A 57671-nucleotide genomic window follows, 5' to 3' on the forward strand; every position below is an offset into this window, starting at 1 on the left:
AGCCCCGCCCTGCCGTCCAAGGTGATTAGTTCGGCGGTGCCGAGGAAATTGCGAAAGCTATCGACGCTGTGACCCAGAACCCGCGTTTGACGACCTTTCAGTTCAGCGAGGGGTTGTCGCGAACGAATGACCCGGCCATGTCTATGGTTGAATGGCCAGTTTGCAGAGATCGCTGGCGTCCTCGTCCGAAAGATTTAAGATCCGCTTGAACGCGCTCCGAAAGCCGCTTGCGATGCTCCATGTGCCGGGATTGTCTTGAAAGCCCGGAAGCGCAGTCAGCTTAGAGAGCCGAAGACGGCCAGATCGCCCCTACTACGCAATTACACCCGAAATGGCCCACCGTGCCTGTTGGCGGGTGCCACTATCCGAGAAGGGGTAAATTGCCGAGTACCCGCAGCTCCGCCAATACCAGATGGCCGCAAGGGGGAAGACTTCGTTAGTCATCCCGCTGGCGCATTCTCCGATACCGTCAACTTAGCGAGGTGCTGATCGAGCCGGACTTTAGGTCCGGTCTTCGTCAAACTGTTCGGCACCCTCGATGGGCACCAGCCATTTCTCCCGCCGCTTTACCCAAAGTTCGTACGTCGGAGCGAGTGGGGTGGGTGCCTCGGCAAGGATCCCTAGCTTGATCTCAGCCTCGTCCGCGTTCGCCGAGAACATTCTCGAACCGCAGATCGAACAGAACCTCCGCCCCTCGAATTCCTTTGTCTCACCTTTGAACTCGAACTGGGGTGCCGGCCAGACTGCAAAAAACGTAAATGCAGATCCGCTCTCTTTTCGGCAATCGGTACAGTGACAAATACCAATCCTGACCGGGGAGCCGCGCACGGCAATCCTCACGCTGCCGCACTTGCAAGAACCAGTCAGCGTCGTCATCTTATGGCCCTCGCACCGTCTTCAACGACTTCCGTGTCCGGTCTGTCTCCGCCGTCGACGTGTTCGCTCTGCCAGCGACCGTCAGGGAGCTGATACGATATCTCGGCATTGCTGCCCTCGAAATGTTGTCGCTGGGCCGCGGACTTTGCCGCCGACAACGCCGCATCGTGGTCGGCGAAAGTCTCCGACCACACGTCGCCAAGCCTGTAGCCGTAACCTCCATCGTGCTCGCCGACATGATAGCTAAGTCTCGTCATCGCGTTTCCTCCGTTGGACCAAAGTACCTAGGGCGAGGCTATGCTCGTTCCAGCTAGGCCCGATTAAGAAGCGCCAGCAGAGTGACCGGATGATTGCTTCGTGAAACGGACATTCGTCACAAACGATCTGGACTCGGCTGCAATGAACCAGACTTGGAATGAGCTGTTGTCTCAGACCAACATCCGCGCCTTCATCGCCGACAGTATGGGCGGCCATGAAGCAGGTGAATGCGCGAGTGAATTAGCCGTTGTCGGCGTTAGCGCGGATATTGATAGGTTCATATTTGTGGCCGGCGGTGTCGGGATATGGCGTTCAGGAGGGCGCGCCCTAAAGACATTCAGTCCGCAGGTTCAAACCTAACGCGAAAAATTTGAAAGACTTGCGCTCGTAGGTGCAAACCTTCGCGGGCTTACTATCCGCCTCATAGAGTCGTCCTTGCGGTGGCATGAAAAGCTCTTGGTAAATAACTATTTAGATACAAAAATTAGTGTTTTAAAACATATGTTTATGTAGAAATATGTGCTCGCGCGGCAGGATTCTTGCCTTGACAGTTTTGCGCTTTCGCTGTCTGTTCATCGGCGGTATAGACCCGGCTCCGCGCTGGGCATGAGGAGCTTTCAGGAGGACTTGTTGTTATGCTGAGATTTGCCGTCGTCGGGATCGATCATGGGCACACATTCGACCATGTGAAGGGGTTGCTTGCCGCAGGTGCCGAGTTCGTTGGCTACTGCCCGCAAACCTCAGTACCGGCACTCCTGGAGACCTTCCAGAAGACCTATCCCGAGGCGCCGCAGATCGACCGGGAGGCGATCTTTGCCGATCCATCGATCGACGTGATCTGCATCGCTGCCATCCCACGCGACCGCGCAGGCCTTGCCGTCCGCGCAATGCGGGCCGGCAAGGATGTCATGACCGACAAGCCGGGCGTAACCACCGCTGCGCAGCTGGAGGACGTCAAGCGCGCGGTGGCTGAGACTGGCCGCATCTTTTCGATCTGCTTTTCGGAGCGCCATTGTGTGCGCTCGGCGGTCAAGGCCGGCAAGCTCGTAAGGCAGGGCGCGATCGGCACCGTCATCCAGACGCTGGGCATGGGGCCGCACCGTCTGCAGCTTCCGACCCGGCCAAGATGGTTCTTCGATCCAGAGCAGTTCGGCGGGATCATCGTTGATATCGCCTCGCATCAGATCGACCAGTTCCTTTTTTATACAGGCTCGACAACGGGCGAGGTTGTCGCCAGCACGATCGGCAACTTTGGAATGCCCCAGGAACCCGCATTCCAGGATTTCGGAGAAGTCCTGCTGCGCTCGGACAAGGCCTCCGGCTACGTCCGCGTCGACTGGTTCACGCCCGAGGCGCTGCCGACATGGGGCGATGGCCGCCTGACCATCCTCGGCACCGAGGGTTACATCGAGTTGCGCAAGTACATCGACATTGCCGGTCGACCGGGCAAGGATCACCTGTTCATGGTCAACGGCACGGAGATGTCCCACATCGACTGCAGCGACGAGCGTCTCGACTATTTCGACGCTTTCGTTGCCGATGTGACGAACCGCACCGAAACGGCGATGCCGCAGGCGCATGTCTATGAAGTCTGCCGCCTGTCGCTTGAAGCGCAATCGAAAGCTGCCCGTCTGGGGCATCGCTGAGGAGGCGATCATGTCGAAGAAATTTCGCGTCGGCGTGATCGGCGCAGGTATTGCCTCGCGCCACCTCACAGGATTCGCCTGGAACAAGGAACTGTTCGACGTTCAGGTGTTGTGTTCGCTGGACGAGGACCGCGGCAGAGCGCTCTGCACTGAATTTGCCATTCCTGAATACACCCAGGACGCTGAGGCGATGATCGCGCGTGCAGATCTCGACATTATCGACATCTGCACCCCGCCGAATTCGCATTTCGAACTAAGCCGCAGGGCGATCGAGGCGGGCAAGCACGTGATCTGCGAAAAGCCGTTGTTCGGCTCGATCGCCGAGATCGATGAAATGGCCCGTATCGTGGCGCGTGCCGAAGGGCCGCAGATCATGCCGATCTTTCAGTATCGCTATGGTTCCGGCTTGCAGAAGCTGAAGATGCTGATCGATCTTGGCCTCACAGGCGCACCTTTCCTAACCACGATCGAGACGCATTGGTGGCGCGGTCCGGACTATTACGCGGTCCCGTGGCGCGGGAAATGGGCAACCGAGCTCGGAGGCGGGCTGCTAGGTCACGCGATTCACGCGCACGACATGCTGAATTACGTGCATGGCCCCTGTGCCGAAATCTTCTCCTACGGGACAACCCTGGTGAACCCGATCGAGGTTGAAGATACCGCCGCCTTGTCCGTCAGGATGCGGAATGGCTCGTTGGCGTCACTGTCGATGACCCTCGGTTCACGCAAGGAAATCTCCCGCCTCAGGTTCTGTTTTGCAGACCTCGTGGCCGAAAGCATCCTGGAGCCCTACACGATGGGCCGCGATCCGTGGACTTTCGTCGCCGGCGACGACGCGCATCAACGCCGCGTTGACGACGCTCTCGCCGCTTACGAGCACAAGGAAGATGGCTATACCCGCCAGTTCGAGCTGTTTCACGCGTCGCTCGTGCGGGGCGAGAATCCGCCTGTCACTCTGGCAGATGCACGCAACTCGCTGGAACTCGTGACTGCCGCCTATTATTCGCAGCGCACCGGGCAGCCGACCGCGCTGCCGATTCTATCCGAACATCCGCTTTATCATTCGTGGCTGCCCGGCTAGGCAGCCCCGCGGCTGGAGAAAATCCGCTGTCAACAACATCAGATGAGAAACCCGTCCGCAAAGTAACGACTTCCTAAGCTCGATTTGCCAGCCTCTTCTGAGCTATTTCAGTTCTGCGTTTTGCCGGAGTTTTTCATGCTGCGTGATAAGGACGTTTGGATCAATGAGCGGGCCTATGCGATCTGGGAGGAGCAGGGGCGACCGGATGGACGAAGTGCCGAGCACTGGCAGCAGGCAGCGAACGAATACCGGTTGCTCGAGTTGACAAAGGCATCGACTGACGGAAGCGACTTGATCGAATGCCTCAAAGCCATGGGCCGGCTGATGCGAAGCGCAGACACCCCGGTCGAGCTGCCACAGCGGTTCCGTCGCGCCAAAGCGAGCTAAACCAAAGTTTCGTCTCTTTGACCACTCTGATAGGCCGTCAGGCACATTTGGCATGGCGCGAGTTTGTTGATATATCACCCGCGCAAAATCCGATCGCTATTCCCGCAGCAAGCGCAAAAAATTTCGAAAGAACACTAAAACACTAGACAAAGCCGGACTGCCTTTTCTAAGGGCTGCCGGATAGTTTGCGTTCAACCAACAGAGCAGTCCAATGAGCAACATTCCCCAGATCGATTACGACACCGCTTCCGAGGAAATTCGTTCCGCTCATGATGAGGAAGTGCGGGTGCGCGGGCGCATGACCAATATGAAGCGTACGCTCCTGCATTCGCCGGTCGCGCATCGGATCTATGCCGAATGGTTCACGCTGCGCAGCGAGCTTTCCGTCATTCCCGACCGGCCGATCTGGATTTTCTCGCACGCGATCTCGAAGGCATCGAAATCGAAGATCGCGATAACCTTTTTCCGCCGCGCCCTGATCAATGCGGGTTTCAACCCCGATGCGCTTGAGCTCTCAGACGAAGAGACGTTGCTCGCCGCTTTCGGCGAGGCGATCGTTGCCGACTCGAACGCCGTACCTGCCGAAATATGGGCGAAGCTGAAGCAGCGCTATGATGCGAAGACGCTGGTAGACCTCGTTGCCTTCGCCGGCATCATGATCGCGACGGCCATCTTCAACAACGTTGTCGACGTCGATTTCGACCCGGAACTGGAAGCCTTCGCAGAGACTTCACGCTGATTGCAGATACAACAAAACATCACTTAAGGGAGTTCAAAATGTCTACCTCGACCCGCTATTCGCGCCGCCTTCTCGGCAGCGTATTCGGCCTGGCGCTTGCGCTGGGAGCGGCTGCCGCTCACGCCGAGACGCCGAACAATGTGCTCGTGGTCGCGCAGTCGATCGACGATGCAGTCAGCTTCGACCCGGCGGAAGGCTTCGAACTGACGACCGTACAGTCGTTCAACAACATCTATCAGCGTCTCGTCCAATCCAATCGCGAGGATGGAACCAAGATCGAGCCGGCACTGGCCGCCTCCTGGGAATCCGGCAGTGACGGCAAGAGCCTGACTTTTGCGCTGGCAGACGCCAAGTTCGCGTCGGGCAACCCGGTTCGCCCTGAGGACGTCGTGTTCTCGCTGACGCGGGCGGTCAAGCTCAACAAGTCGCCGGCCTTCATCCTGAACGAACTCGGCTGGACGGCCGACAACGTCGATGCAGCCGTCACGAAAGTAGATGACAAGCACGTCAAGCTGACATGGAGCGCCGATGTCGGCTCGGGCTTCGCCCTGTCGCTTTTGACCGCCCCGATCGCCTCGATCGTTGATGAGCAGACCGTCGCAGCCCAGGCCAAGGACAATGATTTCGGCAACGGCTGGCTGAAGACAAATTCCGCCGGCAGCGGCGCATTTGCTATTTCGGCCTACACGCCGCATGAGGCGCTGGTCCTTGAGGCGAATGCCAACTCCAGCGACAAGCCGAAGCTCGAGAGCGTCATCATCCGGAACGTTCCTGACGTCAGCTCGCGCCGCCTGCTCGTCGAGCAGGGCGATGCGGACATCGCGCGCGGCCTTGCCGCCGATCAGATCGATGCACTGAAGGACAAGAGCGGCATCAAGGTTCTGTCGGTTCCCTCCGCGCGTACCGACTATATCCTTCTGAACACCAAGGCCAACGAGACGCTCGGCAAGCCGGCATTCTGGGAAGCGGCACGTTATCTGGTCGACTACAATGGCATTGCCAAGGACCTGCTTCGCGGCCAGAGCAATGTTCACCAGGCTTTCCTGCCGGTCGGCTTCCCCGGCGCCCTGACCGACACACCTTTCAAGCTTGACGTCGAAAAGGCAAAGAAGGTTCTGGCGGATGCCGGTATCAAGACGCCGTTCAAGGTAGAGTTCATCGTCTTCAACGATCAACCGTTCCTGTCGATCGCTCAGTCGCTCCAGTCAACCTTCGCGAAGGCCGGCATCGAACTCGATATCCAGCCGGGCGTGGCGAGCGATATCTACGCTCGTGGCCGCTCGGGCAAGTTCGAGATGACCTTGCGTTACTGGATCCCGGACTATTTCGACCCTCACTCCAACGCCAGCGCGTTTGCCATCAATCGTGACAACTCCACCAACACGGCTGCGAAGTATGCCGGCTGGGTCATTCCTGAGTTGACGGACGAGACGCTCGCTGCCGTCAAGGAACAGGATGCGGCAAAGCGTGTCGCGCTTTACCAGGACCTGCAGAAGAAGATCCAGACGAGCTCCCCGTTCGTCTTTATGCTTCAAGGTAATGATCAGGTCGTGCTAAGCGACAAGGTGAAGAACTACGCACAGGGCCTGAACGCGGATCAGGTCTACTACGACAAGGTGGAAAAATAAGTGCCGCAAGCGGCAAACTCGTCAACTCGCCTTCAAGACAACTCCCGCCAGCAGAAACGCTGGCGGGAGTTGTCTTTCGCATGGCCGCTTCTCAAGTGGCTTTGGTCATTCGCGCTGACACTGTTCGGCTTGGCGCTTGTGACCTTCGCGATGACAAGGCTTTCACCGATCGATCCCGCGCTGCAACTCGTGGGAGATCATGCGAGCCAGTCGACCTATGACGCGGCCCGCGTCCAGCTGGGTCTCGATCAGCCGCTTCCGATACAGTTTCTCCGCTATATCGAGACGGCGCTTTCCGGGAACCTCGGCCAATCCGTTTCGACCGGCCAGCCGGTCGCACGCGACATTGCACGCACGTTTCCGGCAACCATCGAACTGGCGACCGCCGCAGTCATCATCGGTGCGATACTGGGTCTCGCTCTTGGCATTGCTGCCGCGCTGCACCAGAAGACCTGGGTCGACACCGTCGCGCGCATTGTCTCTCTCTTCGGATATTCGGTGCCGATTTTCTGGCTCGGTCTCCTGATGCTTCTGCTCTTCTATGCGCGCCTGCACTGGGCGCCCGGTCCGGGCAGAGCGGATGTGGTGTTCCAGTATACCGTCAAACCCATCACCGGTTTCGCATTGATCGACACATGGATGTCGGGCAAGGCGGGCGCGTTCAAGGACGCCATCGCGCATTTGGCGTTGCCGGCCACGGTGCTTGCCTTTCACGCGCTTGCCTCGATCTCGAGATTGACGCGCGCGGCTATCCTGACCGAGCTCGGCCAGGAATATGTGACGACAGCGCGCGCTAAGGGCGCAAACGCACGCCGCATCGTCTTCGTCCATATCCTGCCGAATGTGTCTGGAACGCTTCTGACAGTCATTGCGCTTGCCTACGCCAGCCTTCTGGAGGGCGCGGTGTTGACGGAGACGGTCTTCGCGTGGCCCGGGATCGGTCGCTATCTGACGACGGCCATGTTCGCTGGCGATATGCCGGCTATTCTGGGCGCAACCCTCGTGGTCGGGGCATCGTTCGTTCTGCTCAATGCCTTGACTGACCTCCTGGTCACGAACCTTGAGGCGGGGAGGAGACGATGAGCGCGGTTTCGCAGCCGGTCCAGACCGGCCCAACCTTCCTCAGGCAGCTTCTGCGCTCGCCTTCGGCGACAGCCGGCTTGGCAGTTGTCACCATTATTCTGCTGGCGGCGCTTTTCGCCCCGCTGATTGCTCCCTATGATCCGACGTTGCAGGAGACGTCCAGTCGCCTGATGCCGGCAAGTGCGGCGCATTGGCTCGGAACCGATGCGTTTGGCCGAGACATCCTGTCCCGGTTGATTTACGGGGCGAGGCCAACCTTGCTGCTGGTGCTTGTCGTCGTCCTCGTCATGGCGCCGCTCGGCATTACTGTCGGTATCCTTGCAGGGTTTTGGGGCGGCTTCGCGGAACGGGCGCTGATGCGCCTGACCGATATCGTCATGTCGTTTCCACGCCTGCTGCTCGCCTTTGCCTTCGTCGCCATCATGGGGCCGGGATTGATCAACGGCGCATTGGCGCTCGCCTTGACCAGCTGGCCGGCCTATGCCCGGCAGGCGCGTGTCGAAACCGCCGCTCTGCGCCGCAGCGACTATCTCGCCGCCGCCGAGATGGTCGGGATTACTAAGCTCAGGCTATTGTGGGGACACATCCTGCCGCTCATCCTGCCATCCGCAATCATTCGCCTGGCGCTCGACCTCTCGGGTATCATCCTTGCCGCCGCGGGTCTAGGCTTCCTCGGGCTTGGCGTCCGCCCGCCGACGGCGGAATGGGGCTCCATGGTTGCCGATGGAACGCAGGTGATTTTCGACCAGTGGTGGGTCGCCGCGACACCTGGTGTTGCGATCCTCGTGACCTCGCTGGGCTTCAATCTCCTGGCCGATGGCCTGCGGGATATACTGGATCCGCGTCATGGCTGAGCCTCTGCTGACAATCAACGATCTCCGAATCTCCTTTCCCTCCCCGAACGGGCGGATTGGCGTCGTCAATGGCGTTTCACTTGAGGTCGGCCGCGAGGTGGTCGCGCTCGTCGGAGAATCCGGATCGGGAAAATCCATGACCGGCCGCGCCGCCATGGGGTTGCTGCCATCAACGGCAAGCATCGAGGCGAAGCAGTTCACTTTCGAAGGCCGGGATCTGACCAGACTTTCGGGAACGCAGTGGAATGCGCTGAGAGGGCAGGGGATCAGCCTGATCCTGCAAGATCCGAAATATTCGCTCAATCCTGCCCACAGGGTTGGACGCCAGGTCGAAGAGACGCTTCTTCTGCATACCAGGCTGTCGGCGAAGGAACGTCGGCAGCGTGCGCTCGAAATGCTGTCGAAGGTCGGGCTTGCCGATCCCGAGCGCGTCTATCAAAGCTATCCGGCAGCTCTCTCCGGCGGGATGGGGCAGCGCGTGATGATCGCGGCGATGCTTATCAACAATCCACGCCTGCTGATCGCGGACGAGCCGACCTCGGCGCTGGATCGTGGCCTGCAGGATCAGATCCTCGCGCTGCTTCGTTCGCTGACGGCTGATCTTGGCATGGGTTTGCTGCTCATCAGCCACGATCTGCAGCAGGTTCATCGCTATGCTGATCGGGTGCTTGTCATGCGTCAGGGTGCTCTGGTCGAGGAATTGGCGTCGGCTGATCTCGCCAATGCAAGCTCCCCCTACACCCGCGCGCTCTGGGCAGCCCGCCCTTCTGCCGCGACCTACGGCACGCGTTTGCCGGTTTTTGAAGGTGAATGATGAGGGCAGTGCGCGTCGAGAACCTCTCGGTAACGTTTCATGGTTCGAGCAAGGGCTTCACCGCGGTCCATGACGTAAGCTTCGAAGTCGAGGCAGGCCGCACCTTCGGTCTGATCGGCCCATCAGGCTGCGGCAAGACGACTGTCCTACGTGCGATCGCTGGCCTCAATACCGGCTGGAACGGCGCGATCGACGTTTTCGGGCAGCCTCTCCAGCCCGGGCGGAAGATCACGGGTCCCTTGCGCAACGACATTCAGATGGTGTTCCAGGATCCATACGCATCGCTGCACCCGCGTCATCATATCCGGCGGATATTGGGAGAGCCTCTGGCGATCCGGGGTGTCGCCGACGTCGATGGACATATTCAGACAGCACTTTCTCAGGTCGGCCTGGCAGTGGCGGTGGCCGATCGTTATCCCCACCAGCTTTCCGGCGGCCAGCGCCAGCGCGTCGCGATTGCCCGCGCTCTGCTCCTGAAGCCGAAGCTGCTGTTGCTCGACGAGCCGACATCGGCTCTCGACGTTTCGGTGCAAGCCGAAATTCTCAATCTGCTCAACGATCTCAAGCGGTCTCACGGCATGACGTTCGTGCTGGTCAGCCATGATCCGGGCGTTGTCGCGCATATGTGCGACGATGCGGTCACGATGCTTGCCGGGCGCATCGAGCGCAAGCTTGATCGCGCTGCCTTGGCCGAAGGCGGATGGGAAGTCGCCTAGCGAGTGGTAGCTTTCGTCTTCCCCGCAAGCTCACGGGCGACAAAGACGGCATGCTCGGTGATCTGCGGCAGCCCCATCAGTTCTCCAAACGTCCCGCGGGCGAGCGGCCCGGATATCAACAGAGACGGATCCGCCCGGCCATCCGCGTCAATGGCCTCGGATCGCTCGGAACAGCTAATGCCCAGACCGGTTGGATCGAGCTGCAGGTGTGATTTGTCGCGCAGATCCGCAAGCCATGCCTGGCTTTCGAGAATGCCGCCATGGGACGGTCCGGTCGTGACGACGACGGCGTCGAAGCTGCGCTCAATCGACGGACCGTGGCGCAGCTTCAGGTCAACCTCAATGACATCGCCGTTGCGATCGACTTTGCCGAGAGAGGCGGCAAGGACCTCCATCCGGCCGGATGCAATCGCCTGATCGATCGCCGCTTCCACCTGCGGCGCGATCCGGAATCTATGCACGTCCCAGAATGGTCTTACGTGGCGGACGATCCGGCACCGCTCGGCAATCGGCAGATTCCGCCATATCTCATGGCCATGCCCTCGCACCTGATCGATGACGGCGTGCCATGTCACGCCTGCGGCTTTGGCTTCCGCAATCGCCTGCCTGACATGACGCAAGAGAACAGTCGCACTGTGCGCCGGGGCGGCTTCGAAGTCTCCGAACGGCTCCTGCGGAGCGGGCGCGTGCCCCCTCGACCGAAGGCCGCGCCGGGAAATCGACGTGATTGGGCCGTGATGCCCCTTCCGGCTGAGTGAGGCGACCACGTCGGCCGCCGTCAATCCGTTGCCGACGATCAGCACGCGGTCGTCTGGGCGAACCACGTCCAGTGCCGTGGGACTCGTGGAGTCAGCGACAAAACGCGGGTGCCCGGCCAGACCGGAGAGCGCGCGCGGCGCGGAGGGTGCCGGATGACTGGTGGCAATCACCAGATAATCCGCGGATGTCTGTCCGCCCTGAGTGTCGATGATCTGCCAAGCCCCGCCCTCGCGGCGTATGGCGCCCACGACCACACGCTGATGCTTGATGATGCCGGCTTGAACAAGAGGCGAAAGCGCCGAGGCGACATAGGCGCCGAAAACGCTGCGTCTCGGAAAAAGCGCGCCGTCGGTTCGCAAGGCGTCACTGTCGTCCGCGACGGCGTTTTGGCGCGCGATCCACTCGACGAAATCCTCGGGATGGTCGGGCAGCAGGCTCATGCGGGCCGCGGGCACGTTGATGCGGTGCGTGGGATCCGGGGTATCATAGGCGAGGCCCTTGCCCAGTTCCGCGCGGGGCTCGAACACAATGATTACTGGAGCATCATCCACCGCCAGCTGTGCAAGATGATAGGCCACGCCTGCGCCGGAAACCCCGCCGCCGATGATCGCAACCACCGGGCGGCGATTCTCGTTCTTGCTGCCGTGTTCGGGGAGTATCACGCTGTCTTGCTTCACTGTAGCGGTCCGGGTCTGCATATCAGTTGGGGCGAATATTTGTTCTCCGCGCCAGGATGGTTTAACTTAGAGTGCGGTAGAGAAGCCGGCAACGACAATATTCTACAAAATCAGTAGAATTTTTATCCCGCTATTTCACTCAAGCGCCGAAGAGTTTTTCAGTGCTGCAGCGCAATAGAGATCGCCGTGCTTGGTTTATCTCAAGCGGTTTTGAAATTATCTGGCCGTTCGAGGCTTGCCTCATCCATTGAAGACGGGAAACACCACAATGAATAAGAAGACGTCCGCCACATCGAATCTGACGCGCCGTGCGAGCCTTGCAGCAATCGCCGCCTCGACATTCGCCCTCGTCGCCTTCGCAGCACCGGTTGCATCGTTCGCCGAAGACAAGTCGATCAAGGTCGGCATTATGAGCGGCGAGGACGAAGATGTCTGGCGCGTCGTTACCGCGGAAGCCGCCAAGAAGGGTCTCACGATCGAGACGGTTGTCTTCAACGACTACACCCAGCCGAACGAAGCGCTGGAGCGCGGCGAAGTCGACGCTAACGCCTTCCAGCACAAGCCCTATCTCGACAACCAGGTAAGCCAGCACGGTTATCATATCGTGCCTGTTGGATACACGGCTGTCTGGCCGATCGGCCTGTATTCCAAGAAGCACAAGGCGATTTCCGAGATCGCTGACGGCGCAACGATTGGCGTGCCGAATGATCCGTCGAACGAAGGCCGTGCCTTGCGCGTGCTGCAGAACGAAGGCCTTATCAAGCTCAAGGACGGTACGGGCATCCTCGCAACCGTCACCGACATCACCGAAAACCCGAAGAATGTCGAGATCAAGGAACTTGATGCCGGCGTCGTCGGTCGCGCCATCGATGATCTGGACGCTGCGGTGGTCAACACGGACTGGGCCTTGAAGGCTGGATTGTCTGCGTCCGACCGCATCGCCCAGGAGCCTGTTGCCGACAATCCTTATCGCAACTTCATCGCCGTCAAGCAGGGCAGCGAGAACGAAGCATGGGTAAAGACCCTCGTTTCGTCTTACCAGAACGATACCGTTAAGGCAGAGTTCGACAAGGTGTATAAGGGAACTGGCGTCAGCGCCTACTGATATAGATTCGCGCCGAGGGGTTGGGCGCGTTGAACAAGGCGGTCCGGGCGTTCCTTGCCCGGGCCGCCTTGGGCGTTTCCGAAGGGAAAGAACATGAACTCAATAGTATCGGCCTCCGGAGCCGCGACAAAGACGGAGGCGGCATCGGCAGAAGTGGTCCGCCTCGTTGATGTCCAGCGCCATTTTGGCGCGACCGCTGCGCTCGATGGCATATCGCTTGCTGTTCACAAGGGTGAAATCCTTGGCATTATCGGGCGAAGCGGTGCCGGAAAATCTACCCTGATCCGCTGCCTCAACGGTCTGGAGCGTCCCGACAGCGGTGAGATCGAGATCGAGGGCCGCAGCATTGTCGGTCTCGATGAAAAGGACCTGCAGCCACTGCGCCGGCGCGTCGGCATGATCTTCCAGCATTTCAATCTGCTGTCGTCGAAGACGGTGGAAGAGAACGTGGCGCTGCCGCTGAAGATCGCCGGTGTCGCGCGGGCCGAACGCCTGAAACGGGCGCACGAACTGCTGGATCTCGTCGGGCTTGCCGGCAAGGCCAAGGACTACCCATCGTCATTGTCCGGTGGCCAGAAGCAGCGTGTCGGTATCGCGCGCGCACTCGCAGCCCGGCCGGCGCTGCTTCTCTCAGACGAGGCGACATCGGCGCTCGATCCGGAGACGACGCGCTCGATCCTTACCTTGCTCAAGGATATCAACCGGAAGCTTGGCCTGACGATCATCCTCATCACGCACGAGATGGAGGTGGTACGCAGCATTGCCGATCGCGTCGCCGTCATCGACGCCGGTCGCATCGTCGAAGAAGGGCAGGTCTGGTCAGTTTTCGCAGACCCCAAGGCGCCCATTACCCAGAGCCTGCTTTCCGGCAGCCGCCCGCAGTTGCCTGAGCACATTGCCGCGCGCCTGTCGCCGACATCGGGCGACGAAGCGATCCTCAGCATCGACATGGCAGGGCCGGCGGCACAAGGGGCTGTCTTTGCCGATCTCTCCTCCGCGCTGCCGGGATCCTTCCGGCTCGTCCACGGCGGGATCGATCATATTCAGAACCAGCCGGTGGCACGGTTCTTCATTGCCGTGCCAACGCGCGATCCAGCCTTGAAGGACAAGGTTCTGCAGTTCTTGAAGGCCCGCTCCGCGCGGGTGGAGGTTCTCGGCTATGACACCGATCATGTTTAATCTTCTGCTTCGTTCCCTCTGGGAAACGATCCTGATGACGGGTGCATCCGGCCTGATCTCGCTGGTCTTCGGCTTGCCGCTCGGCCTTGCGCTGGTTCTCACGAACAAGGGCGGGATTGCCGAAAACGCATGGATAAACGGTGTCCTTGGCGCCATCATCAATGGCTTTCGTTCGGTGCCGTTCATCATCCTGCTGGTCGCGCTGATCCCCCTCACGCGCCTGATTGTCGGGACAGCACTCGGCACCTGGGCTGCCATCGTACCGCTCGCCATCGCGGCGACACCCTACTACGCCCGTATCGCAGAAGTATCGCTGCGCGAGGTCGATCGTGGTTTGATCGATGCTGTCCGCGCCATGGGTGGCAATCGCTGGACGATCGTTCGCGAGGTCCTGGTTCCAGAAGCGCTGCCAGGCATCGTCGCGGGGTTCACCGTGACACTGGTGACCCTGATCGGCGCCTCGGCTATGGCGGGCGCGATCGGCGCCGGTGGTCTCGGCGATCTTGCGATCCGCTATGGTTACCAACGCTTCGAGACGACAATCATGGTCGCGGTGGTTGCCGTCCTGATCGTGCTTGTTTGCGGCATTCAATGGCTGGGCGATCGACTGGTCACCAGGCTCGACCACAAGTAGTCAGCGGCGAAACGCGGCGGCAGGGTGACAAGACGGCAGCCTGCCGCTGCCGCCGAACAGCTTCTGCCTTAGCGGTCCCTCGGTATAATCCGCCTTGAACAGCCCCCGTTCCTGCAGGACCGGTACGACGAGATCGACAAAGTCGCGCAGGCTCTCGGGCGCAACGGTGCGCGCGAGATTGAAACCATCCAGGCAGCCGTCGGAAACCCACGTCGCCAGCCGATCCGCCACCTGCTCGGCCGATCCGACGATCGGTTTCATCCGGCTGCCTAAGACCATCTGGTCGATGATCTCGCGCAACGTCACCGGTTTCGGCGCTTCCTTCGTAATCGCTGCGAGTGCCGACTGGTTGGCGTTGGTGGATTTCTGCTCGATCGGGTCGTCCAGGCCGTACTTCGAGAAATCGACGCCCGTCGACGCGGAGTAATGCGCGAGCGAGGCTTCCACGCTTGCGTGCCTGCGATAGTCCTCGAGCTTGTCCTGCGCCTCCTTCTCGGTACGACCGACGACGACAGTAACGAGGCCGAGAACATTGAGGGCATCGGCTCCGCGCCCGAAGACTTCCGCTTTGCGCTTCAGGGCTTCAACGGTCGGCTTTGCCGCTTGCGGGGTTGGCGTGGCAACGAAGACGCATTCTGCATGGCGAGCCGCGAAATCCTGCCCGCGTGCCGAGGCGCCCGCCTGGAAGAGCAGCGGCGTGCGCTGCGGCGATGGCTGCGAAAGATGAATGCCTTCCATCTTGTAGTATCGGCCATCGTGTTTCACGGCCCGGACTTTCGAAGGGTCGGCGAAGGTTGCCTGTATCCGATCGGCGCGCACGGCATCGTCGTCCCAGCTGCCCTCCCAAAGCTTGTAGAGGATTTCGAGATACTCCTCCGCCGCGTCGTAGCGCGCGTCATGCTCAGGCAACTTGTCAAAGCCCATGGCGCGCGCGGCACTATCGAGATAGCCGGTGACGATATTCCAGCCGATCCGTCCCTTGGTCAGGTGGTCAAGCGTCGACATACGCCGGGCCAACAGGTACGGCGGCTCGTAGGTGGTGTTGACCGTGACTCCGAAGCCGAGATGCCTGGTGGCGTAGGCCATGGCCGAGATGGGCATCAGCGGATCGTTGACCGGAATCTGCGCGCCAGCCCTTATCACGGCTGCCGGGCTACCCTCGAAGACGTCGTAGACGCCGACGATGTCAGCCAGGAAAATGCCGTCGAGCTTGCCTCGCTCGGCCGTGCGGGCAAAATCCACCCAGTAGTCGAGGTCGGTGTACTGAAGGGACGTATCGCGCGGATGCGTCCACATGCCGTGATTGATATGGCCAACGCAGTTCATGTCGAATGCGTAGATCTGCATCTGCTTCATGTTTCGCTTCCCCATGCCGGCGGGCCCGCCGGTGGCGAGCTATGAGAAGACTCTTGTCCTCTCGCTAGCTCTTACCTTTCCACGGAACGAGGGTGGCTTCCAAGAGCCGGATGGCAGCGCTGAAGGCAAATGCACAGGCGGCGATGATGCCGATGCCGACGAAAACGACGTCGGTTGCCAGAAACTGGGACGCCGACATGATCATGTACCCGATGCCGCGATTGGAAGCGATCAGTTCGGCCGCGACAAGCGTACCCCAGCCGACTCCGAGCGCGATGCGGATACCGGTGAGGATTTCCGGCAGCGCCGACGGCAAGACGATGCTGATCAGAAGCTGCCATGGCCGCGCACCAAGCGACCGCGCTGCGTTGACGCGTTCGATCGGCAGGGAGCGCACACCGGCTTGGGCCGAAAGGCAGATCGGGGCGAACATCGCGAGCACGAGAAGCGTGACCTTCGACGTCTCGCCAATGCCGAGCCAGATTATCATCAGAGGCAGGTAGGCGAGTGGCGGCAACGGCCAGTAGAATTCGATTGGCGTATCGAAGACGCCCTTCGCCCAGCGACTGAGCCCCATCAGCAGACCCATCGGGATACCCGCGGCGATCGCGATCGCGGCTGCCGTTGCGATTCTGAACAGGCTCGCGGAGACATGTTCTCCGAGCGAAGCTCCGGCATAACCGTCACGATAGACCGCCGCGATCTGTGTGAGCACTTCCTGCGGCGTCGGCAGGAACAGGCGTGGCACCAGACCCAGCTTTGCAATGAGCCACCAGGCAACGATCAGAAAGACAGCCGTTGCCATGCTGATAAGGACCGTGTTGCCTTCTCCCGCGCCGAAACCCTTCATGTGGACGAATTTGGGCTGGTCGGCTTCCGTGCGGATGACCACGCCGCGTGTTTCGATAGCGTCGCTCATTCCGCGGCACTCCTGATGTGGTCGGCGCCATGGAGAATGGTCCGGATTTCTTCTCGCAAGCTCGCAAACTCCGGGGCGGTCTTAACCGCTCGAGCATCGCCAGTCCGAGCAAACTCCCGAACGAAATCGAGATCGAAACGCGCGACGATGCGGCCAGGGCGCGGCGACATCACGATAACCTGCGTCCCGAGGAAGAGTGCTTCCTCGATCGAGTGGGTGATGAAGAATATGCGTTTTCCGGTTGCCTTCCAGATCGAGACCAGCAGTTCCTGCATCTGCTCTCGTGTCAGGCTGTCGAGCGCTCCAAACGGTTCGTCCATCAGCAGGATTTCGGGATCTGCTGCCAGTGCGCGCGCAATGCCGACGCGCTGCCGCATGCCGCCGGAGAGTTCATAAGGAAATGAGTTCGCGAAATCCTGAAGTCCGACCAGGGATAGGAGTTCTTCAGCGCGTGCGCGTCGCGCCGCTTTTGGAGCGCCTGCAAACTGCAGTCCAAGCGCGACGTTGTCGACGACCGATTTCCAGGGCAGCAGCGTGTCTTTCTGGAAGACAACGCCGCGGTCCGCACCGGGACGCGTGACTGGTCGCCCGTCGAGGGTAATCGTGCCTGAGGAGAGCGGGAGAAAGCCGGCGATCGCGTTCAACAATGTGGATTTTCCGCAACCGGAGGCGCCGAGCGCCACGACGAAACTGCTGTCCGCAATATCGAGCGAGACACGGTCCAGCGCATGGACCGTGCGGCCTTCCCGCGTTCGGAAATAGACGCTTGCGTGATCAACTTTGAGCATATGTCGTCTCTTCATGATGTGACGCTGGCGCGGATATCGCGCCAGCGTGCCGGGATGGGAGGATTATTGGCTGTTTCAGTTGCTGGCGTTGACAAGCGCATCCGGCGTCACGAAGGCCGCGTAGCTCGGCAGGACTTCCGTCACCTTGCCCTGGTCCTTCAGGAACGCGGCGGTATCCTTGAGGATCTTGGCGGCACCCGACTTTTCGCCGCCGCCGAGCCATGCTTCGGAGGCCTGCACCTCGGGCGTCAGGAGGGTCAGGTTCTTGAGTGCAGCGGCCTGCTGTTCAGCCGTTCCGCCGAGCGCCTTGGCGAGCAGCTTGGCATTCTCGCTGTCTGCATCCCAAGCCTTCTTGTCCGCCGCGAAGGAGGCGTAGTACTTGTTGATGACGCCTGCGAAGCCCTTCAGGAAGGCCGGGTTTTCATCGGCGAATTTCGAGGCGGCGACCCAGGCAGAAAAGGTCGGAGCACCCTTGTCCGCGACGTCCTTGGAGGTCACGAGGACTTTGCCGTTCTTTTTCAGTTCGGTCAGCGCGGGATCCCATACAAAGCCACCATCAATGTCACCCCGGTTGTAGCTGGCGACGATTTCCGGCTGCGGAATTGCAAAGACCTGCACATCCTTTTCCGTCAGTCCCAGCGACTTGATCAGTGCCAGCAGCTGATAATGGTCCGTGGAGACCGGTGCTGCGGCAAGCTTCTTGCCCTTCAGATCGGAGAGAGACGAAATGCCCGATCCGTTGCGAACGACAAGCGCTTCGTCGATTCCCGAGATCGAGGAGAGATAGAAGGCCTTGACCTCAAGGCCGCGGGAGGTGGCAGCCGCAAACGGGCTTGAGCCGACATAACCGACCTGAACGTCACCCGAGGCGATGGCGGCGAAGATTTCGGCGCCGGAATTGAACTTGCGGAAGTCGATCTCGTAGCCGGTCGCCTTGGCAAATTCGCCGTTGGCGATTGCGACGGAAGACGGCAGAGCGTCGGTCTGATAGGCAACCACAACCTTCTTGTCGGCGGCTTGGACCACAAACGGTGCCAGCAGGCTGGCGGAGCCGAGAGTAATCGCCGCCAATAGTGTTCTGATATTCATGTTTCGCCCCCTTGCGGCTGAGCATAGGCTTCAGCGCTTGAACTTGTTTCGACATGGAAACACTAGGGCGGCGGGCAGCCCGCACACAGATAAAACTATCTATTTTATATACTATAGCGACAATATTGTTTTCTGCTTTATTTCCAGGTCGGCGGTTGCGACCTAGACCACCAATATGCCGTGGATAGTCAGCGATCACGCCGCGTCTATGGTGATGAGGTAGCAGAGCGCCTGACCTGTGAGCGACACGACGGTATCGATAGCGCCCTCCACGAGAAACGCGTCGCCGGTATCGAGAACAACGGGTTCACTCGCCCATTCCAGCGACAACGTGCCGTGCTGACACAACAGAAGCCAGGTCCCGCTGGTAACATGAGCGCTGGACTGGCCATCGATTTGGGTGCGCTCTACCTGATGGTGCAGGCGCCCACGACGCGTCATTACGTTCAGGTCCGTGATCGGGCCGCCGGGAAGGGTGGCGGACACAGCAACGTCGGCGGGGAAGGAGAGGGGCTCGCTCGCTGTCGTCAATACGCGCGGCTCTGCACCATCGATCACGAGTGCCATGCCGTCCCCCTCGAGGATCGACAGTGTCCGATCAATCCCGGCGAAGATCGAAAACGGCCCATCGGCCGCAACCGTCGCCATGCTGACGCGCCAGTCCAAATCGGAGAGCGCTGCATCCGGAGGTGACACGGCAATCTCGACGGTCTCGCCGCCGCCATTCTTCCACGGCATGCGGCGGTAGGAACTGGCTTTCAGGACGCGGGCGTGAGGCATTGTATCTCCGACATTGTAAAAGAAGGCCAAGTGAACCAAGCTTAGCGAACTAAGTCCACGCCGAGGCCGCCATGCAGACCGTGAACATACATGAAGCGAAGACGCATCTGTCGCGGCTGATTGAAAAGGCCGCGAAAGGTGAGGCCTTTATCATAGCCAAAGCCGGCAAGCCGATGGTCAAAGTCGTGCCGATCGACGAGGCGGATATGCCGAAGAAGTGCCGGATCGGCTTCATGAAGGGCGAGATCTCCGTTCTGGATGACTTCGACACCATGATGGCCGACGAGATCGCAGATATGTTCTATGGCGGCGACCTGCTTCCGGAATGAGATTTCTCTTCGATACTCACATCCTGACCTGGGCCGCCGGCGATATCGGGTCGGCTCCCCACGTCCATCAAAAGCCTGATTGAAGACGAACAGAACGAATTCCTCTTCAGTCCTGCCAGCATATGGGAAACGGCGATAAAACACGCGCAGGCACGCTCGGACTTTCGCGCCGATCCCTATGTTCTCAGATATCGCCTGCTCGCGAACGGCTATACCGAGCTGCCGATCAACAGTGAGCATGCCATTGCGATCGTCGGCCTTCCGCAGATCCACAAGGACCCTTTCGACAGGATCCTCATTGCGCAGGCGATCATCGAAGGCGTGCCGCTGGTGACCGTCGATCAGGCCGTCTTGCAGTATCCGGGCCTCATGACGTTCTGAGGCCCGGTGCAATATCTCAGTTGCCGAGAATTCCAGGCAGGCGCAGGCCCTTTTCCTTGGCGCAATCGATCGCGATGTCATAGCCGGCGTCGGCGTGGCGCATGACGCCGGTGGCCGGGTCGTTCCATAGCACCCGCTCGAGACGCTTGGCGGCATCATCGGAGCCGTCGGCGCAGATGACGACGCCGGAGTGCTGGCTGAAGCCCATGCCGACGCCGCCGCCGTGATGCAGCGAAACCCAGGTCGCACCCGATGCGGTATTGAGCAGCGCGTTGAGCAGCGGCCAGTCGGAAACGGCATCCGAACCGTCCTTCATGGCTTCGGTCTCGCGGTTGGGTGAGGCGACCGAGCCGGAGTCGAGATGATCACGGCCGATGACGACAGGTGCCGACAGCTCGCCGTTCTTCACCATTTCGTTGAAGGCGAGCGCCAGGCGGTGACGATCGCCGAGACCAACCCAGCAAATGCGCGCCGGCAGACCCTGGAAAGCGATACGCTCGCGGGCCATGTCGAGCCAGTTGTGCAGGTGCTTGTTGTCCGGCAGCAGCTCCTTCACCTTGGCGTCGGTCTTGTAGATATCCTCCGGATCACCTGATAGTGCCGCCCAGCGGAACGGACCGATGCCGCGGCAGAAGAGCGGCCGGATATAGGCCGGCACGAAGCCCGGGAATGCGAAGGCATTCTCGAAGCCTTCCTCCTTGGCCACCTGGCGGATGTTGTTGCCGTAGTCGAGCGTCGGTACGCCGGCATCCCAGAAGGCGACCATGGCTTCGACATGCTGTTTCATCGAGGCACGAGCGGCGGCCTCGACGGCCTTGGGGTCGCTTTCGCGCTTTGCCCTGTGTTCGGCGACGGTCCAGCCAACAGGCAGATAGCCGTTGAGCGGATCGTGGGCCGACGTCTGGTCGGTGACGATATCGGGACGCGGGCCGCCAGCCTTCATGCGGCGAACGAGCTCGGGGAAGATCTCGGCGGCGTTGCCGAGCAGACCGACGGACTTGGCTTCGCCTGCCTTGGTCCACTTGTCGATCAGGGCAAGCGCCTCGTCGAGCGTCTTCGCCTTCTCGTCGACATAGCGCGTGCGAAGGCGGAAATCGATGCGGGTCTCGTCGCTTTCAACGGCGAGGCAGCAGGCGCCGGCCATGACGGCTGCGAGCGGCTGCGCGCCACCCATGCCACCGAGGCCGCCGGTGAGGATCCACTTGCCCTTGAGGTTGCCGCCATAATGCTGGCGGCCGGCCTCGACGAAGGTCTCGTAGGTGCCCTGAACGATGCCCTGCGTGCCGATATAGATCCACGAGCCGGCCGTCATCTGGCCGTACATGGCGAGGCCCTTCTTATCCAGCTCGTTGAAATGGTCCCAGGTTGCCCAATGGGGAACCAGGTTGGAGTTGGCGATCAGGACGCGCGGCGCGTCCTTGTGGGTGCGGAACACGCCGACGGGCTTGCCGGATTGCACCAGCAGCGTTTCTTCTTCGGTCAGTGTCTTGAGCGTCGCGACGATCTGGTCGAAATCGGCCCAGGTGCGGGCGGCGCGGCCAATGCCGCCATAGACCACCAGCTCGTGCGGGTTTTCGGCCACGTCAGGGTCGAGGTTGTTCATCAGCATGCGCAACGGCGCTTCGGTCATCCAGCTCTTGGCGCTGAGCTCGTTGCCGCGCGGCGCGCGGATTTCGCGGATATTGTGGCGTGGATTCGAGGTCATGCGGGTTCCCCCTGTCGAGTGATCGTTATCGTTTCAGGCCCGGCGCGATCTGTTCGATACGCACCAGAATGTCTTTGAGATGGACGCGCAGGCGCTCTGCCTTGGCGGTGTCATATGCAAATGGCGGCGCCTCGGTCTCAAGATGGGTCGACTGCGCGAGCTCCATCTGGATGGCGTGCACGCCGGTCTCCGGCTGCCCGTAATGCCGCGTCGTCCATCCGCCCTTGAAGCGGCCGTTGAGGACACTGTCGTAACCTTCGGCCGCCTTGACGGCGGTCAGCGTTGCCTGCTCGATGGCGCTGTCGCAGGTCTTGCCCATATCCGTGCCGATGTTGAAGTCCGGCAGCTTTCCTTCGAAGAGGAACGGGATGTGGGAGCGGATCGAGTGGCAGTCATAAAGGATCGCCACGCCATGGATTGCCCGGACGCGTTCGATCTCGGCCGCAAGAGCCGCGTGATAGGGGGCATGGAAGTCCCGCAGCCGCTTTGCGATGTCGGCCTCATCAGGGACCTGTCCATCCTTCCAGATGGCCTTGCCGTCGAAATCCGTCTCGGGAACAAGGCCGGTTGTGTTCTGGCCGGGATAGAGGCTGACACCAGCCGGATCGCGGTTCGCGTCGATGACATAGCGATGGAACGTCGCCCGGACCGTCGTCGCGTCCGACAGGAGGCCGTCATAGAGATGGTGAATATGCCAATCGGTATCGGCAAGAAGCTTGCCGTTATCGTTCAGGCGTTCCCATATGTTTGCTGGTGCCTCGGTGCCGGTATGGGGAAATCCGAGGATGACAGGCGATGAGCCTTGTTTGACTTCGAACACAGCCATCTTAGCTCTCCAGGACCGGCAGGATGCCGGAAGAGACAGATCCGTTGAGCGCGCCTGTCGCGATCAGATCGCCCGCCGCCTTCAGATCGTTCGCCATGTAGCGATCGAGTTCCAGTGTTGGCACGACGCCGCGGATGGTCGAGATCGCCTTCTGCAGCTCGGGGCTTGTCGTCAAGGGAGCGCGGAACTCGACCCCTTGGGCCGCTGTCAGCGCTTCGATGCCGATGATGTTGAAAAGATTTTCGGTCATCGGCAGCAGACGGCGCGCACCGTGGCACGCCATCGACACGTGGTCTTCCTGGTTGGCGGAGGTCGGCGTGGAATCGACCGAGGCCGGGTGCGACATCTGCTTGTTTTCAGACATCAGGGCGGCCGACGTTACTTCAGCGATCATCAGGCCTGAGTTCAGCCCCGGCTTTTTCGCCAGGAAGGCCGGCAGTCCATAGGAGAGGGCAGGGTCGACGAGCAGCGCGATGCGTCGTTGCGCGATCGCACCGATCTCGCAGACCGCAAGTGCGATCTGGTCCGCGGCAAAGGCCACCGGCTCGGCATGGAAGTTGCCGCCTGAAACCACCGAGTTGTCCGAGAGCACCAGCGGGTTGTCGGTGACCGCGTTCGCCTCTATTTCAAGCGTCCGCGCCACGGAGCGCAGCAGATCCAGGCAGGCGCCGTCGACCTGCGGCTGGCAGCGAATGCAATAGGGATCCTGTACCCGCTCGTCACCTTCGATGTGGCTTTCGCGAATGACCGACTTTTCAAGCAGTGCCCGAAGTGCGGAGGCCGTGTCGATCTGGCCCCGGTGGCCGCGGAGCGTGTGAATATCCGGGTGGAACGGAGCCGAGGAGCCCATTGCCGCGTCCGTGGACATCGCGCCGGTGATAAGTGCTGCCTGCGCAGCACGGTGCGCCCGGAAAAGACCGGCAAGTGCGAGTGCTGTCGAAGTCTGCGTTCCGTTGATCAGCGCGAGGCCTTCCTTGGCGGCAAGCACGACAGGCTTCAGACCGGCCTTTTCAAGCGCGGCGCTGCCGGAAAGACGTTCGCCGGCGTAGAAGGCTTCGGCTTCGCCCATCATGACGGCTGCCATGTGAGCGAGCGGTGCGAGGTCGCCGGAGGCGCCGACGGAGCCCTTTTCCGGAATGAGGGGGATGACACCCTTTTCCAGCATGTCCTCAATCAGTCGAACGAGTTCGAGCCGCACGCCGGACGCGCCGCGGCCAAGCGAGACAAGCTTCAGGGCCATGATCAGGCGAACGACGTTTTCAGGAAGCGGAGCACCGACACCGCAGCAATGAGAAAGGATGAGGTTGCGCTGGAGCGTCGCAACATCGGCGCTGTCGATCTTGATCGAGGCGAGTTTTCCGAAACCGGTATTGATGCCATAGACGGGCGCATTGCCGGCGGCGATCTCGGCGATCCGCGCGGCTGCCTTTGCGATGCCGGCATCGAAGGATGCATCGAGCATTGCCGGCTCGCCGGTCCAATAGATCGTTTCCAGATCCTTGAGCGAAACGGAGCCTGGATGAAGGGTAATGGTCAACGGTCGATCCTTTCGCCCTTGAAGACATGTGCATTAAGCGGGTTGAAGCCGATGCGGTAGACGAGTTCGGCGAGGCTCTCGACGTCCCAGATGGCGAAGTCGGCCGACTTGCCGGTCTCAAGCGTTCCGGTCTCGTCCAGGAGACCCAGGGCGCGGGCACCTTCGCGGGTCGCGCCGGCGATGCATTCCTCGACCGTCAGCTTGAAGAGCGTCGCGGACATGTTCATCGTCAACAGCAGCGAGGTCAGCGGCGAGGTGCCGGGATTGCAATCGGTTGCGATGGCGATATGGGCGCCGGCGTCGCGCAACGCCTGAACAGGTGGCAGTTGCTTTTCATTGATCGCATAGAAGGCACCCGGCAGCAGAACGGCAACCGTGCCTGACGCAGCCATCGCGGCAGCACCCTCTGCGTCGAGGTACTCGAGATGATCGGCGGAGAGGGCGCCGTAGGATGCCGCGAGTTTCGCGCCGCCCAGGTTCGACAATTGCTCCGCATGCAGCTTGACCGGCACGCCGAGCGCCTTGGCCTTGTCGAAGACCCGCGTGATCTCGGCTGTCGAGAACGCGATCCCCTCGCAAAAGCCGTCGACAGCATCGACCAGACCTTCGGTGCGAGCGCGCTCGAGGGCCGGGATGACGATATCCGTGATGTAGTCTCCGTTGCGGCCCTTGTACTCGACGGGTGTGGCATGTGCGCCGAGATAGGAAGTGACGACGCGAACCGGGCGCACACGTTCAAGCTGGCGGGCAGCCCGCAACATCTTCAGTTCGCCATCGATGTTCAGGCCGTAGCCCGACTTGACTTCGATCGTCGTCAGACCTTCCGAGATCAGCGTATCCAGTCGGGGGAGTGCTGCTTCGACAAGTCCTTCTACCGTGAGCGCTTTCGTGGCCTTGACGGAAGAGACGATACCGCCACCGGCCCGGGCAACCTCTTCATAGGTCGCGCCTTCCAGCCGCATTTCGAACTCGCGGGCACGATTGCCGCCGTAAACGATGTGGGTGTGGCAGTCGACGAGGCCGGGGGTGACCCAGCGGCCTTCGAGGTCGGTGATCTCGGCGCGTTCTATCGCCGACACCGGCAATTCCGCTTCCGGGCCGACGAAGCTTATCCGGCCGCCCTGCGTAACGATGGCGCCTTTTTCGACGATGCCGAGGCCCTGCTTTTGCGGGTCTAGTGTTGCCAGTCGCGCATTCCGCCACAGATGCTGGCGGAGGTCTCCGGACGCCTCGGTGCTTGAAAATTTGTTCCCATTCATCAGCTTTGCGCCTTCCTTTATGTGGAAACATGTATATACATAATAAACGGGTGACAAGTGAAATTTTGCGCAGCTCCATCGAAAAGAAAGATGTGCGACGCTAAAGAGGAGAAAAAGCGTTATGGCTCAAACGGTAACGACCAGGCTTCATTCAAGCGCAGCACTTCTTCCGTCGGGGTGGCAGAAGAACGTCCGGCTGGCGATCGCGGACGGTCTTGTTGCAAGCGTTGAAACGGGCGTTGCGGCGGAGCCCGGGGATGAGCGTCACGACACTCTCGTACCCGCGATGAGCAATCTCCACAGCCATGCCTTCCAGCGCGCGATGGCCGGGCTTGCGGAAGTGAGGGGGCCGGCGAACGACAGCTTCTGGAGCTGGCGCACGGTGATGTACAAGTTCGCGCTCTCGATGACACCCGAACATGTCGAGGCAGTGGCGGCCCAGCTGTATATGGAAATGCTGGAAGCCGGCTTTTCTCGCGTCGGCGAGTTCCACTACCTGCATCACGACAAGGACGGTACACCCTATGCGAACATTGCTGAGCTCGCTGAACGTATTGGCGCGGCCGCAAATGCCAGCGGAATTGGATTGACCCTGCTTCCAGTGTTTTATGCCCACTCCGGCTTCGGCGGCGCGGCGCCGATCGACGGTCAGCGACGCTTCATCAACTCGCTCGACAGCTTTGCCGCATTGATGGATGGCTGTCGCAAGATCACATCGGCACTGTCAGGAGCGGAGTTGGGCTTGGCACCTCATAGCCTCCGGGCCGCAACGCCTGAGGAGCTCGTCAAGGTCGTACCGCTCGCGGGCGAGGGGCCGGTCCATATTCACATCGCCGAGCAGGTGAAAGAAGTCGAGGATTGCATTGCCTGGTCGGGGGCGCGCCCGGTTGAGTGGCTGCTTGCCAACGCCCCGGTCAACAACCGTTGGTGCCTGATACACGCGACACACATGACCGATGATGAGACGCGCGGCATGGCGCGAAGCGGAGCGATCGCCGGTCTCTGCCCGATCACAGAAGCCAATCTCGGCGATGGCACCTTCCAGGCGCCGCTCTTCATCGACGAAGGTGGTCGGCTCGGTGTTGGTTCGGATTCCAACGTGCTGATCTCGCTTTCGGATGAATTGCGGCAACTCGAGTACTCCGAACGTCTGGCGCTGAGGGCTCGCAATGTGGTCGCGGTGCCGGGGGGCTCCACGGCTCGCAGCCTCTTCGATCACGCAATCACTGGTGGGGGTGCTGCGCTGAAGGCACCGGGCGGTATCGCGGTCGGCAACCATGCGGATCTTATTTCACTGGACAAATCAGCCGTGCCTTATCTGTCCGAGGATCAGTTGCTCGATCACTGGGTTTTCGCAGGAGGGGTGGCTGTCGACAGCGTTTGGGCGCTCGGTCGCAAGCAGGTCGCCGGCGGGCGTCACGTCAAGCGCGAGGCGATCAACCGACGTTTCCTGAAAGCGATGAGCGAGCTTCTCGCTGCATAGGGCTTTCCAGGCGACAACATACACATTAGAGCGGGAGGCATTAAACGGAGCGTGACGATGAACCAAAGCAAGGACGCAACCTTGCACCAGCGGATCGTGAGCGATATCGAAGGCCGCATCGTTTCGGGCGAGTGGCCGCCGGGCCACCGCATCCCGTTTGAGCTCGATCTTACAAAGGAATACGACTGTTCGCGCATGACCGTGAACAAGGCGCTGACCCAGCTTGCCAAGGCAGGTCTTATCGAGCGCCGGAAGAAGTCGGGCAGTTTCGTCACGCAACCGCAGGCTCAATCGGCTGTGCTCGAGATTCACGATATCCGGGCAGAAGTTCAATCCTTGAACCTCTCCTATGCCTTCACCGTTTCGAAGCGTGAGCAACGCAAGGCAAAGGCCGAGGACATCAGGCGCCTCGATGTCGCGCCGGGATCCTCTGTTGTTGATGTCGTCTGCGTTCATCTGGCGGGTGGGCGACCGTTCTGCCTGGAGCAGAGACTGATCAGCCTCGCAACGGTCCCGGAAGCGGCGACCGCCGATTTCTCGGAAACCGCACCCGGTGCATGGCTCATCAATCAGATTCCCTGGAGCAGTGCCGAACATCGCATTCATGCGGTCTCAGCTGGACCGGATGAGGCGGCAGCCCTCGATATCGCCCGTCACACCGCATGTTTGGTCGTTGAGCGCCGGACCTGGAGCAACGTCGGGCCGGTCACGCATGTGCGCTTCACCTATCCCGGTGATCGGCATGCCTTGGTGGCTCGCTTCGCCCCCGCCTCGCAGTAAGCGCGAAACTGTTGCTACTCGTGATGTCTCCGCGTTGCAGTCGGAGACATCACGTTCCATGATGTCGGTATTCTACATGGGGAAATGCGGACAGCTGATGCGGTTTATTCTTCTTCGACATGGCGAGTCGCTTGGCAATCTGGACGAACGAGCCTACCGGCAGTTCGGTGATCATGCCGTTCCGCTGTCTCAATGGGGCTATCGTCAGGCTCTGACCGCCGGACGAGCGATTGCCGCCTACCTTCACGATCATCCGCCCGTTGAAGCGAGCAAGCTCACCATTTGGTACTCGCCGTATCTGAGGACACGGCAGAGCAAGGATGCCGTTCTGGAAACGCTGCCGTTCGATATCGTCGGTGACGTCCGTGAGGACTATCTGTTGCGCGAGCAGGATTTCGGCCTGTTCACCGAGATTTACGATCACGCCGAGCGCAAACAGAAGTTTCCCGACGAATTCGAGAAATGGGCGCGCCTGCGCAACAATAGCGGAAAGTTCTACGCGCGTCCGCCGGATGGAGAGAGCCGCGCGGATGTCGCCCAGCGCGTGCGGCTGTTCCTGCAGAATATCGTGCATGAGAGGGACGATGGCGTCGATGTGATCGTCGTTGGTCACGGCGTGACCAACAGGGCGATCGAGATGAATCTTCTCCGCCACCCGGTCGATTGGTTCGAGCGCTCTGACAATCCGGGCAATTCCGACGTTACTTTGGTGGAAGGGTCTTACAAGGCGGGCTTCACCTCGATGCTTTTGCACAAGGCGGTGGATCGCAGCGTCGAGGATAGCGAGCTGCGAGATGCCTATGGAACCAGCCTGACCGTGACGGCGAAGACTGTCGAGTAATGCAGATTTCCCTGCGCCACCGGCAATCACTGCCGGCTGTATCGCGTCGGCCTTCGGTCAGAGCGAAATTTCTTTTCTTGCTGATGTCGAATTTCCCGCTCCCCAAACGTTTCTTGTCGTGAGGTGGAAAGATCCGCCCGTCAAAAGCCTGAGGAGGTTGATATGATGGATGCGAATAAACTTGTTTCCGCAAGAGAGCTGGCCCGACGAAACGGCCTTAGTTTTCCAAATGAAAGCCCTGAATATCGTCGCGCGCGCGACGAGCTGCTCGCCGAGGAAATCGAGCTGCGCCGCCATATCGAGCGCGTCGCGGAACAGCGCCGCGCCTTGCCGTCAGGCGGGCAAGTGACGAAGGACTATCGCTTTCAAGGCCCGGACGGTGAGGTCAGCCTGAAAGACCTCTTCGCAGACAAGCCAACGCTTGTGATCTACAGCTACATGTACGGCCCGCGGAGTGAGCGTCCATGCCCGATGTGCACGTCGATGCTGTCGGCGTTTGACGGAGAGGTGCCTGATATCACGCAGCAGGTTGCCTTTGCGGTTGTCGCGCGCTCGCCGATCGAGCGGTTGCTCGCTTTCAAGAAGGAACGAGGCTGGCATCATCTGCCACTCTATTCAGATACGACGGAAGAGTTCAGTCGCGATTATCACGCCATCGGTCCAGATGGCGGGGATGAACCCGCCTACAACGTCTTCACGATCAAGGATGGTGTGATCCGTCATTTCTGGAACCCGGAAATGGGGGCGGCAACGGCGGATCCCGGCCAGGATCCGCGAGGCGCACCGGACTTCATGCCGCTCTGGAACGTCCTCGACACGACCCCTGAAGGCCGTCCGCCCACCTGGTACCCCAAGCTCAGCTACGAAAGCGCGCGGTAGCTCATGCACTCGTCGCGGGCGTCAGCGTCCTTTGCCGACGCTCGCATACATGCCTGTCGTACGAAACTCGGTTGGATTCGTACCGTAGACGCGGCGGAATACCTTCGAGAAGTAATTGGCATCCTCGAAGCCCGAACGGATCGCAACCTCCTTGACGGGCATGTTCGCGGTTTTGGTCAACAGCTTCACGGCACGCTTCAGGCGTTTCTGCAGAACGAACTCGGCCGGCGGCAGGCCCTCGTTTGCCGCGAACATTCGCGAGAAATGTGCTCGGCTGAGGCCCGCGACCCGCGCCAGGTCCTCAACCGGCAGCGGGCGTTCAAGATTTGCCATGATGTAGTCGATGACATGCTGCATCGTTCGGTATTCTTCGCTGAAGACCGGATGCGAACCGAACACGTCGTCGTACAGTGCCATGGCCGCCTCATAGGCGATGGCCGAGGCCAGCCCCGGCGTTTCGCCGCCATTGATCAGCCGGAGGCTGCAATCCGCCAGATGCTCGATCGTTTGCGGCTGCAGTTTGAGAATCGGGCCGGTCACCGCAAGGATCGAGCGATGGATGCGCAGCGCCTCTTCGCCGTTCATCGAAATCCAGAAAAACTCCCAGCGATCGCCATCTTCGAGCCAGTAACGGTGATTGTGAGGAACGAGGACAAGCAGAGTCTCACCCTCCTTCACGCGCATTTCGCGATTCTCGTATCGCAGGTTCCCCGAACCGCGGATCGTATGCTGAAGCACGGTAAAGGGTGTCTGGCCGCGTTTGCGGCCATCCCAGTCATAGGTCGCGTCCTCGCGGATTTCGTAACCGGTGCTCGTTGGCATTGTGTGCAGGCTCTGGCGGCCGCGCGGCAGCGATACGGTCCGCATGATGGGTCCGTTGTCAATCAGTTGTTGCAGCACAGAATTACCCATGAAAGCATAATCCTTCTCTGGCGGCTCCGCCGAATATGCGCATAATCCGCCCTCAAGAGAGAGAACACCGCCAGCACCGAGGAGCGGCGGGGAGGAGAATAAGCCGGATTTCTGGCCTTTTTTGGCATCGAGCGCAAGCCCGGGTCCTATTCTTCTTCTCATCGTTCAACGCCGGCACATTTGATCGCATTGAGGCAAGGACCATGGGTTTCAAAATCGCTATCATCGGCGCTGGCAGCGTCGGCTTCACCAAAAAACTGTTCACCGACATCCTTTGTGTGCCGGAATTCCAGGATGTTGAGTTCGCGCTGACGGATATGAGCGAGCACAATCTGCAGATGATCAAGCAGATCCTCGACACGATCGTCGCGTCCAACAAGTTGCCGACAAAGGTGACGGCGACGACGAACCGTCGCGAGGCGCTGACCGGCGCGCGCTATATCATCAGCTGCGTGCGCGTCGGCGGTCTCGAAGCCTATGCCGACGATATCCGTATCCCGCTCAAGTACGGCATCGACCAGTGCGTCGGTGACACGATCTGCGCGGGCGGCATTCTCTATGGTCAGCGCAACATTCCCGTCATCCTCGACTTCTGCAAAGACATCCGCGAAGTCGCCGAGCCGGGCGCAAAGTTCCTGAACTACGCAAACCCGATGGCGATGAACACCTGGGCTGCGATCGAATACGGCAAGGTCGATACCGTCGGCCTCTGCCACGGCGTGCAGCATGGCGCCGAACAGATCGCCGAGGTACTCGGCGCGAAGTCGCCGTCCGAACTCGACTACATCTGCTCGGGCATCAACCACCAGACCTGGTTCGTCGATCTCAAGCTCAACGGTCGCAAGATCGGCAAGGACGAACTGGTTGCCGCCTTCGAAGCGCATCCCGTCTTCTCGCAGCAGGAAAAGCTGCGCATCGACGTCCTGAAGCGCTTCGGTGTCTATTCGACGGAGAGCAACGGCCACCTGTCGGAATACCTTCCCTGGTATCGCAAGCGGCCGGACGAGATCACCAAGTGGATCGACATGTCCGACTGGATCCATGGCGAAACCGGCGGTTACCTGCGCCACTCCACCGAAACCCGCAACTGGTTCGAAACCGAATTCCCACAGTTCCTGGAGTCGGCGTCGAAGCCGCTCGATCGGTCCAAGCGTTCGAACGAGCATGCGAGCCATATTCTGGAGGCGTTGGAAACAGGGCGTGTCTATCGCGGCCACTTCAACGTCAAGAACAATGGCGTCATCACCAACCTGCCGGCTGATGCGATCATCGAATCGCCCGGCTTCGTTGACCGCTTCGGCATCAACATGGTCTCCGGCGTCACGATCCCGGAAGCCTGCGCTGCAACCTGCATGGCGTCCATCAACGTCCAGCGCATGTCGGTCCATGCCGCCGTCAGCGGCGATATCGACCTCCTGAAGCTTGCCGTGCTGCACGACCCGCTGGTCGGTGCCGTCGCAACACCGGAAGAGGTCTGGCAGATGGTCGACGAGATGGTTGTCGCCCAGGCTCGCTGGCTGCCGCAATATGCTGATGCTGTTCCGGCTGCGAAGGAGCGCCTGACGAAATCGACGGTCAAGACCCGTGAATGGACAGGCGCTGCGCGCCGCAACGTTCGGTCGATCGAAGAACTTCGTGCCGAGAAGGCGGCGCTCAAGCAGGCCGTCTGAGTTTCCCGGAGGACGGGTGGCGATGGGGCTCCGGGAGGGACCCCATCGCCGCAAGCCCGTTTCCGGATCGTTTGAGGAGAACCGGGGTCGCCGCAAGCGCCTCGAAACAAGAGGGAGAGACGATGAGAAATTACCGCAACCTTGGCATTCTTGCCGGACTGGCGCTGAGCGTCTCGGTCTCGGCTTTGAGCGCCTATGCTTCCGAGCCGACGGTACCGCCCGTTGCGCCGCCGTTCCCGGCGGAAGGCAAGATCAAATACGTTTCGAGAGACTCGATCGAAGAGTTCAAGGCGCTGCCTTCGTATAACGAACCGGACTGGGTGAAGAAGAACTTCGTCGACACCGGCAAGCTGCCTCCCGTCAAGGATCGCCTGCCCAAGGAACCGCTCGTCTTCAAGACCGACAACATGGTCGACGGCGTCGGCGTCTACGGGGACACCCTGCGCCATGTTATCGGCGGCCGGCCGGAAGGCTGGAACTATGGCGCCGGCCAGACGCAGGGCTGGGGCGGCATCGATATCGGTCTCTCCGAATGCCTGACGCGTACGGCACCGCTCTTCCAGGTCGAAGCCAAGGATACCGAACCGCTTCCGAACCTCGCCAAGAGCTGGGAATGGTCTGCTGATGGCCACAAGCTGACCATGCACCTCGTCGAAGGCGCAAAGTGGTCGGATGGCGTCGCCTTCAACGCTGACGACATCATGTTCTACTGGGAAGATGAAGTCATCGACCCGAACGTCTCGCCGCTCGGTGGTGGCGCATCGCCGGAAGCCTTCGGCGAGGGCACGACGCTGAAGAAGATCGACGACTACACCGTCGAATGGACGTTCAAGGACGCTTTCCCGAAGCAGTACCTCTACACGATGTCCTATCCGAGCTTCTGCCCGGGTCCGTCGCACATCCTGAAGCCACAGCATCCGAAGTATTCGAAGAACACCTACGACCAGTTCAAGAATGCTTTCCCGCCGGAATTCATGAACATGCCGGTCATGGGCGCCTGGGTGCCGGTCGAATATCGTCCTGACGACATCATCGTCATGCGCCGCAACCCCTACTACTGGAAGGTCGATGAGAAGGGCAACCAGCTGCCTTACCTCAACGAACTGCACTACAAGCTCTCCACCTGGGCTGACCGAGACGTGCAGGCCGTTGCCGGTTCCGGCGACATTTCCAACCTGGAGCAGCCTGAAAACTTCGTGGCGTCACTGAAGCGCGCTGCCGAGAAGACCGCACCGGCACGCCTTGCCTTCGGCCCGCGCCTGATCGGTTACAACCTGCGTATGAACCTCTCGGCCAACGGCTGGGGCGATCCTGATGCACGTGGCCAGGCTGTTCGCGAACTGAACCGCAATGAGGACTTCCGCAAGGCGGTCACCATGGGTCTGGACCGCAAGGCGATCGGCGACTCGCTGGTCAAGGGTCCGTTCACCGCGATCTATCCGGGTGGCCTGTCGTCGGGCACGAGCTTCTACGACCGCAACTCGGTGGTCTATTACCCGTTCGACCTGAAGGGCGCCAAGGCATTGCTCGCCAAGGCCGGCCTCAAGGATACCGATGGCGACGGCTTCGTGAACTTCCCCGCCGGCACCGAAGGCGGCAAGAACGTCGAAATCGTGCTTCTGGTCAACAACGCCTACGCCACCGACAAGAGCCTTGCAGAAGGCGTCATCGGGCAGATGGAAAAGCTCGGCATCAAGGTCATCCTCAATGCATTGGATGGTCCGAAGCGTGATGACGCCCACTATGCGGGTCGTTTCGACTGGCTGATCCAGCGCAGCTCACCGGAGCTTGCTTCCGTCGTGCAGAACACCGAACAGCTTGCGCCTGTCGGTCCCCGCACGAGCTGGCAGCACCGCGCCGGCAAGGACGGCAAGCTTGACCTGATGCCCTATGAAGAAAAGCTGGTCGACATCGTAACCAAGTTCCAGACCAGCCAGGACAACAACGAGCGCGTCGACCTGATGAAGCAGTATCAGAAGGTCGCGACCGAGAATGTCGATACGGTCGGCCTCACGGAGTATCCGGGTGCGCTGATCATCAACAAGCGCTTCTCGAACGTGCCGGCTGGAACTCCGATCTTCATGTTCAACTGGGCTGAAGACTCCGTCATCCGCGAACGTCTGTGGGTGGCTGCTGACAAGCAGGGCAAGTACGAGCTGTTCCCTGAGCAGCTGCCCGGCAAGCCTGGCGACAAGGGTCCGATCAACTAAGCGTTCTCCTCCCAACGAAAGATACCGGTCGCGTGTGATGCGCGGCCGGCCAAGATCAACTAGCCAGCCGCATAGAGACAGCGACTGGCCGCAATGAGAAGCGAACCGTCAGATGTTCCGATTCCTGCTCGTGCGCATAGCCTCCGCGATTCCGGTGCTGATCATCCTCAGCATCGTGACCTTCGCGATCATCCAGGCGCCGCCCGGCGACTATGCCGATTACATCCGTTCGCAGCTGATCAATCAGAGTGGAGCCTCCTTCGCGGCCGCCGATGCGCAGGCCCAGGCCTATCGCGTCGCCCACGGGCTCGACCAACCGATGGTCATCCAGTATTTCAACTGGATCAAAGGGATCGTGACGCAGGGCGATTTCGGCTACAGCATGTTCTACAATAAGCCGGTGGCCGACGTGGTCGCTGAGCGCCTGCCGCGCACCCTTGCACTGGCGTTGGTCTGCCACATCCTGGCATCCGTGCTCGGCATCACCTTCGGCGTCTGGGCCGCGACCCGCCAGTATTCCTGGATCGACAGCCTGCTTTCCGGCATTTCTTTCCTCGGCATGACGGTGCCGCGCTTCCTGATGGCGCTGATCATCGTCTATCTCATGGTATTCCAGTTCAACGTCGCGGAAATCGGTAGCTTCTTCTCGCCGCAATACGGCGGCGCGCCGTGGTCCTGGGCGAAATTTGTCGATCTCGTCCACCATGTCTGGCCGGTCGTCGCCATCGCCACCTTCGGCGGGCTCGCCTACAACATGCGTGTCATGCGCGGCAATCTGCTTGATACGCTGAACGCCCAGTACGTCGAGACGGCGAGGGCGAAGGGCCTTTCCGGCGGTGCGGTCGTCATGCGCCATGCGGTGCCAAACGCACTGCATCCACTCGTCATGTATCAGGGCGTCGTGCTCCCCTACATGCTGACCGGCGAGATCGAGACCGCGATCATCTTCTCCCTCCCAACCGTTGGGCCCGCAATCGTCGGCTCCATGGCGATCGGCGACGTCTACGTGACGGCCACCTTCATGATGGTGCTGTCCGCCACGCTCATCGTCGGCAACATCATCGCCGACATGCTGCTTGCGATGCTGGACCCTCGCGTCCGTACGTACGGAGGAGCCTGATATGCTCGCATTCGATTCCGCTCCCCCGCCGCCGCACGAGGAAACCGTCAAGTCGGTGCCGCATGGCAATGAAAGCTACATGGCGCTGGTCTGGCGCCGCCTGAGACGCTCGTGGACCGGGACTATCGGCCTCGTGCTGGTTGCCATGCTCCTGATAATGGCGATCTTCGCGGAGTTTTTCGCGCCGATGGATCCGAAGGCGACGGATGTCGGCTTTGCCCCACCGCAGATGATGAGCTTCCACGATAAGGACGGCAATTTCGTCTTTCAGCCACGCGTCTATGGCTTGACCGAGTCGGAAGAACTCGACCCGGTGACCTTCCAGCCGATCGTCGGCCCGGACTATGATAATCCGAACCTCCTCGGCTTCTTCGTGAGCGGGGCTGAATACAAGCTCCTCGGTCTCATTCCGACAGACCGGCACTTCTTCGGTTCGACTACGGGGCAGCCGGTGCATTTCCTCGGCACTGACAAGTTCGGCCGGGACGTGCTGTCGCGCGCCATCGTCGGCTCGCGGATTTCGCTGACGATTGCGCTTACCGTCGTCTTCATCGTCACCGTGATCGGAACTACGGTCGGCATGGTGTCGGGATATTTTGGCGGCGCCTTCGACACCTGGGTACAGCGCTTCGTCGAAGTGGTGCTCGCCTTCCCGCAACTGCCGCTTTATCTGGCGCTAACGTCGCTTATCCCGGTGACGGCACCGACCAATGTCTTCCTCGGCTTCGTCATCATCGTCATGTCGGCACTCGGCTGGGCTCAGATGTCGCGCGAAGTCCGCGGCAAGACACTGGCACTCGCGCGCATCGATTATGTCCGGGCTGCCATGGCTGTCGGCGCCACCGACCGACGGATCATCTTCCAGCACATCTTCCCGAACGTGATGAGCCACGTGATCGTCGCCGTCACGCTGCATATCCCGAGCGTGGTGCTGTTGGAATCCTTCCTCGGCTTCCTCGGCTTTGCCGTGAAGCCACCGCTGATTTCCTGGGGTCTGATGCTTCAGGATACCGCAAACTACTCCGTTATCGGCACCTATCCCTGGATTCTGGCGCCCGTCGGCTTCGTGCTGATCACCGTCTTCGCGTTCAACGCGCTGGGTGACGGTCTGCGCGATGCAGTCGATCCTTATTGAGGTGACCAAGATGGCTCTTGCACTCGTCAACTCTTTCGCCCCGCCGGTGCGCCTCGATCATGAGGGACGGTCGGAAAGTCCTGTCATCGATGCGCGCAACGTCGCGGTCAACTTCAAGGTCGAGCACGGCACTGTCGAGGCTGTGAAGGACATCTCCTTCCAGCTCTATCGCGGAGAAACGATCGCGATCGTCGGCGAATCCGGTTCCGGAAAGTCGGTCACCGCACGCACCGTGATGGGCCTGCTGTCCAAGCGTGCGGTGGTTTCACCGAAATCCACTGTGACCTACGACGGCGCCAATATCCTGAAATTCTCCGAGCGCGACCGTCGCAAGCTTCGCGGCGACCGCATCTCGATGATCTTCCAGGAACCGATGAGCTCGCTCAATCCGATCTATACGATCGGCAGCCAGATCGTCGAGGCGATCCGCGTGCATCGCAAGGTGAGCAAGAAGCAGGCGGAAGCCCGGGCGCTCGAGCTCCTGCAGCACGTCCAGATTCCAGATCCCGAAGCCCGGCTCAGACAATATCCGCATCAGCTCTCCGGGGGGCAGCGCCAGCGCGTGATGATCGCCATGGCGCTCGCCAACGATCCCGATGTGCTGATCGCCGACGAACCGACGACCGCCCTCGACGTGACGGTGCAGGCGCAGATCCTGAACCTCATCCGCAACCTGCAGAAGGAATTGCGGATGGCGGTGATCTTGATCACCCACGACCTGACGGTCGTGCGCCAGTTCTCCGACTACGTCTACGTCATGCAGCATGGCGAGATGCGCGAGCACAACACCACAGAGGCCCTCTTTGCCAATCCGCAGCACTCCTACACCAAGCACCTGCTGGGTTCGGAACCACGTGGTCAGGCCAATCCGCTGCCTGAGGGCTCGGACGTCATCCTCGATGCCAAGGACGTGCGTGTCTCGTTCATGATGCGCCATGGCGGGTTCTTCAAGCCGGAACTGAAGGAGCTCATCGCCGTCAACCGGTTGAACCTGACGCTCCGGCGGCATGAAACACTTGGCCTCGTCGGCGAATCCGGATCCGGCAAGACGACCTTCGGCCAGGCGCTTGTCCGGCTGAACGAGCCTGATAGCGGCGAGATCTATTTCGACGGCCAGCCGATCCACGGAAAATCGCGTGCGGAAATGCGGCCGCTGCGCTCACGCATGCAGATCGTGTTCCAGGATCCGTTCTCATCGCTCAACCCGCGCATGACCATCGGCCAGATCATCGAGGAAGGGCTCGTCGTCAACAAGCTCGGAGCGACCAAGGCAGAGCGGCTCGACCGCGTCCGCGAGGCGCTGATCGCGGCAGGCATGCCCGGCAATATTCTCTCGCGTTTTCCGCACGAGTTCTCCGGTGGCCAACGCCAGCGTATCGCCATTGCCCGTGCCATCGCGCTCGAGCCGGAATTCATCCTGCTCGACGAGCCGACGTCGGCGCTTGACCTTTCGGTCCAGGCCCAGATCATCGAACTGCTGCGCAAGCTGCAGGACGAGCGGGGTCTCAGCTATCTCTTCATTTCGCACGATCTCAAGGTCGTGCGTGCCCTCTGCCACCGGGTGATTGTCATGCAGCATGGCAAGATCATGGAAGAGGGACCCGTCAACGAAGTTCTCACCAATCCCAAGACCGCCTACACGGAACGGCTCGTCAAAGCCGCTTTCGAGGTAGCCTGATTGCACATGCCGGAGGTTATAATGGCAAGAAATCCCAAGATCACGTTCATCGGTGCTGGTTCCACCGTCTTCATGAAGAACATCATCGGCGACGTGCTGCAGCGCCCGGCGCTGTCGGGCGCGACCATCGCCCTGATGGATATCAACCCGCAGCGGCTTGAAGAAAGCGCCATCGTCGTCAACAAGCTGATCTCGACACTTGGCGTCAAGGCGAAGGCCGAGACCTATTCGGACCAGCGCAAGGCACTCACCGGCGCCGATTTCGTCGTCGTCGCCTTCCAGATCGGCGGCTACGAGCCCTGCACGGTAACCGACTTCGAGATTCCGAAGAAGTTCGGCCTGCGTCAGACGATCGCCGACACGCTCGGCGTCGGCGGCATCATGCGCGGCCTGCGCACCGTCCCGCACCTGTGGAAGATCTGCGAAGACATGCTCGCGGTCTGCCCCGAGGCGATCATGCTGCAATACGTCAACCCGATGGCGATCAACACCTGGGCGATCTCGGAAAAATACCCGACGATCAAGCAGGTTGGTCTTTGCCACTCGGTGCAGGGCACCGCGATGGAACTGGCGCACGACCTCGACATCCCCTACGAGGAAATCCGCTACCGCTCGGCTGGCATCAACCACATGGCCTTCTACCTGAAGTTCGAGCATCGTCAGGCCGACGGTTCCTACAAGAACCTCTATCCGGATCTCGTGCGCGCCTACCGTGAAGGCCGCGCTCCGAAGCCGGGCTGGAACCCGCGCTGCCCGAACAAGGTGCGCTACGAGATGCTGACGCGCCTCGGCTACTTCGTCACCGAGAGCTCCGAGCACTTCGCCGAGTACACCCCCTATTTCATCAAGGAAGGCCGCGAGGACCTGATCGAGAAGTTCGGGATCCCGCTCGACGAATACCCGAAGCGCTGCATCGAGCAGATCGCCCGCTGGAAGGGGCAGGCGGAAGCTTACAAGTCGGCTGACAAGATCGAAGTTGCGCAGTCGAAGGAATACGCTTCCTCGATCATCAACTCCGTTTGGACGGGCGAACCCTCCGTCATCTACGGCAACGTCCGCAACAATGGCTGCATCACCTCGCTGCCTGACAATTGCGCGGCCGAGGTTCCCTGCCTGGTGGATGCGTCAGGCATCCAGCCGACCTTCATCGGCGACCTGCCGCCACAGCTGACGGCGCTGATCCGCACCAACATCAACGTGCAGGAACTGACGGTTCAGGCGCTGATGACGGAAAATCGCGAGCACATCTACCACGCTGCGATGATGGACCCGCATACGGCCGCCGAACTCGATCTCGACCAGATCTGGGCGATGACGGACGAACTGCTGGCCGCGCACGGCGACTGGCTGCCGGCATGGGCCCGCACTAACCACAAGGTTCAGGCCGCCTGACCAACTCTCTCCCGGTCACGGCCCAATAGAAGTCCCGCGGCATTGCCGCGGGACTTTTTTGTCAGCGAGAGCAGAGGCTAGCGGGCAAACTTTCGGGCACCTGCGACGCAGACGATAACAGCGACCGTCACAGCGAACATCGAAACGCTTACCCTCTCGTGCAGCAGTGTGGCGGCGAGCGCCAGACCAAGAAACGGCTGCAGGAGCTGCAATTGCCCGACGGCCGCAATCCCCCCTTGCGCAAGCCCACGATACCAGAAGACGAAGCCGATCAGCATGCTGAAGAGAGAGACATAGGCAAGGCCGGCAAAAGCGGAGGGACCAATGTCGGAGAAGCTTGCCGGCATCGTCCCGGCCGCGATGACAAGCATCAATGGCAGCGCAAGGACAAGTGCCCAACAAATGACCTGCCAGCCTCCGAGCACACGCGACAGGCGCGCGCCTTCGGCATAGCCGAGCCCGCAGACGACGATGGCGGCCAACATCAAGGCATCGCCGACAAACGACGCAGCAATGCCTTGCCATAGTGCAAAGCCAACGACCAGCGCGCTGCCAACGCCGGAAAACAGCCAGAACATTGGTTTCGGGCGCTCTCCGCCACGGATAACCCCAAATATCGCCGTTGCAAGCGGCAGCAAGCCGATGAAGACAATGGAATGCGCGGAGGTGACATGCTGCAGGGCAAGTGCCGTCAGCAGTGGGAAGCCGACAACGACGCCGAGTGAAACCACTATCAGCGGAACAATATCACGTCGGCTCGGACGGCTTTCGCGAAACAGGGCAAGCAGCGCAAGGCCAAGCATTCCTGCGATGGCGGCACGCGCCGCCGTGAGAAACACCGGATCGAACTGCATCACCGCCACTCGCGTCGCCGGCAGCGATCCGCTGAAAATTACCACGCCCACAAAACCGTTGAGCCATCCCGACAGTGTCCGGTCCATCTTTCACTCCATTATTGCAGCGGTGTTATCGAACAAAGCCGATGGTGTCGCCAGCAACGGAATGGTACGCTTTCGTAAAATTGTTATGGTTCGGAAGGCAATACAGATGACCACTGATGAAGTGCCTGCGCGCACGACACGCGTGGCAATGGTCATGGCGACAGTTCGACAGCGGATCGCGAGCCGCAGTCTGGCGGCAGGTGCCAAGCTCCCCTCCGTCAGAGGTCTGGCTGCCGGTCTGAAGGTATCCACATCTACGGTCGTCGATGCCTACCAGCGCCTGGTTGCCGAAGGCGTCGTCCATGCGCGCCCCGGATCGGGGTTCTATGTCGCCAATCAAGTCGCTCCGTTCTCCGTGGCGGAGAGTGGACCGAAACTTGACCGCGACGTGGATCCGTTCTGGGTTTCCCGCCAATCGCTTGAAACAGCGGGCGATGCATTGAAGCCGGGCTGCGGATGGCTTCCGGCCAGCTGGCTGCCGGAGGAGGGGATGCGACGCGGACTGCGGGCGCTCTCGCGGGCAGGGGCCACGTCGTTGGCTGACTACGGCTCACCGCTTGGATTGGCGTCGCTCCGGCAACTGATCGCCCGACGTCTGGCCGACCGTGCTCTGGAGGCGTCACCGGATCAGATCATGCTGACGGAGTCAGGAACGCAGGCAATAGACCTGCTGTGCCGGTTCCTGCTTGAGCCCGGCGACACGGTGCTGGTCGACGATCCCTGCTACTTCAATTTTCACGCCCTGTTGCGCGCTCACCGCGCCAAGATCGTCAGCGTGCCCTATACGCCGATCGGACCGGACCTGGAGATCTTCGCACAGGTGGTCGCGACTGAGCGGCCGCGGCTCTACATCACGAATTCGGCGATCCACAATCCGACGGGCGCAACGCTCTCGCCTGTCACGGCACACCGGGTGCTGAAGATTGCCGAGCAATTCGGCGTGACCATCATCGAGGATGATATTTTCGCGGATTTCGAGTTTACCTCGGCCCCGCGCCTGGCGGCATTCGATGGGCTGGATCGCGTTATTCATATCGGAAGCTTCTCGAAGACCCTGTCGGCCGCGGCGCGCTGCGGCTTCATCGCTGCGAAACCGGAATGGATCGAAGGGCTGACGGATCTGAAAATCGCAACGTCGTTTGGCGGCGGCCGCCTTTCGGCTGAGTTCGTGTTCAACGTTCTTAGCGACGGCAGCTACCGCAAGCATGTCGATACGCTACGCACAAAGCTTGCACACGCGATGCTCGACGTATCGTCACGTCTGAAGGCGATCGGGATCAAGCCCTGGCTGGAGCCTCAGGCAGGGTTGTTCCTGTGGTGCAGGCTGCCTGAGGGCATCGATGCGGCCGAGGTCGCTAGACTCGCCTTGAAGAAGGGGCTCGTGATGGCGCCGGGCAACGCCTTCAGCCTGTCGCAGACAGCCACTGACTACATGCGGTTCAACGTCTCCCAGACGCTCGAGCCGCGCATCTTCGACATTCTGAGCGATACGCTGACGTCCATTCATCAGCAGAAGCGCGCGTGATGCAATTGATTAGATCAATATATCTGATATAGAACAGATATACGCATTTCGATCTTGCCCGCCGGAGCCCCATGAGCCGTAACTTTCTCGTCGTTGATCCCGAAGAAGGCATGCCCATTCTGAAGGGACTTGCGTCACCGGCGCGCGTCGCTGTCTTGAAGCTGCTGCATGAGAAGGGGGCGCTTAACGTCAACGAAATCGCTGAAATCCTTGAGCTGCCGCAGTCGAGTGTGTCGACCAACGTGCAGATGCTCGAGGATGCCGGCCTGATCCGCACGGAAACACAGAAGGCGCGCAAGGGCAACCAGAAGGTCTGCCACAGTGTGTATGACGAGATCCTCGTCGTCTTCAAGAATGAAATCAAGGAAACGGAACCAGACGCGATCGAGGTCTCCATGCCTCTTGGGCTCTACACGGGCTTCGAGGTCACCGCGCCGTGTGGGCTCTGTTCTGTCGACGGCATTGTCGGTCTGCTCGACGTTCCCAACACATTCCTCGATCCGGACCGGATGAAGGCCGCGCTTATCTGGTTTACCAGGGGCTATGTAGAGTACCAGTTTCCGAATAATGCGAGACTGACGAACACCAGCATCCGCGAGATCGAATTCGTGATGGAGTTGAGTTCGGAAGTCCCCGGCACGAGCGCCGATTGGCCCTCTGATATTACGCTGACGGTCAACGGCGCTGACATCGGCACATGGACGTCGCCGGGCGATTTTGGCGACAAACGCGGGGTTTTTACCCCTGATTGGTGGAAGTTGAAGGGCTCACAGTACGGAAAGCTGAAGAATTTCCGGATCAATGACGACGGTGCCTTTGTCGATGGCCTGCGCATCTCCGACGTCTCGCTTTCACACCTGAAACTCGACGAACATCACTCGATTCGGCTTCGTATCGGTGTGCGTGACGATGCAAAGCATCCTGGCGGCATCAACATTTTCGGCCGCGGATTTGGCAACTACGATCAGGACATCCTGCTGCGTCTGAAGACTCGGTGAGTCTATCCAGTTTTCCGAATTTTATGCTTGACCGGGTGACACGCTTCCGCTTTATTCATCTTAATTTGTGATATAGATCACAAAATACGATACAGTGGGAGGATACCATGAAGGCTGCGGTCACAGCGCACAGCAAATACACCATCTCGGACATCGATCCGCGCCTCTATGGCTCGTTCATCGAGCATCTCGGCCGTGCTGTTTACACCGGCATCTACGAACCCGACCACGTGACCGCAGATGAAAATGGCATGCGCAAGGATGTCATCGAATTGGTCAAGGAACTGAATGTTCCGATCGTACGCTATCCGGGCGGCAACTTTGTGTCAGCCTACAACTGGGAAGACGGGATCGGCCCGAAGGAAAGCCGTCCGACGCGGCTCGATCTCGCCTGGCACACGTCCGAGAGCAACCAGGTCGGCATCCATGAATTCGCCGATTGGTGCGTCTCGGCCAACACTGAAATGATGCTGGCCGTCAACCTCGGTTCGCGCGGCCTCGACGAGGCACGCAACTTCCTCGAATACGTCAATCATTCCGGTGGCAGCGAATGGAGCGACAAGCGCATCGCCAATGGCCGTAAGGAGCCGTGGGACGTCAAGCTCTGGTGCCTCGGCAACGAGATGGATGGCCCCTGGCAGATCGGCCATAAGACCGCCGACGAATATGGGCGTCTCGCGCATGAGACGGCAAAGGCGATGCGCGCGTTTGACAGCTCGCTCGAGCTCGTGGTCTGCGGTTCGTCGAACGCGCATATGCCGACTTATCCGGAGTGGGAGGCGACCGTTCTTGACCACACCTACAACGAGGTCGACTACATCTCGCTGCATATGTATTTCGAGAACCGCGCCAAGGATACGGCCAACTACCTTGCACGAAGCGTCGAACTCGATAACTACATCGGAACGGTTGCTGGCGTGATCGACTACGTCAAAGCGAAGAAGCGGTCCTCGAAGGACGTGTACATCTCCTTTGACGAGTGGAATGTCTGGTATCACTCCAAGGAGCGCGACAAGGCAACGCTTGCCGGTGCCAATGGTTGGCCGCATGCCCCGGCTCTGCTGGAAGACGACTACAATTTCGAGGATGTGCTGCAGGTCGGCTGCATTCTCAACACCTTCATCAATCGCGCCGATGTCGTGAAGATCGCTTGCCTTGCGCAGCTCATCAACGTCATCGCGCCGATCATGACGGTTCCGGGCGGTCCCGCATGGCGCCAGACGATCTTCTATCCCTACTACTTCGCATCGGTTTACGGCCGCGGCACGGCGCTGAAGCTGATGGTCGATAGCCCGACCTACAAGGTGGATGAACTGGGCGACGTTCCCTACCTCGACGTTTCCGCCGTGCATGACGCGGAGAAGAAGACGGTGACGTTCTTTATCGTCAACCGCCACGGTACCGAGACGCTCGATCTCGATGCAAGCCTCCTTGAGTTTGGTGCCCTGCGCGTCATCGACGACCAGGTCGTCGCTCACAGCGATCTCAACATCACCAACACGGCTGAGAAGCCTGACAGCGTTGTGCCGAAGGCCGTTCTCGGAACCAGCTTCGTCGACGGCAAGCTCAATGCCAAGATCGCTCCGTTGTCCTATCGGATGATCCGGCTGCAGGCTTAAGTAAATCAGAAATTTTGATACATATCAAAAGATATGTTGACAAGTTAATTGTATGATTTAACGTCAGCGCACAGGTTTTGACGTGCCACTGGGAGGAACGGATGGAAGCAATAGCTTCTGTTTTGGCACTATCACCGATCGCGGGAGGTTCGCTTGTGAAGGCGAGCGCTCCCTCGGCGGAAGCATGCCAGCTGCTAGTCTGTATCGGCATTTCGGGTTCTGACTGCAATCGAGGAGCAGTCGTATGACCGCGAATATCGAAATCCAGAATGTTACCAAGCGTTACGGCTCGATGACCGTCCTTGACGGACTGTCGCTGTCGATCAAGGCAAACGAGTTCATGGTCTTCCTCGGGCCCTCCGGCTGCGGCAAGTCCACGCTTCTGCGTATGATCGCCGGACTGGAAAGTGTCGACGAAGGCACGATCTCGATCAACGGAGAGCGGATCGACACGCTGCCTCCCGGTCAGCGCGATATCGCAATGGTCTTCCAGTCCTATGCGCTTTATCCTCACATGACGGTGGCCGACAACATGGCCTTCGGACTGCGCAACATCAGCGTTTCCGCGGACGTGATTTCCTCGCGCATTGCCGAGGCCGCCCGTATGCTCGAGATCGGGCATTTGCTCGAGCGCAAGCCCGGCCAGCTTTCGGGTGGGCAGCGCCAGCGCGTTGCCATCGGCCGGGCGATCGTCAAGGAGCCGAAGGCCTTCCTGTTCGACGAGCCGCTCTCGAACCTGGATGCGGCGCTGCGCGTCCGCACCCGCGTCGAACTTGCGCAACTGCGCAACCGGGTGCGATCGACGATGATCTTCGTTACCCATGACCAGATCGAAGCCATGACACTGGCCGATCGCATTGTCGTCATGAACAATCGAAAGATCGAGCAGATCGGTACGCCGATGGAGATCTACTCGCGGCCGGCAAGCCGTTTTGTCGCAACCTTCGTCGGTTCTCCGACCATGAACTTCCTGAACGTCGGGCTGACCGAAGAGAACGGCTTCCTGCGCGCCAAGCTGCCGGATGGAACCGACTTGCAGACGGCAATCCGGTCGAGTGGTCCAAAGTCGGGCGAGTTCGCACTCGGCATCCGCGCCGAGGCGGTCAAGCTCGCCAACGGCGCACCGGCCACGACGACAGGCAAGGTCGATGTGCTCGAGCGTCTTGGAGACCGCACACTTCTCTATACCCGCCTCAAGGATGGAACCGTCGTGGTTGCCGAAGACATCGGCAACAGCCGAGTTGCGATTGGGGATGAAGTGGCGCTGACGCTGGATGGTTCGCGCACACATCTCTTCGATACGGCTGGCAACGCCTGGCACAATGAGGAGGGCGGTCATGGCTGAGGCTACTCTCTCGTCCTCTCCTTCCACGGCCAAGATAGCGGCCCGCCAGAAGGTTCAGGACGTCAACGCGCCGCTCTGGCGCAACGCCTTGTTCGTTGCACCCTATCTCTTCTTTTTCGTCACGTTGCTGATCGTGCCCTTGCTATGGGGGATCTGGCTCAGTCTTCATAAGGCAGATGCCTTTGGTGCCGGGCGGTTTGTCGGCTTCGACAATTATGTCAGGCTCTTCAAGGACAAGATCTTCATCCAGGCGGTGGGCAACACGTTCTACTTCGTGCTGCTGACGGTTCCCACGCTTGCCATCATCGGTCTATTGCTCGCTCTTGCGCTCAATCGCAAGACAAAGATGGCAGCGGCACTGAGAGCGGTCTATTTCTCGTCGTCTGTGCTGTCGGTCACTATCGTGACGCTGATCTGGCGGATCGTTTTCATCGGCAATTTCGGCTTGCTGGCGACGATTTACGGGTGGTTTGGCGTTCCTGCCCCGGCCTTTCTATCCGATCCGAGCCTCGCCATGATCGGCATCGCGATTGCGACTGTCTGGTGGTGCATCGGTCTGCCGATGATGCTGTTTCTATCAGCGCTCCAGCAGGTGCCGGCAGAGATCTATGAGGCCGCTGCGCTCGATAACGCGAGCCGCTGGCGCACCCTTTGGTACATCACTCTGCCTTCAATCAGACGCACCTTCGTTCTCGTTCTGATCATTCAGGTCGTCCTTCAGTTCCAGCTCTTCGGGCAGGCGAAGCTGATGACGCTCGGCGGGCCGAACAACGTCTCGAAGCCGATCGTGCTCTACATCTATGAAGCCGCCTTCACCAAGTGGGACCTCGGTCTTGGTGCTGCCGCCTCTGAAGTCCTCTTCATACTGATCCTGATTGCTGCGATGGCGCAGTACTTCATCTCGCGCCGCAAAGGAGAAGAAGGATGAGCGCAGTGTCCGGTGGAAATATGGTCGGTCGTTCGACCGGCGATCGCGTGATCCTGATCCTGGCTGTCGTCTGCGCAGTCATCATGATGGCACCGGTGCTCTGGGTGATCGGACTGTCCCTGAAGGACAACAAGGAGCTGATGGCGGACATGAACTCCGTCTTCCACGCTCCCTATACGATCACCAACTACGTCAATATCCTGGCAACGTCCTCGGTGTTTCGCTGGATATTGAACAGCATTGTCGTTGCCGGCGGATTGACGCTCTTCACGCTGATCCTGGCATCGCTTGCAGGCTACGGCTTTGCTCGTCTGAACTTTCCGTTCCGCAACACGCTGTTCATTATCGTGCTGCTCGGGCTAGCCATTCCGGAGCAGGCGGTGCTCATCGCCCGCCATCAGATCTTCAGCTGGCTGAAGTTTCACAACACCTATCACGGTCTGATCCTGCCTGGATTGTCGGCGCCGTTCGGTGTGTTCCTGATGACGCAGTATTTCCGTGCCATTCCGAAGGAGCTCGACGAGGCTGCACTGCTCGACAACGCCAGCCGTTTCAAGATCTTCTGGAAGGTCCTGCTGCCGCTGACGGTTCCGGCGCAGGCAACGCTTGGCATCTTCACCTTCCTTGGCGCTTGGAACGACTACTTCTGGCCGTTGATCTCAGGTACCAAAAAGGAAATGTACACGCTGACGATCGGCATTGCCTCGACGCAGACGAACTTCGCGCAGTCGGAAGGCCTCGGCTTCCTGATGTCGCAGGCGGTCTTCGCCGGTGCGCCGATCCTCGTTCTCTACCTGTTTTTCCAGAAATACATCGTGACGGCAGTATCAGGCGCCGCCGTGCGCTGACACCTGTCCCGCGATGCGTTCAACCTGCTCCCGGGGAGGGGGCTTGCAGCCAAGGGTCGAAGACCCATTGAGGAGGAGATGGAAATGACGCTTACCCTTAGAAAATACATGCTGGCGGCGGCTTCGGTCATCGCGCTTGCGGGTGCAAGCCCGGCCTTTGCCGCCACCGAGTTGACCGTGCAGCGTTTCTTCGGCGCCTGCGATGCAGATTGGGGCACCAACACCGATGTTAGCAAGGCCGTTGGCGAATGCGGCATCATCACGTCGATGATCAACAAGTTCAACGCCGACAATCCTGATGTTCATGTCACCGTGACAACCGTCGAATGGCCGGGATACGATCAGTTGACCGCGCAGTTCGCCGCCGGCGACCCGCCGGATATCGTCACCATCCATCAGTCCGTCCTTGCCGACTACCAGTCCAAGGGCCTGATCATGCCGCTTGACGACGTCCTGAAGTCTGTTGGCGTCGCGTCTTCAGACTTTACCGATGCCAGCCTGAACGGCGTGACCAAGGACGGCAAGATCTACGGTCTTCCGATCGACAACTGGACCATGCTGTATCACATCAACTTGGACCTCTTCAAAAAGGCCGAGCTGCTCAACGCCGATGGCACGCCGAAGCTTCCGACCAGCGTCGATGAGCTCCTGGCACAGGCCAAGCAGTTCAAGGAAAAGACGGGCAAGCCATACTTGGTGCAGAACCTTGCCAACGAAGTCGCTCTCTACACCCGCAATCTCTACACCTACCTGTTCCAGCAGGATTCGAACTTCTTTGCCGATCCTAAGCAGGTCAAGATCAACACGCCCGAGGCCAAGAAGGTCCTCGAGATGTACAAGGCGATCTACGACAACGGCTACACGACCAAGGATCTCGACTACGCGGCCGGCATCAACGCCTTCCTCGCAGGCGAAGGCGGCGTGCACCTGAACGGTACCTGGGTCATCGGCGACTACACCGCATCCGCTGAAAAGGCGGGTACGGCTCTCAACGCCGGCGGCTATGCCGTCTATCCCTATCCGCAGCTCTTCCCGGGCAAGAAGTCGCAGTATGCCGACGGTCATAGCTGGGCAGTATCGCAGAAGGACCGGACGGAAGAACAGACCGCCGCAATCGGCAAGTTCCTGAAATTCTTCCATGACAACGACTTCGACTGGTCGCGCACCGGCCACCTGCCGGCTGTCAAGGCGGTGCTGGATTCCGAACAGTTCAAGGCTTTGCCGCATCGTGACACGATCTCGGCGATCGCAACCCTCGGAACGCCGCTGCCGTCCACGGTCCAGCGTCAGTTCGCAATTCAGGACATCATTGGCCAGGAAATGAGTGCCGCGGTCACCGGCCAGAAAGAGGTCGACGCCGCGCTTGCCGATATGGAGCAACGTATCAACGACCTGCTAGCCAACATCTGAGGCTCAACTCTCTCCCGAGCCTAGGAGCCGATGCCCGCCGCTGGTCTCGCGGCGGGCATTTCCGTTTGTTCGGTTAGGCAATGCCGCCGAGGCAGACATACTTTATCTCGGTGAACTCCTCGATGCCGTACCTGGAGCCTTCGCGTCCGAGGCCCGACAGCTTGACGCCGCCGAATGGGGCTTCAGCGGTCGAGATCAGCCCGGTGTTTACGCCGACCATCCCGTATTCAAGCGCCTCGGCGACGCGGAAAACGCGCGCGAGATCCTTCGCATAGAAATAGGACGCCAGACCGAACTCGGTGTCGTTGGCTTGTGCTATGACATCGGCCTCGTCCTTGAACCGGAAGAGCGGCGCCACCGGACCGAAGGTCTCTTCGCGGGCAACGGCCATATCCTTGGTGACTCCGGCAAGCACGGTTGCCTCGTAGAAGGTGCCGCCGAGCGAATGGCGCTTGCCACCGACGATGACCTTGGCGCCCTTCGCCACGGCGTCGGAGACGTGCTCTTCGACCTTTTCGAGAGCCGGTTTGTCGATCAACGGTCCGAGAACGACGCCGTCGTCGAAGCCGTTACCCGTCTTCAGTTTCCCAACGGCGGCAGCAAGCTTCTCGGCGAATGCCTCGTAGACGCCGTCCTGGACATAGAGGCGATTGGCGCAAACGCAGGTCTGGCCGTTGTTACGATATTTGGCGATAAGAGCGCCTTCGACTGCGGCATCGAGGTCGGCATCGTCAAAGACGATGAAGGGAGCGTTGCCGCCAAGCTCGAGGCCGAGCTTCTTAATGGTCGGTGCGCTCTGCTTGTAGAGTTCTGCACCGACTTCCGTCGAGCCGGTAAACGTCAGTTTGCGAACGGTCGGATTGGCGGTCATCTCCGCACCGATTTCACGCGCTGAGCCGGTCACGACTGAGAACAGTCCCTTCGGCAGTCCGGCGCGCTCCGCGAGGACGGCAATTGCGAGTGCCGAGAACGGCGTCTGGCTGGCCGGCTTCAGAACCATCGCGCACCCGGCCGCGAACGCGGGCCCGGCCTTTCGTGTGATCATCGCGTTCGGAAAATTCCAGGGCGTGATCGCTGCCACGACGCCGATCGGCTGCTTCATCACCATAATGCGCTTGTCCGGCTGGTGCCGGGGATCAGGTCGCCATAGACGCGCCGTCCCTCTTCGGCGAACCATTCGATGAAGCTTGCGCCGTAGACAATTTCGCCGGTCGCTTCTGCGAGCGGCTTGCCTTGCTCGAGTGTCAGGATACGGCCGAGATCATCTTTGTTCTCGACCATCAACTCGAACCATTTGCGCAGAATGCCCGAACGGTCCTTGGCGGTTCGGGCCGCCCAGGCCTTTTGCGCGACACTTGCGGCATCGATCGCCGCCCTTGTCTCGGAGGCGCCGAGCTTCGGCACGCGGCCGATGATCTCCCCAGTCGCCGGATTGTTCACCTCGATGGCGTTCTTCGGATCGGCCTCGATCCACTCGCCGCCGACAAGAGCGGCTTCCCGAAAAAGGCTTGTGTCTTTCAGATGCATGATTTCCATCCCTGATATGTCTGGCCGTGCCATCCAGTCCATTAGTTGGACGGATTGGCTGGCGTGTCAAACCGTGGCGGAAATTCTTTGCGGATCGACGGCTCGGCCGTCAATCCACCGTATCGGGATGTGTAGCCGCCTTCAGATCAGCAAGGCCGCGATAGCCGTCTTTGTTGCCGGTGGCCGCTGCCGCGTTGAAGATGCGCTCGGCGTCACCGTACATTTGCAGATTGAGATAGCAGTACCCACGCAGCACCATCAGGTCGATCCGCTCCTGCTGCAACTGCGCGCGCTGGTCCAGATAGACAAGGGTCTCGCGATAGCGCTTCGCTCCGTAAGCGGACAGTGCCCGGTCGGAGAGAATGGCAACCTGAAGCTCCGCGGCGCGCTGTCGGCTCTGCGGAGCCTTGGTCGCGGCGACGGCGGCATTGTTGGACAGTCCGGCTCTCAGGTAGGCCAGGCTCTGGCCGTAGGCCGCGTCTTCGCGCACCTTCCGCGTTGGGCTCGCAAGGGCAGCTTCGAACGCTTCGACGGCTTCCATCGGCCGGTTGAGGTCCATGAGGCACCATCCACGTGTCAAAGCACTGCCAGGATCGAGCAGGCGCGCATCGATGGTCGTCGAGCAGCCACGCGGTGTTCTGCTGGCTCGTTGGACGGCCACTGTCCGCATGGCAGGTCGCGCCATGGTCGGCGCCTGCGCCACGTCGACTGTTGAAGCTGGGGCAGTCGTTGTCTGTGGCTGGGTTGCGAGCGGATACGCGGGCGATTGGGACACCGGCTGAACGGCTGTCGGAACGGGGGCTAGAGCCTGTGCTGCCGGGGTCAGCGAAGACGTGTCTCCAAGGTGCGCAATCCGCTCGGATCGCCCGGCCCAAAGACGCTGCACGTCCTGGACACCTCTCCGGTCGTTCAACTGCTCAAGTGTGATCGCCAGTCCATAAGCAGACGGCTCGTCATCTGCCTTCCAGCGCAGCGCCGTCTGGAACCAGCGCGCAGCCGTCTGCGGTTGGTTGAGGGTACGCGCATACCAGCCGAACTGCTGGGCGGTTGGAACGTATTTCTCCGCGATCACCACGGTCGCAATACGACCGAGAACGGTCTCGCTCAGATTGGCAGGCGGCTGCAGCGCCATCAGATTGGCTGTCGCGGCCAGATAGGTTGCCTTCGCGTCGTCGGAATCGTCGTGCCACTTGAACATGACATCCTCGGCTTCCTGCGGCTTTTTCTCGGCAATCAATGCCAAGGCAAGACCCTGGGAGGCGCTGGCGGAATCTTCTTTCGTGCGCGCCGCGCGGAACCATTTTTCCGCGTCCGGGTAGTTTTCACGCCGCACCTGATACCAGCCAAGCAGGAGATTGTCGGACGCCAGCCCTTGCGCTGCGGCAAGCTTCTCGACCACAGAAATGTACTCGGGCGCGACAGCGAGATTGGCATCCCCATTTCCGGCAGCGACGAAGGTTCGCGCGAGGTCGTTGCGGATGCTGTCGAACTCGCGACCGCCGTTTCCGTCCGCCCGTTCAAGTGCAAGCAACGGCTGCATGGCGCCGTAGGGCAGGAGGCTCGATGCCTTCTGCACCGTTGCCAGCCGCTCCTGGGGATTGGTGCAGTTCTTCAGAATGTAGGTGTAGGCATCCTGACCGCGCTGTGCGCGGTCGGTACGCACGAAAGCCTCGGCAACCCGCCAAAGGATATCGATGTCGCTGCAGGTGAGAAGGCTTGGGGTATTTGCGCCAATATCGACAACGGTTGCGTATTGCTTGAGATCAGAGGCATTGACCAGACGGGCACGCGCTTCTGCGACATCCAATCTGTCGAGAAGATCCGCGGGCGGCTGCCAACCGGCTTCTGCTGTCTGCCGGTCCGTGATTGCTTTTCTCAACTCGGCGTAGCGGCCCTCCGAGTAGAGACTCCACATGGTCTCGAGCTGCTTGTCGCCGCTTTGCGGAACCGCCAGCGGATCGGCAGGCGGCACCCAGTTCGGATACAGAGCCTGAAGGCGCGAGATTTCCGCCTGAAGGCGTGCCTTGTCACCACGGCTGGCGAAATAGCGAAGCGCGCTCTCGTCGACCTTCGGTTGATTGCTTGGCTGGGCTGCCGGTGCTGTTTGTGTGGGCGCCTGTGCCGCTACCGGCGCCGGGGTCGGCGAAGGTGCCGCCTGGGCGACGTCGTTCATGGGGTCCGGACCAACCGGTGGCGAAGGAGGCGCGGACGAGGGAGCGGCGCTGGCCGCCGCCTGGATCTGATCGGCAACGAGGTTAATGTCGCGGGCAGGATTCTGCGAGGGTGTCTCGGGACCGGTAATACGCCCCATCAACATCAGCTGCGGTGCAGACCGTCCTGGCGATGCCAGGCCAAGCGCTTCCTGAATCGCCACGCGATCCTTAAGCGCGGTGACCAGACCGGCCACAACGACAGCAACACCAACTGCTATGAAAGAGGATCTCACAGACACTCCGGATGTTTCTCCCCGACGAAGGCCAGCCCGAGGAGCTGAAGCGTGGATGGATAATACAGCGACGGCGCAAACTGCCGGGACGACGCAGGAATCTTTGTCCCACGGGTTACACAGGCCACAACATCGTTAACAATTCGATAACCGGGGTCCGACAGCGATTGCTTCGGGTGCCCGCTTGGCAGGTCGAAGGTAGCTGGCGCGCCGTCGCCTGCGGTCAATCCGGTTGAGAGACGATCGAGCAGGGCCTTGTCGGTCACGCCAGCGCGGGCCAGGTAGAGCGGAATGCGAATGGCGTTGTATCCAAACTCGGGATCGAATCCTTCGGCCGGCTGGGGATGGCGGTTCAGGCTCACCCAGTCTGCCGGGAGCTTTCGCGGCCCGAATTGCATCGCACGCAAGAGCGTCATGCCGTCGTCCGAAAGGGCCTGCCAGGCATCCGAAGGAGCGAGAACGGCCATGACGGGAATGGCCTCGAAGATCAGGTAAGACGGGTTGATGACGGGCCCATCCTTGCGGCCGGGAGCCATGAACCCCTCGGCGCCCGGCAACAGGATTGTGCGCCCGCCCGACTTTACGACGACGTGCGACAGGAGCGATTCGGCGATCTTGGTTGCGGCTGTCAGATAGTTTTGATTGCGCCAGGATGAGCCCGCCATCGCCAGCGCATAGGCAATCAGGATGTCGCCGTCGGAGGCGTTGTTGGTATCCGTCACATGTGGCGTTACGGTCGGATCCCATTTCCACACAGCAAGTCCGTCATCCCTCAGCAGCAGTTCCGTGCGGGTGAAATACCAGATCTGCTCGAAGTCGGACGGATTATTGGCGAGGTAGGCCAGAAGCAGGCCATAGCCCTGTCCCTCGCTGTGGCTGATATTGCCGTTGGCATTGTCGATGATCCGGCCGCTCGCATCAAGGAACTTGGCTTTATAAGCCTCCCATGCCTGAGCAGGGATGGTCGGGTTCTGCGCCGAGGCCGGCGCGCAAACGGAAAACACGCCCATGCAGAGCGCGAGGATGAAGCGTTGCAGCGCCCTCATTGCTTCCTGCCCAGCCGTCCCAGCATGCTTGCCGTGGTGACGCCAATCAGCAGCGACAGGGCAATCAACAGGAATACGTAGGAGAGGATGTTGGTCGAGAGCCAGTTGGCGGCGATCAAGCGATAGTTTGCAAGGCTCCATTGGTCCGAGGTGACAAAATCGAAGCGGCTGACGGGGACGCTGTCGATCTTGCCTGTGCTCGCCGAATAGGTGGTTATGTGGCCCGCGACTTGCGGCCAGCGTTCCTGTGCAGTGATTGCGTTGGCGCCGTCGCGCAGGTCCTTCGCGGATGGCGCCGTCACGACGGTCCAGGTCGAATCACCGGTGGCGCTGCGTCCCTGGGCGACCATGAAGCTGTTGCTGTTCGAGGGTGAGAACTGCTCCTCGGCTCCGGGCACGAACTGAAGGGAGCTGAGGGACATATCGAAATTGCGCCGCAGCCATTCCTGGAACGAGGTGATCTGGCCGCGCCAGACACCGCCGCTGACCTTCGAGCGCCACTCGTCGAACATGACGGTGGTTTCGGTCTGTGTCGTCTGGGTGGCGGCAAGCGGGCGCCAGCCTGCCTGGCTCGTCGTCGCGATGTTCATCTGCGTGAGCACCGCCGGCGGCATTTGCGAGATCGAACCGACGAAGATCGCGTCACGTTCGCCGATGGCGCCCGGAGACGCAGCCGGCTCGACTTCGATCGGACGCCCAGCGACGATCGCCATCTGCGCCAGAATGGTCGCGGTTGCCGACAGCGTGTCGGGGTCGACGCGATCGATGAACAGTGGGATCGCCTGAGTGGCGCGACCATAAGGATAGCCGGTTCCGGCGAAAGCCGCGAGGTTGGGGCGCTGGCCAACGCGCGCGAAGTCTGGAATATGAAGTTCGCTGGTATCGAATAGTGCAAAGCGTGGCCCGACGCCGGCCGTCGTTCCGGGAACGCATATGTCGTCTTCCTTGGTGAGCAGAATGGCTTCCAATGACAGAGTGTTGAGCCCCGGCTTGAAGTGCCGCATCGTGACTCGAATCGGAAGATGCCGGAATATGCCGCCGCCGGTCGCCGTGATCGGCAATGTCGAGGCGATGTTTCCGTTTACGTAGATGTCGACGTGGCTGCCCGGCTGCACGGCCTGCGTATAGGCGGCATCGAGCAGAACTGTCGCCTCGCCATAGGCATTGGCGTAAAAGTCGGCGGGGACAGCGACATTGAAGCTGGTCCGGAAACGTCTGCCGGAAAACTCACTCGACTTCACGCCGAGTTGCGAAAGGGCAATCGTCTTGTCCGAGAAAACGAGAGGCGCGTCGGGCGCGGTCCAGCGCTGGGTGGCAACCACGTCGCGTCGGACGCTTGGTGCGCGATCCGTCGTTGCAACGATCGTCTCGATAGCCGACGAAATCGACGGCCATGAAGGTCCAGTCACCAAAAGAACCGGCGCTCCAGTCCGTGGGTCGGTGACAAACGTCGCCATGGGAGCCGCCTGGGCTGCCGCAGGCACGTCGAAGACAGGCTGCAGTTCCGCAGGCGTGCCGACCAGAACCGTCATCTTGCCGGGACCGGTTTGCGGCAGCGTTCCCGTGCTGAACGAGAACGTTTCATTGGGCATGCCGCTCAACACGGCCATGCCCTGCACCAGCCGCAGCAGCGGCTTGGTCGTGCCAGGCTGCTCCAGCGCGGGCACGACGAAATTGAACTCGGTCTTTCCCGCTCCGTCGACACCGACGGCACGGATGGCATCGGTGCTGGAGAGTCTGGCGGCTTCCTCGCCAGCGAAGCTCAGGTAGGTCTTCGAGGGATCGATGTCTGACCAGAGTTCGTAGGTCGACTGCACGGTGCAATCGGTGCGGTGGCGATGCGTTGCTTCGAATGTCAGCAGATTGGCGCCGGGCTGCAGCAGCCGTGGCGGGACATCGAACGTCACATTCGACTGGCCATCAGGCGAGCCGACTTGCTGGTGCCCGATCACGCGATTGTTGAGGAGGACCGTGAACTCGGATGCCTCGGGCGCAACAACGATTGCATTCTGGTAGGCGAAGTTGAATTTGGCCGGCGCGGCGGCCTGCTCGGGTGTGAGATAGATGGACCAGGACTTGCGATCATACTCGCCGTCAAAGCCGAGCTTGGCGGAAGGAATGAGGTAACGCAAAACCCCGCCTTGTGGCGGTTGATCCGGTTGAGCGGCAGCTGTGGTCGCTACAGGTGCCGGAGTGCCTTGCGGCTGCTGAGCGGGTTGCACCGCGGCGGGCTGGCTGGGAGAGGCCGGCGTCACGGGGATGATCGCGGGGGGTGTCTCGGTCGTTCGAGCAGGAGCGGCCGAGAATGGCGGAATAACGCTGGGCTCGGGCGCCTCTGCCTGTACTGGGGCGCTCGGGGCTGGCGTTGCTGGTGCCGGCGCAACAGCGGGCGCCTGTGGTGTCGAGGGAGACGCAGGCAGCGTAAGGCGTGGCGCTGCTGGCGCTGTCGTCCGCTCGCCCGACATATCGAAGGGTGCCGTTTGCGCAAGGGTAACGGCGGAGCAGGTCGTGACCAGAAGCAGGACGGTGGAGGCGAGCTGCTTCATCAGCCTTGCGCCTTTGCGAGTTCACGCTGCTCTTCCCGCTCGGGGCGCAGGCTGCGGAAGAAATACAGGAGGCCGCGGCTGGTCTGATAGAGCGACAGGCCAAGAAACCATATCGTTCCACGGATCAGGCCGGGATTATAGCGGCGGGCTTGCTGGAACTGGGTCCATTGCGCCGAGTTCGCAAAAATAAGGTCTGCAATCAGCCGGTGGTCGAGCGCGCTCTTTGGCAGGTACTGACATCCGACCGCCAGAAGGCCATCCGACGATTGGATGTTGCGAATTGCGAGCGGCAGCGTCTCCATTTCCGCGCCGCTGTAGGGTTGGAAACGGATCTCGCCTTCCATGCCAACAAGCGACTGATCAAGCTGCTTGTCGAACACATGCAGCCGCGCGCCGTGTACGGAAACGTCCTCGATGGAGGCCGCGTGCCATTTGCCATTGACGCCGAATTCGCAGCGGCGATTGACCCGAACGCGGCGGGAAGATGCCCGCTCGCCACGTTCCGACACGACGCCGAGAGCGCAGCCTGCCATGATCAGGTTGATGACGTTCCAACCGCCAACGACGAGCGTAACGTCGGCCTTGTAAGGTTCGGTGTAGATGCGGAAGATCGTCACGGCTAGGGCGACGATCTGCACCGCAAAGATCACGAAGAATGGCCGGCTGATTTCCGAGAGGCGGCTGACCGCGATCGACTCGTCCTTCGCGGTCACCTTGAATGTCGGTTTGCGCGGATTGAGCATGACAGAGATGACGGCTGGCAGCAGGTGCACCGTTTGGACGTATTCATAAAGCTCGGAAATCCACGGCCAGCGGAACGAACCATACAGATAGTTCTGCATCATCAGGTTCACGAGCATGTAGGCGAGCGTGTAGGCGAGGAATTCGCCACCGGACGCGGTGAAGATCTCCAGGTCGAAGAACAGATAGAAGAGCGGCGCGAACAGAAACACCGTGCGCGGGAACGGGAAGAGCCAGAAGAGCGTC

Annotated in this window: 50 protein-coding genes and 1 pseudogene (1 of these 51 cut by a window edge); 32 read left to right on the forward strand and 19 right to left on the reverse strand. The window is 60.5% G+C overall.

What is annotated here, in order from left to right:
• Positions 1 to 501: 501 nt before the first annotated feature.
• Together FZ934_RS20750 and FZ934_RS20755 are read right to left on the reverse strand one after the other, a co-directional pair.
• Positions 502 to 876 (reverse strand): GFA family protein, encoded by a 375-nt coding sequence (locus tag FZ934_RS20750; protein ID WP_153272802.1) that lies wholly within the window; start codon positions 874 to 876, stop codon positions 502 to 504.
• Complete coding sequence (locus tag FZ934_RS20755; RefSeq protein ID WP_153272803.1) at positions 873 to 1133, reverse strand: hypothetical protein; 261 nt, start codon at positions 1131 to 1133, stop codon at positions 873 to 875. The genes FZ934_RS20750 and FZ934_RS20755 overlap by 4 nt, the downstream gene beginning before the upstream one ends.
• A 100-nt stretch (positions 1134 to 1233) precedes the next feature.
• On the opposite strand from FZ934_RS20755, the gene FZ934_RS20760 reads away from it, so the two are divergent.
• From FZ934_RS20760 to FZ934_RS20805, 10 genes are all read left to right on the forward strand, one after another.
• Entirely contained in the window at positions 1234 to 1494 is a 261-nt protein-coding gene (locus FZ934_RS20760) for a hypothetical protein (RefSeq protein WP_153272804.1), read from the forward strand.
• A 275-nt stretch (positions 1495 to 1769) separates the two neighbouring features.
• Positions 1770 to 2780 (forward strand): Gfo/Idh/MocA family protein, encoded by a 1011-nt coding sequence (locus tag FZ934_RS20765; protein WP_153272805.1) that lies wholly within the window; start codon positions 1770 to 1772, stop codon positions 2778 to 2780.
• Positions 2781 to 2790: 10 nt separating this feature from the next.
• Positions 2791 to 3861, forward strand: a complete 1071-nt coding sequence (locus FZ934_RS20770) for a Gfo/Idh/MocA family protein (RefSeq protein WP_153272806.1) — start codon at positions 2791 to 2793, stop codon at positions 3859 to 3861.
• Positions 3862 to 3996: 135 nt separating this feature from the next.
• The gene (locus FZ934_RS20775; RefSeq protein ID WP_153272807.1) at positions 3997 to 4248 is read left to right on the forward strand and encodes a DUF2934 domain-containing protein; all 252 of its coding nucleotides are present in this window, start codon (positions 3997 to 3999) and stop codon (positions 4246 to 4248) included.
• A gap of 211 nt (positions 4249 to 4459) precedes the next feature.
• Positions 4460 to 4987, forward strand: coding sequence for a hypothetical protein (locus FZ934_RS20780; RefSeq protein WP_153272808.1), 528 nt, complete (start codon positions 4460 to 4462; stop codon positions 4985 to 4987).
• 38 nt (positions 4988 to 5025) lie between these two features.
• Positions 5026 to 6615, forward strand: coding sequence for an ABC transporter substrate-binding protein (locus FZ934_RS20785; protein ID WP_153272809.1), 1590 nt, complete (start codon positions 5026 to 5028; stop codon positions 6613 to 6615).
• Between the two features lie 69 nt (positions 6616 to 6684).
• Complete coding sequence (locus FZ934_RS20790) at positions 6685 to 7698, forward strand: ABC transporter permease (RefSeq protein ID WP_246738039.1); 1014 nt, start codon at positions 6685 to 6687, stop codon at positions 7696 to 7698.
• On the forward strand, positions 7695 to 8552 hold the full coding sequence (locus FZ934_RS20795) for an ABC transporter permease (protein WP_153272811.1): 858 nt from the start codon (positions 7695 to 7697) through the stop codon (positions 8550 to 8552). Before FZ934_RS20790 ends, FZ934_RS20795 begins: the two co-directional genes overlap by 4 nt.
• Positions 8545 to 9366 (forward strand): ATP-binding cassette domain-containing protein, encoded by an 822-nt coding sequence (locus tag FZ934_RS20800; RefSeq protein ID WP_153272812.1) that lies wholly within the window; start codon positions 8545 to 8547, stop codon positions 9364 to 9366. Before FZ934_RS20795 ends, FZ934_RS20800 begins: the two co-directional genes overlap by 8 nt.
• The gene (locus FZ934_RS20805; protein ID WP_153272813.1) at positions 9366 to 10082 is read left to right on the forward strand and encodes an ABC transporter ATP-binding protein; all 717 of its coding nucleotides are present in this window, start codon (positions 9366 to 9368) and stop codon (positions 10080 to 10082) included. The genes FZ934_RS20800 and FZ934_RS20805 overlap by 1 nt, the downstream gene beginning before the upstream one ends.
• On the opposite strand, the gene FZ934_RS20810 is transcribed toward FZ934_RS20805, so the two are convergent.
• The gene (locus FZ934_RS20810) at positions 10079 to 11518 is read right to left on the reverse strand and encodes an FAD/NAD(P)-binding protein (protein ID WP_246737998.1); all 1440 of its coding nucleotides are present in this window, start codon (positions 11516 to 11518) and stop codon (positions 10079 to 10081) included. The two genes, FZ934_RS20805 and FZ934_RS20810, sit on opposite strands and share 4 nt — an antisense overlap.
• Before the next feature lie 268 nt (positions 11519 to 11786).
• Here FZ934_RS20810 and FZ934_RS20815 point away from each other — a divergent pair, with 268 nt between their 5' ends.
• The 3 genes from FZ934_RS20815 (at position 11787) to FZ934_RS20825 (ending at position 14436) form a co-directional block, all read left to right on the forward strand.
• On the forward strand, positions 11787 to 12623 hold the full coding sequence (locus FZ934_RS20815) for a MetQ/NlpA family ABC transporter substrate-binding protein (RefSeq protein ID WP_153272815.1): 837 nt from the start codon (positions 11787 to 11789) through the stop codon (positions 12621 to 12623).
• 93 nt (positions 12624 to 12716) lie between these two features.
• Entirely contained in the window at positions 12717 to 13802 is a 1086-nt protein-coding gene (locus FZ934_RS20820; RefSeq protein WP_153272816.1) for a methionine ABC transporter ATP-binding protein, read from the forward strand.
• Positions 13783 to 14436: a methionine ABC transporter permease gene (locus FZ934_RS20825; protein ID WP_153272817.1), complete on the forward strand. Its 654-nt coding sequence runs from the start codon at positions 13783 to 13785 to the stop codon at positions 14434 to 14436. Before FZ934_RS20820 ends, FZ934_RS20825 begins: the two co-directional genes overlap by 20 nt.
• Here the strand turns inward: FZ934_RS20825 and FZ934_RS20830 are convergent, their stop codons facing one another.
• The 5 genes from FZ934_RS20830 to FZ934_RS20850 all read right to left on the reverse strand — a co-directional run bounded on the left by FZ934_RS20830 (position 14437) and on the right by FZ934_RS20850 (position 19368).
• On the reverse strand, positions 14437 to 15792 hold the full coding sequence (locus tag FZ934_RS20830) for an LLM class flavin-dependent oxidoreductase (protein WP_153272818.1): 1356 nt from the start codon (positions 15790 to 15792) through the stop codon (positions 14437 to 14439). It abuts the gene before it with no gap.
• Between the two features lie 64 nt (positions 15793 to 15856).
• Positions 15857 to 16711 (reverse strand): ABC transporter permease subunit, encoded by an 855-nt coding sequence (locus FZ934_RS20835; protein WP_153272819.1) that lies wholly within the window; start codon positions 16709 to 16711, stop codon positions 15857 to 15859.
• Complete coding sequence (locus FZ934_RS20840) at positions 16708 to 17499, reverse strand: taurine ABC transporter ATP-binding protein (RefSeq protein WP_153272820.1); 792 nt, start codon at positions 17497 to 17499, stop codon at positions 16708 to 16710. Before FZ934_RS20840 ends, FZ934_RS20835 begins: the two co-directional genes overlap by 4 nt.
• A 75-nt stretch (positions 17500 to 17574) precedes the next feature.
• Positions 17575 to 18588 carry a taurine ABC transporter substrate-binding protein gene (gene tauA, locus FZ934_RS20845; RefSeq protein ID WP_153272821.1) on the reverse strand — a complete coding sequence of 338 codons (1014 nt, stop codon included), beginning with the start codon at positions 18586 to 18588 and terminating at the stop codon, positions 17575 to 17577.
• 195 nt (positions 18589 to 18783) lie between these two features.
• Complete coding sequence (locus tag FZ934_RS20850) at positions 18784 to 19368, reverse strand: HutD/Ves family protein (RefSeq protein WP_153272822.1); 585 nt, start codon at positions 19366 to 19368, stop codon at positions 18784 to 18786.
• Between the two features lie 71 nt (positions 19369 to 19439).
• On the opposite strand from FZ934_RS20850, the gene FZ934_RS20855 reads away from it, so the two are divergent.
• Together FZ934_RS20855 and FZ934_RS20860 are read left to right on the forward strand one after the other, a co-directional pair.
• Positions 19440 to 19697: a type II toxin-antitoxin system Phd/YefM family antitoxin gene (locus FZ934_RS20855; protein ID WP_153272823.1), complete on the forward strand. Its 258-nt coding sequence runs from the start codon at positions 19440 to 19442 to the stop codon at positions 19695 to 19697.
• A 120-nt stretch (positions 19698 to 19817) separates the two neighbouring features.
• Positions 19818 to 20078 (forward strand): type II toxin-antitoxin system VapC family toxin, encoded by a 261-nt coding sequence (locus FZ934_RS20860; RefSeq protein WP_348649121.1) that lies wholly within the window; start codon positions 19818 to 19820, stop codon positions 20076 to 20078.
• Positions 20079 to 20094: 16 nt separating this feature from the next.
• On the opposite strand, the gene hutU is transcribed toward FZ934_RS20860, so the two are convergent.
• The 4 genes from hutU to hutI are packed head-to-tail and all read right to left on the reverse strand — an operon-like array spanning position 20095 to position 25405.
• Positions 20095 to 21783, reverse strand: a complete 1689-nt coding sequence (gene hutU / locus FZ934_RS20865) for a urocanate hydratase (protein WP_153272824.1) — start codon at positions 21781 to 21783, stop codon at positions 20095 to 20097.
• Between the two features lie 25 nt (positions 21784 to 21808).
• The gene (hutG, locus tag FZ934_RS20870) at positions 21809 to 22609 is read right to left on the reverse strand and encodes an N-formylglutamate deformylase (protein ID WP_153272825.1); all 801 of its coding nucleotides are present in this window, start codon (positions 22607 to 22609) and stop codon (positions 21809 to 21811) included.
• Between the two features lies 1 nt (position 22610).
• Positions 22611 to 24146 (reverse strand): histidine ammonia-lyase, encoded by a 1536-nt coding sequence (hutH, locus tag FZ934_RS20875; protein ID WP_153272826.1) that lies wholly within the window; start codon positions 24144 to 24146, stop codon positions 22611 to 22613.
• On the reverse strand, positions 24143 to 25405 hold the full coding sequence (hutI, locus tag FZ934_RS20880) for an imidazolonepropionase (RefSeq protein WP_153272827.1): 1263 nt from the start codon (positions 25403 to 25405) through the stop codon (positions 24143 to 24145). Before hutI ends, hutH begins: the two co-directional genes overlap by 4 nt.
• Before the next feature lie 121 nt (positions 25406 to 25526).
• On the opposite strand from hutI, the gene FZ934_RS20885 reads away from it, so the two are divergent.
• From FZ934_RS20885 to FZ934_RS20900, 4 genes are all read left to right on the forward strand, one after another.
• Positions 25527 to 26888, forward strand: coding sequence for a formimidoylglutamate deiminase (locus FZ934_RS20885; protein ID WP_153272828.1), 1362 nt, complete (start codon positions 25527 to 25529; stop codon positions 26886 to 26888).
• 57 nt (positions 26889 to 26945) lie between these two features.
• Complete coding sequence (gene hutC / locus FZ934_RS20890) at positions 26946 to 27668, forward strand: histidine utilization repressor (protein ID WP_153272829.1); 723 nt, start codon at positions 26946 to 26948, stop codon at positions 27666 to 27668.
• A 97-nt stretch (positions 27669 to 27765) separates the two neighbouring features.
• A complete protein-coding gene (locus FZ934_RS20895; protein WP_153273969.1) occupies positions 27766 to 28509 on the forward strand; it encodes a histidine phosphatase family protein in 744 nt (247 codons plus the stop codon).
• A 165-nt stretch (positions 28510 to 28674) separates the two neighbouring features.
• Positions 28675 to 29388: a DUF899 family protein gene (locus tag FZ934_RS20900; RefSeq protein WP_153273970.1), complete on the forward strand. Its 714-nt coding sequence runs from the start codon at positions 28675 to 28677 to the stop codon at positions 29386 to 29388.
• A gap of 21 nt (positions 29389 to 29409) precedes the next feature.
• Here the strand turns inward: FZ934_RS20900 and FZ934_RS20905 are convergent, their stop codons facing one another.
• Entirely contained in the window at positions 29410 to 30300 is an 891-nt protein-coding gene (locus FZ934_RS20905; protein ID WP_153272830.1) for an AraC family transcriptional regulator, read from the reverse strand.
• A 203-nt stretch (positions 30301 to 30503) separates the two neighbouring features.
• On the opposite strand from FZ934_RS20905, the gene FZ934_RS20910 reads away from it, so the two are divergent.
• The 6 genes from FZ934_RS20910 (at position 30504) to FZ934_RS20935 (ending at position 39505) form a co-directional block, all read left to right on the forward strand.
• Complete coding sequence (locus tag FZ934_RS20910) at positions 30504 to 31970, forward strand: alpha-glucosidase/alpha-galactosidase (RefSeq protein WP_153272831.1); 1467 nt, start codon at positions 30504 to 30506, stop codon at positions 31968 to 31970.
• A 122-nt stretch (positions 31971 to 32092) separates the two neighbouring features.
• Positions 32093 to 34180, forward strand: coding sequence for an ABC transporter substrate-binding protein (locus FZ934_RS20915; RefSeq protein ID WP_113364619.1), 2088 nt, complete (start codon positions 32093 to 32095; stop codon positions 34178 to 34180).
• Between the two features lie 112 nt (positions 34181 to 34292).
• Positions 34293 to 35300, forward strand: a complete 1008-nt coding sequence (locus FZ934_RS20920) for an ABC transporter permease (protein WP_153272832.1) — start codon at positions 34293 to 34295, stop codon at positions 35298 to 35300.
• 1 nt (position 35301) lies between these two features.
• Positions 35302 to 36435 carry an ABC transporter permease gene (locus FZ934_RS20925; RefSeq protein WP_153272833.1) on the forward strand — a complete coding sequence of 378 codons (1134 nt, stop codon included), beginning with the start codon at positions 35302 to 35304 and terminating at the stop codon, positions 36433 to 36435.
• Between the two features lie 10 nt (positions 36436 to 36445).
• Entirely contained in the window at positions 36446 to 38113 is a 1668-nt protein-coding gene (locus FZ934_RS20930) for an ABC transporter ATP-binding protein (protein WP_153272834.1), read from the forward strand.
• A gap of 21 nt (positions 38114 to 38134) precedes the next feature.
• Positions 38135 to 39505: an alpha-glucosidase/alpha-galactosidase gene (locus tag FZ934_RS20935; RefSeq protein WP_153272835.1), complete on the forward strand. Its 1371-nt coding sequence runs from the start codon at positions 38135 to 38137 to the stop codon at positions 39503 to 39505.
• Positions 39506 to 39582: 77 nt separating this feature from the next.
• Here the strand turns inward: FZ934_RS20935 and FZ934_RS20940 are convergent, their stop codons facing one another.
• The gene (locus FZ934_RS20940; RefSeq protein WP_153272836.1) at positions 39583 to 40446 is read right to left on the reverse strand and encodes a DMT family transporter; all 864 of its coding nucleotides are present in this window, start codon (positions 40444 to 40446) and stop codon (positions 39583 to 39585) included.
• A gap of 85 nt (positions 40447 to 40531) precedes the next feature.
• On the opposite strand from FZ934_RS20940, the gene FZ934_RS20945 reads away from it, so the two are divergent.
• From FZ934_RS20945 to FZ934_RS20975, 7 genes are all read left to right on the forward strand, one after another.
• A complete protein-coding gene (locus tag FZ934_RS20945) occupies positions 40532 to 41971 on the forward strand; it encodes a PLP-dependent aminotransferase family protein (RefSeq protein ID WP_153272837.1) in 1440 nt (479 codons plus the stop codon).
• Positions 41972 to 42042: 71 nt separating this feature from the next.
• The gene (locus FZ934_RS20950; protein WP_153272838.1) at positions 42043 to 42969 is read left to right on the forward strand and encodes an ArsR/SmtB family transcription factor; all 927 of its coding nucleotides are present in this window, start codon (positions 42043 to 42045) and stop codon (positions 42967 to 42969) included.
• A 107-nt stretch (positions 42970 to 43076) separates the two neighbouring features.
• Positions 43077 to 44588, forward strand: coding sequence for an alpha-N-arabinofuranosidase (locus FZ934_RS20955; RefSeq protein WP_153272839.1), 1512 nt, complete (start codon positions 43077 to 43079; stop codon positions 44586 to 44588).
• Between the two features lie 244 nt (positions 44589 to 44832).
• Positions 44833 to 45933 carry an ABC transporter ATP-binding protein gene (locus FZ934_RS20960; protein ID WP_153272840.1) on the forward strand — a complete coding sequence of 367 codons (1101 nt, stop codon included), beginning with the start codon at positions 44833 to 44835 and terminating at the stop codon, positions 45931 to 45933.
• A complete protein-coding gene (locus tag FZ934_RS20965; RefSeq protein ID WP_153272841.1) occupies positions 45926 to 46861 on the forward strand; it encodes a carbohydrate ABC transporter permease in 936 nt (311 codons plus the stop codon). Before FZ934_RS20960 ends, FZ934_RS20965 begins: the two co-directional genes overlap by 8 nt.
• Positions 46858 to 47709: a carbohydrate ABC transporter permease gene (locus FZ934_RS20970; protein ID WP_153272842.1), complete on the forward strand. Its 852-nt coding sequence runs from the start codon at positions 46858 to 46860 to the stop codon at positions 47707 to 47709. The genes FZ934_RS20965 and FZ934_RS20970 overlap by 4 nt, the downstream gene beginning before the upstream one ends.
• 84 nt (positions 47710 to 47793) lie before the next feature.
• Entirely contained in the window at positions 47794 to 49119 is a 1326-nt protein-coding gene (locus tag FZ934_RS20975) for an extracellular solute-binding protein (protein WP_153272843.1), read from the forward strand.
• Positions 49120 to 49192: 73 nt separating this feature from the next.
• Here the strand turns inward: FZ934_RS20975 and gabD are convergent.
• The 5 genes and pseudogenes from gabD to bcsA form a co-directional block, all read right to left on the reverse strand.
• Positions 49193 to 50646 (reverse strand): annotated as a pseudogene (gabD, locus tag FZ934_RS20980) (NADP-dependent succinate-semialdehyde dehydrogenase).
• 109 nt (positions 50647 to 50755) lie between these two features.
• Positions 50756 to 53092: a cellulose synthase gene (locus FZ934_RS20985; protein ID WP_153272844.1), complete on the reverse strand. Its 2337-nt coding sequence runs from the start codon at positions 53090 to 53092 to the stop codon at positions 50756 to 50758.
• The gene (locus tag FZ934_RS20990) at positions 53089 to 54138 is read right to left on the reverse strand and encodes a glycosyl hydrolase family 8 (protein WP_153272845.1); all 1050 of its coding nucleotides are present in this window, start codon (positions 54136 to 54138) and stop codon (positions 53089 to 53091) included. Before FZ934_RS20990 ends, FZ934_RS20985 begins: the two co-directional genes overlap by 4 nt.
• Positions 54135 to 56684 carry a cellulose biosynthesis cyclic di-GMP-binding regulatory protein BcsB gene (locus FZ934_RS20995; RefSeq protein ID WP_153272846.1) on the reverse strand — a complete coding sequence of 850 codons (2550 nt, stop codon included), beginning with the start codon at positions 56682 to 56684 and terminating at the stop codon, positions 54135 to 54137. Before FZ934_RS20995 ends, FZ934_RS20990 begins: the two co-directional genes overlap by 4 nt.
• On the reverse strand, positions 56684 to 57671 hold the 3' end of the coding sequence (bcsA, locus tag FZ934_RS21000) for a UDP-forming cellulose synthase catalytic subunit (RefSeq protein ID WP_153272847.1). The gene runs 1202 nt beyond the window's last position; the window shows 988 of its 2190 coding nt (coding positions 1203–2190); its start codon lies off the right edge, out of view — the gene reads right to left on this strand; the stop codon is at positions 56684 to 56686. The genes FZ934_RS20995 and bcsA overlap by 1 nt, the downstream gene beginning before the upstream one ends.

This window comes from Rhizobium grahamii, from assembly GCF_009498215.1.
GTDB lineage: Bacteria > Pseudomonadota > Alphaproteobacteria > Rhizobiales > Rhizobiaceae > Rhizobium > Rhizobium grahamii_A.

Excerpts from the sequence above, each read along its gene's own strand:
- FZ934_RS20830 (WP_153272818.1), bottom strand. The coding sequence starts at position 15,792 with ATGAAGCAGATGCAGATCTACGCATTCGACATGAACTGCGTTGGCCAT.
- FZ934_RS20825 (WP_153272817.1), top strand. The coding sequence starts at position 13,783 with ATGACACCGATCATGTTTAATCTTCTGCTTCGTTCCCTCTGGGAAACG.
- hutU (WP_153272824.1), bottom strand. The coding sequence starts at position 21,783 with ATGACCTCGAATCCACGCCACAATATCCGCGAAATCCGCGCGCCGCGC.
- FZ934_RS20850 (WP_153272822.1), bottom strand. The coding sequence starts at position 19,368 with ATGCCTCACGCCCGCGTCCTGAAAGCCAGTTCCTACCGCCGCATGCCG.
- FZ934_RS20800 (WP_153272812.1), top strand. The coding sequence starts at position 8,545 with ATGGCTGAGCCTCTGCTGACAATCAACGATCTCCGAATCTCCTTTCCC.
- FZ934_RS20835 (WP_153272819.1), bottom strand. The coding sequence starts at position 16,711 with ATGAGCGACGCTATCGAAACACGCGGCGTGGTCATCCGCACGGAAGCC.
- FZ934_RS20945 (WP_153272837.1), top strand. The coding sequence starts at position 40,532 with ATGGTTCGGAAGGCAATACAGATGACCACTGATGAAGTGCCTGCGCGC.
- FZ934_RS20780 (WP_153272808.1), top strand. The coding sequence starts at position 4,460 with ATGAGCAACATTCCCCAGATCGATTACGACACCGCTTCCGAGGAAATT.
- FZ934_RS20940 (WP_153272836.1), bottom strand. The coding sequence starts at position 40,446 with ATGGACCGGACACTGTCGGGATGGCTCAACGGTTTTGTGGGCGTGGTA.
- FZ934_RS20925 (WP_153272833.1), top strand. The coding sequence starts at position 35,302 with ATGCTCGCATTCGATTCCGCTCCCCCGCCGCCGCACGAGGAAACCGTC.
- FZ934_RS20995 (WP_153272846.1), bottom strand. The coding sequence starts at position 56,684 with ATGAAGCAGCTCGCCTCCACCGTCCTGCTTCTGGTCACGACCTGCTCC.
- FZ934_RS20765 (WP_153272805.1), top strand. The coding sequence starts at position 1,770 with ATGCTGAGATTTGCCGTCGTCGGGATCGATCATGGGCACACATTCGAC.
- FZ934_RS20965 (WP_153272841.1), top strand. The coding sequence starts at position 45,926 with ATGGCTGAGGCTACTCTCTCGTCCTCTCCTTCCACGGCCAAGATAGCG.
- FZ934_RS20885 (WP_153272828.1), top strand. The coding sequence starts at position 25,527 with ATGGCTCAAACGGTAACGACCAGGCTTCATTCAAGCGCAGCACTTCTT.
- FZ934_RS20820 (WP_153272816.1), top strand. The coding sequence starts at position 12,717 with ATGAACTCAATAGTATCGGCCTCCGGAGCCGCGACAAAGACGGAGGCG.
- FZ934_RS20955 (WP_153272839.1), top strand. The coding sequence starts at position 43,077 with ATGAAGGCTGCGGTCACAGCGCACAGCAAATACACCATCTCGGACATC.
- FZ934_RS20775 (WP_153272807.1), top strand. The coding sequence starts at position 3,997 with ATGCTGCGTGATAAGGACGTTTGGATCAATGAGCGGGCCTATGCGATC.
- tauA (WP_153272821.1), bottom strand. The coding sequence starts at position 18,588 with ATGAATATCAGAACACTATTGGCGGCGATTACTCTCGGCTCCGCCAGC.
- FZ934_RS20815 (WP_153272815.1), top strand. The coding sequence starts at position 11,787 with ATGAATAAGAAGACGTCCGCCACATCGAATCTGACGCGCCGTGCGAGC.
- FZ934_RS20930 (WP_153272834.1), top strand. The coding sequence starts at position 36,446 with ATGGCTCTTGCACTCGTCAACTCTTTCGCCCCGCCGGTGCGCCTCGAT.
- FZ934_RS20915 (WP_113364619.1), top strand. The coding sequence starts at position 32,093 with ATGAGAAATTACCGCAACCTTGGCATTCTTGCCGGACTGGCGCTGAGC.
- FZ934_RS20960 (WP_153272840.1), top strand. The coding sequence starts at position 44,833 with ATGACCGCGAATATCGAAATCCAGAATGTTACCAAGCGTTACGGCTCG.
- FZ934_RS20855 (WP_153272823.1), top strand. The coding sequence starts at position 19,440 with ATGCAGACCGTGAACATACATGAAGCGAAGACGCATCTGTCGCGGCTG.
- FZ934_RS20755 (WP_153272803.1), bottom strand. The coding sequence starts at position 1,133 with ATGACGAGACTTAGCTATCATGTCGGCGAGCACGATGGAGGTTACGGC.
- FZ934_RS20795 (WP_153272811.1), top strand. The coding sequence starts at position 7,695 with ATGAGCGCGGTTTCGCAGCCGGTCCAGACCGGCCCAACCTTCCTCAGG.
- FZ934_RS20840 (WP_153272820.1), bottom strand. The coding sequence starts at position 17,499 with ATGCTCAAAGTTGATCACGCAAGCGTCTATTTCCGAACGCGGGAAGGC.
- FZ934_RS20905 (WP_153272830.1), bottom strand. The coding sequence starts at position 30,300 with ATGGGTAATTCTGTGCTGCAACAACTGATTGACAACGGACCCATCATG.
- FZ934_RS20950 (WP_153272838.1), top strand. The coding sequence starts at position 42,043 with ATGAGCCGTAACTTTCTCGTCGTTGATCCCGAAGAAGGCATGCCCATT.
- FZ934_RS20975 (WP_153272843.1), top strand. The coding sequence starts at position 47,794 with ATGACGCTTACCCTTAGAAAATACATGCTGGCGGCGGCTTCGGTCATC.
- FZ934_RS20970 (WP_153272842.1), top strand. The coding sequence starts at position 46,858 with ATGAGCGCAGTGTCCGGTGGAAATATGGTCGGTCGTTCGACCGGCGAT.
- FZ934_RS20750 (WP_153272802.1), bottom strand. The coding sequence starts at position 876 with ATGACGACGCTGACTGGTTCTTGCAAGTGCGGCAGCGTGAGGATTGCC.
- hutG (WP_153272825.1), bottom strand. The coding sequence starts at position 22,609 with ATGGCTGTGTTCGAAGTCAAACAAGGCTCATCGCCTGTCATCCTCGGA.
- FZ934_RS20895 (WP_153273969.1), top strand. The coding sequence starts at position 27,766 with ATGCGGTTTATTCTTCTTCGACATGGCGAGTCGCTTGGCAATCTGGAC.
- FZ934_RS20910 (WP_153272831.1), top strand. The coding sequence starts at position 30,504 with ATGGGTTTCAAAATCGCTATCATCGGCGCTGGCAGCGTCGGCTTCACC.
- FZ934_RS20900 (WP_153273970.1), top strand. The coding sequence starts at position 28,675 with ATGGATGCGAATAAACTTGTTTCCGCAAGAGAGCTGGCCCGACGAAAC.
- hutC (WP_153272829.1), top strand. The coding sequence starts at position 26,946 with ATGAACCAAAGCAAGGACGCAACCTTGCACCAGCGGATCGTGAGCGAT.
- FZ934_RS20920 (WP_153272832.1), top strand. The coding sequence starts at position 34,293 with ATGTTCCGATTCCTGCTCGTGCGCATAGCCTCCGCGATTCCGGTGCTG.
- FZ934_RS20785 (WP_153272809.1), top strand. The coding sequence starts at position 5,026 with ATGTCTACCTCGACCCGCTATTCGCGCCGCCTTCTCGGCAGCGTATTC.
- FZ934_RS20990 (WP_153272845.1), bottom strand. The coding sequence starts at position 54,138 with ATGAGGGCGCTGCAACGCTTCATCCTCGCGCTCTGCATGGGCGTGTTT.
- FZ934_RS20770 (WP_153272806.1), top strand. The coding sequence starts at position 2,791 with ATGTCGAAGAAATTTCGCGTCGGCGTGATCGGCGCAGGTATTGCCTCG.
- FZ934_RS20805 (WP_153272813.1), top strand. The coding sequence starts at position 9,366 with ATGAGGGCAGTGCGCGTCGAGAACCTCTCGGTAACGTTTCATGGTTCG.
- hutI (WP_153272827.1), bottom strand. The coding sequence starts at position 25,405 with ATGAATGGGAACAAATTTTCAAGCACCGAGGCGTCCGGAGACCTCCGC.
- FZ934_RS20935 (WP_153272835.1), top strand. The coding sequence starts at position 38,135 with ATGGCAAGAAATCCCAAGATCACGTTCATCGGTGCTGGTTCCACCGTC.